The sequence below is a fragment of the Variovorax sp. 350MFTsu5.1 genome, assembly GCF_048302515.1.
GTDB classification, from domain to species: domain Bacteria; phylum Pseudomonadota; class Gammaproteobacteria; order Burkholderiales; family Burkholderiaceae_C; genus Variovorax; species Variovorax guangxiensis.
On record NZ_CP157620.1, the window covers coordinates 3324058 to 3380455 of the forward strand.

General features: G+C 68.7%; 52 protein-coding genes (2 of these 52 running past the window's edge). 26 read left to right on the plus strand and 26 right to left on the minus strand.

Going from position 1 to position 56398, the window contains the following annotated elements; all coding sequences use genetic code 11:
• From ABL843_RS15105 to bioD, 4 genes are all read left to right on the plus strand, one after another.
• On the plus strand, nt 1-249 hold the 3' end of the coding sequence (locus ABL843_RS15105) for an NmrA family NAD(P)-binding protein (RefSeq protein ID WP_418120361.1). The gene continues 618 nt to the left of window position 1, outside the view; 249 of the gene's 867 nt are visible here — the last part of the coding sequence; the start codon falls outside the window, past its left edge; it ends in the stop codon at nt 247-249.
• A 310-nt stretch (nt 250-559) separates the two neighbouring features.
• Nucleotides 560-1945 (plus strand): adenosylmethionine--8-amino-7-oxononanoate transaminase, encoded by a 1386-nt coding sequence (gene bioA, locus ABL843_RS15110; protein ID WP_418120362.1) that lies wholly within the window; start codon nt 560-562, stop codon nt 1943-1945.
• Entirely contained in the window at nt 1929-3164 is a 1236-nt protein-coding gene (bioF, locus tag ABL843_RS15115; RefSeq protein ID WP_418120363.1) for an 8-amino-7-oxononanoate synthase, read from the plus strand. The genes bioA and bioF overlap by 17 nt, the downstream gene beginning before the upstream one ends.
• Nucleotides 3161-3907 (plus strand): dethiobiotin synthase, encoded by a 747-nt coding sequence (bioD, locus tag ABL843_RS15120; RefSeq protein WP_418120364.1) that lies wholly within the window; start codon nt 3161-3163, stop codon nt 3905-3907. Before bioF ends, bioD begins: the two co-directional genes overlap by 4 nt.
• Here bioD and ABL843_RS15125 read toward each other — a convergent pair.
• Nucleotides 3890-4942: an aldo/keto reductase gene (locus tag ABL843_RS15125; protein WP_418120365.1), complete on the minus strand. Its 1053-nt coding sequence runs from the start codon at nt 4940-4942 to the stop codon at nt 3890-3892. The genes bioD and ABL843_RS15125 overlap by 18 nt on opposite strands.
• 244 nt (nt 4943-5186) lie before the next feature.
• On the opposite strand from ABL843_RS15125, the gene ABL843_RS15130 reads away from it, so the two are divergent.
• The 4 genes from ABL843_RS15130 to ABL843_RS15145 all read left to right on the plus strand — a co-directional run bounded on the left by ABL843_RS15130 (nt 5187) and on the right by ABL843_RS15145 (nt 10067).
• Entirely contained in the window at nt 5187-6179 is a 993-nt protein-coding gene (locus tag ABL843_RS15130) for an AraC family transcriptional regulator (protein ID WP_184638033.1), read from the plus strand.
• A 27-nt stretch (nt 6180-6206) separates the two neighbouring features.
• Complete coding sequence (locus ABL843_RS15135) at nt 6207-7136, plus strand: cation diffusion facilitator family transporter (RefSeq protein ID WP_418120366.1); 930 nt, start codon at nt 6207-6209, stop codon at nt 7134-7136.
• Between the two features lie 120 nt (nt 7137-7256).
• Nucleotides 7257-8489 (plus strand): class I SAM-dependent methyltransferase, encoded by a 1233-nt coding sequence (locus ABL843_RS15140; protein WP_418120367.1) that lies wholly within the window; start codon nt 7257-7259, stop codon nt 8487-8489.
• Nucleotides 8490-8573: 84 nt separating this feature from the next.
• On the plus strand, nt 8574-10067 hold the full coding sequence (locus tag ABL843_RS15145; protein WP_418120368.1) for an MFS transporter: 1494 nt from the start codon (nt 8574-8576) through the stop codon (nt 10065-10067).
• A gap of 6 nt (nt 10068-10073) precedes the next feature.
• On the opposite strand, the gene ABL843_RS15150 is transcribed toward ABL843_RS15145, so the two are convergent.
• Nucleotides 10074-10505 carry a GNAT family N-acetyltransferase gene (locus ABL843_RS15150; RefSeq protein ID WP_418120369.1) on the minus strand — a complete coding sequence of 144 codons (432 nt, stop codon included), beginning with the start codon at nt 10503-10505 and terminating at the stop codon, nt 10074-10076.
• Nucleotides 10506-10742: 237 nt separating this feature from the next.
• On the opposite strand from ABL843_RS15150, the gene mgrA reads away from it, so the two are divergent.
• From mgrA to ABL843_RS15205, 11 genes are all read left to right on the plus strand, one after another.
• Entirely contained in the window at nt 10743-11783 is a 1041-nt protein-coding gene (mgrA, locus tag ABL843_RS15155) for an L-glyceraldehyde 3-phosphate reductase (RefSeq protein WP_418120370.1), read from the plus strand.
• A 116-nt stretch (nt 11784-11899) separates the two neighbouring features.
• Nucleotides 11900-12106: a hypothetical protein gene (locus ABL843_RS15160; RefSeq protein WP_418120371.1), complete on the plus strand. Its 207-nt coding sequence runs from the start codon at nt 11900-11902 to the stop codon at nt 12104-12106.
• 38 nt (nt 12107-12144) lie between these two features.
• Complete coding sequence (locus ABL843_RS15165) at nt 12145-12645, plus strand: AAA family ATPase (RefSeq protein ID WP_418120372.1); 501 nt, start codon at nt 12145-12147, stop codon at nt 12643-12645.
• A 104-nt stretch (nt 12646-12749) separates the two neighbouring features.
• A complete protein-coding gene (locus tag ABL843_RS15170) occupies nt 12750-13775 on the plus strand; it encodes an LLM class flavin-dependent oxidoreductase (protein WP_418120373.1) in 1026 nt (341 codons plus the stop codon).
• A gap of 49 nt (nt 13776-13824) precedes the next feature.
• Nucleotides 13825-15162 (plus strand): LLM class flavin-dependent oxidoreductase, encoded by a 1338-nt coding sequence (locus ABL843_RS15175; protein ID WP_418120374.1) that lies wholly within the window; start codon nt 13825-13827, stop codon nt 15160-15162.
• Entirely contained in the window at nt 15162-16376 is a 1215-nt protein-coding gene (locus ABL843_RS15180; protein WP_418120375.1) for a M20 aminoacylase family protein, read from the plus strand. Before ABL843_RS15175 ends, ABL843_RS15180 begins: the two co-directional genes overlap by 1 nt.
• Before the next feature lie 27 nt (nt 16377-16403).
• A complete protein-coding gene (locus ABL843_RS15185; RefSeq protein ID WP_418120376.1) occupies nt 16404-16946 on the plus strand; it encodes a GNAT family N-acetyltransferase in 543 nt (180 codons plus the stop codon).
• Complete coding sequence (locus tag ABL843_RS15190) at nt 16943-18781, plus strand: amino acid ABC transporter permease/ATP-binding protein (RefSeq protein WP_418120377.1); 1839 nt, start codon at nt 16943-16945, stop codon at nt 18779-18781. The genes ABL843_RS15185 and ABL843_RS15190 overlap by 4 nt, the downstream gene beginning before the upstream one ends.
• Before the next feature lie 36 nt (nt 18782-18817).
• Nucleotides 18818-19738 carry an ABC transporter substrate-binding protein gene (locus ABL843_RS15195; protein WP_418120378.1) on the plus strand — a complete coding sequence of 307 codons (921 nt, stop codon included), beginning with the start codon at nt 18818-18820 and terminating at the stop codon, nt 19736-19738.
• A gap of 3 nt (nt 19739-19741) precedes the next feature.
• Nucleotides 19742-20692 (plus strand): ABC transporter substrate-binding protein, encoded by a 951-nt coding sequence (locus ABL843_RS15200; RefSeq protein ID WP_418120379.1) that lies wholly within the window; start codon nt 19742-19744, stop codon nt 20690-20692.
• Nucleotides 20689-21699: an LLM class flavin-dependent oxidoreductase gene (locus tag ABL843_RS15205; protein ID WP_418120380.1), complete on the plus strand. Its 1011-nt coding sequence runs from the start codon at nt 20689-20691 to the stop codon at nt 21697-21699. Before ABL843_RS15200 ends, ABL843_RS15205 begins: the two co-directional genes overlap by 4 nt.
• 126 nt (nt 21700-21825) lie before the next feature.
• On the opposite strand, the gene ABL843_RS15210 is transcribed toward ABL843_RS15205, so the two are convergent.
• On the minus strand, nt 21826-23478 hold the full coding sequence (locus ABL843_RS15210) for an ankyrin repeat domain-containing protein (RefSeq protein ID WP_418120381.1): 1653 nt from the start codon (nt 23476-23478) through the stop codon (nt 21826-21828).
• Nucleotides 23479-23725: 247 nt separating this feature from the next.
• Between ABL843_RS15210 and ABL843_RS15215 the strand changes: the two genes are divergently transcribed.
• A complete protein-coding gene (locus tag ABL843_RS15215) occupies nt 23726-24535 on the plus strand; it encodes a tetratricopeptide repeat protein (protein WP_418120382.1) in 810 nt (269 codons plus the stop codon).
• A gap of 19 nt (nt 24536-24554) precedes the next feature.
• Here ABL843_RS15215 and ABL843_RS15220 read toward each other — a convergent pair whose 3' ends face one another.
• From ABL843_RS15220 to ABL843_RS15230, 3 genes are read right to left on the minus strand one after another with little or no spacing between them, the layout of a single operon-like run.
• Nucleotides 24555-26507, minus strand: a complete 1953-nt coding sequence (locus tag ABL843_RS15220; protein ID WP_418120383.1) for an esterase/lipase family protein — start codon at nt 26505-26507, stop codon at nt 24555-24557.
• Nucleotides 26504-27535 (minus strand): DUF4105 domain-containing protein, encoded by a 1032-nt coding sequence (locus ABL843_RS15225; protein ID WP_418120384.1) that lies wholly within the window; start codon nt 27533-27535, stop codon nt 26504-26506. Before ABL843_RS15225 ends, ABL843_RS15220 begins: the two co-directional genes overlap by 4 nt.
• Nucleotides 27536-27587: 52 nt before the next feature.
• A complete protein-coding gene (locus ABL843_RS15230) occupies nt 27588-30296 on the minus strand; it encodes a GNAT family N-acetyltransferase (RefSeq protein WP_418120385.1) in 2709 nt (902 codons plus the stop codon).
• 101 nt (nt 30297-30397) lie between these two features.
• Between ABL843_RS15230 and ABL843_RS15235 the strand changes: the two genes are divergently transcribed.
• The gene (locus ABL843_RS15235) at nt 30398-30892 is read left to right on the plus strand and encodes a low molecular weight phosphatase family protein (protein WP_369662379.1); all 495 of its coding nucleotides are present in this window, start codon (nt 30398-30400) and stop codon (nt 30890-30892) included.
• A 24-nt stretch (nt 30893-30916) separates the two neighbouring features.
• Here ABL843_RS15235 and ABL843_RS15240 read toward each other — a convergent pair whose 3' ends face one another.
• The 5 genes from ABL843_RS15240 to ABL843_RS15260 all read right to left on the minus strand — a co-directional run bounded on the left by ABL843_RS15240 (nt 30917) and on the right by ABL843_RS15260 (nt 35310).
• The gene (locus ABL843_RS15240) at nt 30917-31123 is read right to left on the minus strand and encodes a dodecin (RefSeq protein WP_418120386.1); all 207 of its coding nucleotides are present in this window, start codon (nt 31121-31123) and stop codon (nt 30917-30919) included.
• Between the two features lie 95 nt (nt 31124-31218).
• Nucleotides 31219-32397 (minus strand): c-type cytochrome, encoded by a 1179-nt coding sequence (locus tag ABL843_RS15245; protein WP_418120387.1) that lies wholly within the window; start codon nt 32395-32397, stop codon nt 31219-31221.
• A gap of 9 nt (nt 32398-32406) precedes the next feature.
• On the minus strand, nt 32407-33222 hold the full coding sequence (locus ABL843_RS15250) for an ABC transporter ATP-binding protein (RefSeq protein ID WP_418120388.1): 816 nt from the start codon (nt 33220-33222) through the stop codon (nt 32407-32409).
• Entirely contained in the window at nt 33216-34286 is a 1071-nt protein-coding gene (locus ABL843_RS15255) for an ABC transporter permease (protein ID WP_418120389.1), read from the minus strand. Before ABL843_RS15255 ends, ABL843_RS15250 begins: the two co-directional genes overlap by 7 nt.
• Before the next feature lie 94 nt (nt 34287-34380).
• Nucleotides 34381-35310 carry a LysR family transcriptional regulator gene (locus ABL843_RS15260; protein ID WP_418120390.1) on the minus strand — a complete coding sequence of 310 codons (930 nt, stop codon included), beginning with the start codon at nt 35308-35310 and terminating at the stop codon, nt 34381-34383.
• A gap of 72 nt (nt 35311-35382) precedes the next feature.
• Between ABL843_RS15260 and ABL843_RS15265 the strand changes: the two genes are divergently transcribed.
• A complete protein-coding gene (locus ABL843_RS15265; RefSeq protein WP_418120391.1) occupies nt 35383-36030 on the plus strand; it encodes an HAD family hydrolase in 648 nt (215 codons plus the stop codon).
• A gap of 11 nt (nt 36031-36041) precedes the next feature.
• Nucleotides 36042-37175, plus strand: a complete 1134-nt coding sequence (locus ABL843_RS15270; RefSeq protein WP_418120392.1) for a DSD1 family PLP-dependent enzyme — start codon at nt 36042-36044, stop codon at nt 37173-37175.
• Between the two features lie 28 nt (nt 37176-37203).
• On the opposite strand, the gene ABL843_RS15275 is transcribed toward ABL843_RS15270, so the two are convergent.
• Nucleotides 37204-37557, minus strand: coding sequence for a winged helix-turn-helix transcriptional regulator (locus ABL843_RS15275; protein ID WP_418120474.1), 354 nt, complete (start codon nt 37555-37557; stop codon nt 37204-37206).
• Nucleotides 37558-37655: 98 nt separating this feature from the next.
• On the opposite strand from ABL843_RS15275, the gene ABL843_RS15280 reads away from it, so the two are divergent.
• Nucleotides 37656-38438 (plus strand): SDR family NAD(P)-dependent oxidoreductase, encoded by a 783-nt coding sequence (locus ABL843_RS15280; RefSeq protein WP_418120393.1) that lies wholly within the window; start codon nt 37656-37658, stop codon nt 38436-38438.
• On the plus strand, nt 38435-39103 hold the full coding sequence (locus tag ABL843_RS15285) for a DsbA family oxidoreductase (protein WP_240650484.1): 669 nt from the start codon (nt 38435-38437) through the stop codon (nt 39101-39103). Before ABL843_RS15280 ends, ABL843_RS15285 begins: the two co-directional genes overlap by 4 nt.
• 8 nt (nt 39104-39111) lie before the next feature.
• Here the strand turns inward: ABL843_RS15285 and ABL843_RS15290 are convergent, their stop codons facing one another.
• Nucleotides 39112-40446: a PLP-dependent aminotransferase family protein gene (locus ABL843_RS15290; RefSeq protein WP_418120394.1), complete on the minus strand. Its 1335-nt coding sequence runs from the start codon at nt 40444-40446 to the stop codon at nt 39112-39114.
• A 96-nt stretch (nt 40447-40542) separates the two neighbouring features.
• Between ABL843_RS15290 and ABL843_RS15295 the strand changes: the two genes are divergently transcribed.
• Nucleotides 40543-41145 (plus strand): DJ-1/PfpI family protein, encoded by a 603-nt coding sequence (locus tag ABL843_RS15295; protein ID WP_184637996.1) that lies wholly within the window; start codon nt 40543-40545, stop codon nt 41143-41145.
• Here the strand turns inward: ABL843_RS15295 and ABL843_RS15300 are convergent.
• From ABL843_RS15300 to ABL843_RS15360, 13 genes are all read right to left on the minus strand, one after another.
• On the minus strand, nt 41123-42583 hold the full coding sequence (locus ABL843_RS15300) for a mannose-1-phosphate guanylyltransferase/mannose-6-phosphate isomerase (protein WP_418120395.1): 1461 nt from the start codon (nt 42581-42583) through the stop codon (nt 41123-41125). The genes ABL843_RS15295 and ABL843_RS15300 overlap by 23 nt on opposite strands.
• Nucleotides 42584-42642: 59 nt before the next feature.
• Entirely contained in the window at nt 42643-43422 is a 780-nt protein-coding gene (locus ABL843_RS15305) for a LuxR C-terminal-related transcriptional regulator (RefSeq protein WP_184637992.1), read from the minus strand.
• Nucleotides 43415-44527 carry a UDP-glucose 4-epimerase GalE gene (gene galE, locus ABL843_RS15310; protein ID WP_418120396.1) on the minus strand — a complete coding sequence of 371 codons (1113 nt, stop codon included), beginning with the start codon at nt 44525-44527 and terminating at the stop codon, nt 43415-43417. Before galE ends, ABL843_RS15305 begins: the two co-directional genes overlap by 8 nt.
• Before the next feature lie 32 nt (nt 44528-44559).
• Nucleotides 44560-45807: a glycosyltransferase WbuB gene (locus ABL843_RS15315; protein ID WP_418120397.1), complete on the minus strand. Its 1248-nt coding sequence runs from the start codon at nt 45805-45807 to the stop codon at nt 44560-44562.
• Nucleotides 45804-47063 (minus strand): polysaccharide biosynthesis protein, encoded by a 1260-nt coding sequence (locus tag ABL843_RS15320; protein WP_418120398.1) that lies wholly within the window; start codon nt 47061-47063, stop codon nt 45804-45806. Before ABL843_RS15320 ends, ABL843_RS15315 begins: the two co-directional genes overlap by 4 nt.
• 19 nt (nt 47064-47082) lie before the next feature.
• On the minus strand, nt 47083-48015 hold the full coding sequence (locus ABL843_RS15325; RefSeq protein ID WP_418120399.1) for a hypothetical protein: 933 nt from the start codon (nt 48013-48015) through the stop codon (nt 47083-47085).
• Nucleotides 48016-48060: 45 nt separating this feature from the next.
• On the minus strand, nt 48061-49011 hold the full coding sequence (locus ABL843_RS15330) for a hypothetical protein (RefSeq protein WP_418120400.1): 951 nt from the start codon (nt 49009-49011) through the stop codon (nt 48061-48063).
• Nucleotides 49008-50084, minus strand: coding sequence for a glycosyltransferase (locus ABL843_RS15335; protein ID WP_418120401.1), 1077 nt, complete (start codon nt 50082-50084; stop codon nt 49008-49010). Before ABL843_RS15335 ends, ABL843_RS15330 begins: the two co-directional genes overlap by 4 nt.
• A 30-nt stretch (nt 50085-50114) precedes the next feature.
• Entirely contained in the window at nt 50115-51440 is a 1326-nt protein-coding gene (locus ABL843_RS15340; RefSeq protein WP_418120402.1) for a hypothetical protein, read from the minus strand.
• 33 nt (nt 51441-51473) lie between these two features.
• Nucleotides 51474-52496, minus strand: a complete 1023-nt coding sequence (locus ABL843_RS15345; protein WP_418120403.1) for a GDP-L-fucose synthase family protein — start codon at nt 52494-52496, stop codon at nt 51474-51476.
• Between the two features lie 73 nt (nt 52497-52569).
• On the minus strand, nt 52570-53289 hold the full coding sequence (locus ABL843_RS15350; RefSeq protein ID WP_418120404.1) for a sugar transferase: 720 nt from the start codon (nt 53287-53289) through the stop codon (nt 52570-52572).
• On the minus strand, nt 53286-55634 hold the full coding sequence (locus tag ABL843_RS15355) for a polysaccharide biosynthesis tyrosine autokinase (protein WP_126019698.1): 2349 nt from the start codon (nt 55632-55634) through the stop codon (nt 53286-53288). The genes ABL843_RS15350 and ABL843_RS15355 overlap by 4 nt, the downstream gene beginning before the upstream one ends.
• Nucleotides 55635-55684: 50 nt before the next feature.
• Nucleotides 55685-56398, minus strand: partial view of a polysaccharide biosynthesis/export family protein gene (locus ABL843_RS15360; protein ID WP_418120405.1) — the 3' portion only. 498 nt of this gene lie beyond the right edge of the window; the window shows 714 of its 1212 coding nt (coding positions 499-1212); its start codon lies beyond the right edge, outside the window; it ends in the stop codon at nt 55685-55687.

Here is a 56398-nt window from a genome sequence, read left to right on the forward strand (position 1 = left end):
TCGGCAGGCGACGTGGCGCGGGCTTTCTCCGAGGCGCTCGGAAAGCCGGTCGAAGTGGTGGAGACGCCGCGCGAACAGCTGGAGCAGGCCTTCGGGAAGCTGGGCTTCTCGGACGCCGCTGCGAAGTCTTATGCCGCGATGACGCGCGCCACGATGGACCAGCATTACGAACCGGCCAGCAAGCCGGTGCGAGGGACGATCTCGCTGCGCGATTACATCGGCAGGCTGGTGAACAAGAGTTCGGGCTGAGTCAGGCGGTCCGCGAGGACTGCTGAAACCGGCCACGATGAATGTCCGAAATTCGCGCGCTTCGCCGCCGAGTCCCGAGAACCGGACATTCGTGACCTGTTTCTGGCGTCAGCCGGACAACTTGCGCTTTGCGGCCATGCGGCCGAGAAGGCAAGAAGCCGGCTTGTTCCACGACGTTGCTCCGAACGCAGGCGCTACGCCGCGGAACGTCGCTGAACCGGCCTTCATTTCACACGCTTGAGAGCGGTTTGCCGCCCCCTGAACGCGTCGATACGATCCCGCGCCTTGCCCTCACGAAAGGACCGCGCGGGTGCCTCCGACAACTGCTTTTTCCTCATCTTCCAACGCCGACCTGCAACAGCGCAGCCGGCGACATGTGTGGCATCCGTGCACGCAGAGCATCCGGCTCGAAGCGGTGCCGCCGCTGCCCATCGCCCGCGGCGAGGGCGTGTGGCTCATCGACCAGGAAGGCCGGCGCTACATGGACGCCACCAGCTCGTGGTGGGTCAACCTGTTCGGGCACGCGCATCCGGCGATCAACGCGGCGCTGAAGCAGCAACTCGACACGCTTTCGCACGTGATGCTCGCAGGCTGCACCCATGCGCCGGCGGTGGAGTTGGCGCAGCGGCTCTCCGCGCTCACGGGTGGCGCGCTCGGGCATTGCTTCTATGCGTCCGACGGCGCCTCGGCAGTGGAGATCGCGCTGAAGATGAGCTTTCATTTCTGGCGCAATGCCGGCCGCGGCGACAAGCGGTGCTTCGTCGCGCTGAAGCACGGCTACCACGGCGAAACGCTGGGTGCGCTGCACGTGACCGACGTGCCGGTGTTCCGCGATGCCTATGCGCCATTGCTCGCGAACGCGCATCTGGTGGCCTCGCCCGACGCGCGCAATGCCTCTGCGGGCGAGAGCGCGGCCGATGTGGCCCGCAGCGCCGCCGCCGAACTCGAAGCGCTGCTGGCCGAACAGCACGACACCATCGCCGCCGTGATCGTCGAGCCGCTGGTGCAGTGCGCCACCGGCATGGCGATGCACGACCCCGAATACCTGCGCCGCGTGCGCGCGCTTTGCGACCGGCATGGCGTGCACCTCATCGCCGACGAGATCGCGGTGGGCTGCGGGCGCACCGGCAGCTTCTTCGCCTGCGAGCAGGCCGGCATCTGGCCCGACTTTCTCTGCCTCTCGAAGGGCATCAGCGGCGGCTACCTGCCGCTGGCGCTGGTGATGGCGCGCGACGCCATCCACGACGCCTTCATCGACGACGACGCGGCGCGCAGCTTCCTGCATTCGCATTCCTACACCGGCAATGCGCTGGCCTGCCGCGCGGCGCTGGCGACGCTGGACCTGTTCGAGGCCGAGGACGCCTTGCGGCGCAACCGGGGCAGGGCGCAGCGCTTGCTGCAGCGGTTGAGCGGCGGACTCGAAGGCCGCGCGGTCGACCATCTGCGGCAGCGCGGAATGATCACCGCCTTCGACGTGCGCGAGCCCGGTGCCCGCTTCGCGGAGCGCTTCCACCTCGCGGCGCGCGCGCAGGGGCTGCTGATGCGGCCCATCGGCAACACCGTGTACCTGATGCCGCCGTACGCCATCGGCGACGGCGAGATCGACCTGCTGGTCGACGGCACGCTCGCCACGCTGGATGCCGTGCTGGCCACGAACCCGAGGCAGGAAGGAGCCCGCGATGTCGCGCTTGCTTGACCGCCTGCAGGGCGAGATCGACGCACTCGACGCCCAGTCGCTGCGCCGCCGCAGGCAGATCGCCGAGACCGCCTGCGCGCCGCTGCAGACGCTGACGCTGGCCGGCAGCAGCGCAGCGCGCACCATGCTCTGCTTCAGCAGCAACGACTACCTCGGGCTCGCGGCCCATCCCGCGCTGGCGAAGGCATGGGCCGAAGGCGCCGCGCTGTACGGCACGGGCAGCGGCGGCTCGCACCTGATCCTCGGACACTCGCGCGCGCACGCCCAGCTCGAGGAAACACTCGCCGGCTGGATGTCGCCCTTCATCCCGGAGGCGCGCAGCCTGTTCTTCTGCACCGGCTACATGGCCAACCTCGCGGTGCTGTCGGCGCTTGGAGGGGCTGACGCGGTCATCTTCTCGGAGTCGCTCAACCACGCCTCGCTGATCGACGGGGCACGACTGGCCAAGGCGCGCGTGGAGCGCTACGCGCATTGCGACGTGGCGGCGCTCGACGCGCAGCTCGCCGCCTGCGACGCGCCGTTGAAGCTCATCGTGAGCGACGCGGTGTTCAGCATGGACGGCAACATCGCGCCGGTGGCCGCGCTGCTCACGCTGGCCGAGAAGCACGATGCCTGGCTGGTGATCGACGACGCGCACGGCTTCGGCGTGCTCGGCGATACCGGGCGCGGCGTGCCCGAGGCGCTGGGCCTGCATTCGCAGCGGCTGGTGCTGGTCGGCACGCTGGGCAAGGCGGCGGGCGTGTCGGGGGCCTTCGTGGCGGCGCATCGCACGGTCATCGACTATCTGGTGCAGCGCGCGCGGCCGTACATCTTCACCACGGCGGCGCCGCCGGCCGTCGCGCACGCGCTGCTTGCGAGCCTGGCGCTGATCGGGGGCGAGGAGGGCGCGCAGCGCCGCGCGCAACTGGAGGAGCGCATCGCCCAGCTTCGCTTGGGGCTGGAGGCTGTGCTGCCGGCGGACGGCAGTGCGTGGCTGCCCGATTCGCCCACCGCGATCCAGCCGCTGATCGTGGGCGACAACGCGCGCGCGATGCTGACCATGGCGCAACTCGATGCGCGCGGCCTGCGCGTCGGGGCGATCCGCCCGCCGACGGTGCCGGCCGGCACGGCGCGGCTGCGTATTGCGCTGTCGGCCAGCCACACGGAGGCCGATGTCGCGCGGCTGGTCGATGCGCTGGGCGAGACCCTCGCCAGCCAGCAGTTGACGGAGGCGGCATGACGCAGCAGCGCCGCTGGTTCGTCACCGGCACCGACACCGGCATCGGCAAGACGCTGGTCAGCAGCGCCATGCTGAGCCTGCTGGCCGGATCGGGCCTGCGCGCGGTCGGCATGAAGCCGGTGGCGGCTGGCCTCGAAGAGGTCGACGGCGCCTGGCGCAACGAGGACGTGGAGCAGTTGCATGCCGCCGGCAACGTCGATGCACCGCTGGAGCTGCGCTGCCCCTATCTGCTGCGCGCACCGATGTCGCCGCATCTCGCGGCAAGGCAGGAGGGCGTAAGCGTCACGCTGCAGCCGCTGCTCTCGGCCTTCGAGCAGCTCTCGGCTATCGCAGACGCGGTGGTGGTCGAGGGCGTGGGCGGCTTCTGCGTGCCCTTCGGCGACGACCTCGACAGCGCCGACCTGGCCGTGGCTCTGAATCTGCCTGTGATCCTGGTGGTGGGGCTGCGGCTGGGATGCCTCAACCACGCGCTGCTGAGCGCCGAGGCGATCCGTGCGCGCGGGCTGGTGCTGGCGGGCTGGGTGGCGAGCATGGTCGATCCGTCGATGCTCGCGCCGCAGGCCAATCTGCAGACGCTGCGCGCGCGGCTCGGTGCGCCCTTGCTCGGCATCGTGCCGCACCTGGAGAAGCCCGACGCATCCAGCGCGGCCCGCCACATCGACCTGCGCGCGCTTCGGGCGACGGCGGCGCATGCCGCGCGCCGAGCCGCATCGCCCGAGGCGACCTCAGCCGCGCAGGCCTGACTCCGCAAGCCGCTTGCCGCGCACGCCGCCCTGGCGCTCCAGCATCCAGCCGGGGTACTCTGCCGGCAGCGCGCTCACCTTGTCCAGCGTGGCAAGTTCGTCGGCCGTGAGCTTGATGGCGGTGGCGGCGATGTTGTCGTCCAGTTGCTCGACGCGCTTGGCGCCGATGATCACGCTGGTCACCACCTGCTGGTGCAGCAGCCACGCCAGCGCGATCTGCGCCACCGACACGCCGCGCGACTCGGCCAGCCCGCGCATCACGTCGACGCAGTCGTAGGCGCGTTCGACGTTCACCGGCGGAAAGTCGAAGCTGGTGCGGCGGCTGCCTTTCTCGGCCTCGGCGTTGCGGCCGTACTTGCCGCTGAGCAGGCCGCCCGCGAGCGGGCTCCACACCATCAGGCCGACGTTCTCGCTGCGCAGCAGCGGCACCAGCTCGCGCTCCAGGTCGCGCCCGGCGATGGTGTAGTAGGCCTGCAGCGATTCGAAGCGTGCCAGCCGGTCGCGCTCGGCGATGCCCAGGGCCTTGGCGATCTGCCAGGCGGCCCAGTTCGACACGCCCACGTAGCGCACGTGGCCCTGGCGCACCAGGTTGTCGAGCGCGTGCACGGTCTCCTCGATGGGCGTGACCGGGTCGAAGCCGTGGATCTGGTAGAGGTCGATGTGGTCGAGCTGCAGGCGTCGCAGGCTGGCCTTGACGCCATCCATGATGTGGAAGCGCGAGGCGCCGGCCGAGTTGACGCCCTTGCTGCCGGTCTCGCCCAGCACCTTGGTGGCCAGCACGAAGCTGTCGCGCGGCACCTTGAGGTTCTTCAGCGCCTGGCCGGTGATGACTTCGGACTGGCCTTCGGAATAAACGTCGGCCGTGTCGATGAAGTTGATGCCGGCGTCCAGCGAGCGGCCGATCAGCCCTTCGGCCTCGGACTGCTGCAGGTTGCCGATCTGGCCCCAGATGCCGGAGGAGCCGCCGAAGGTCATGGTGCCCAGGCACAGCTCGGAAACGAAAAGGCCGGTGCGGCCGAATTTGCGGTATTGCATGGAGAGGTTCCTTTGCAGGCAGAAGGGGAATGCGGGGGAGGGGAACGGGATCCGCCGGAAAAAGTATCCTGCCGCCTTCTGCCCCGCAGCGAGCGCGTTCCTGCAAAGTATTTGCCTGATTCTCCAGACCTCCCGCGCGGGGCGTGCGAAGCGGCGGGAGGAGCGCTAAGCTTCCGCTCGCTCATTCCTCCAGGGGCCGTCCGGTCGTTCCCGCGGCTCCCCATCGCGACAAGGCTCCAGAAACATGTCCGACGAAACACCCGAAATCGCCGCCGCCATCGCCCAGCCGATGCCGCTCGAACCCGAACTCGAAGAAGCCCGCAAGCAGCTCGTGGCGCTCATCGAGCACATCACCCAGGGGCAGGAAGGCACCGTCGTCACCGCCGTCCCCGGCCTGCAGGTGTTCTGCATCCGCAAGCCCGAAGGGCCCAAGCACGGCTTCGCGTCCCCCGCGCTGGGGCTGATCGCGCAGGGCTCCAAGCGCATCATCGTGGGCGACGACATCTACGTGTACGACCCGATGCACTACCTCGTGACCTCCGTCGACCTGCCCGTTTGCGGCCAGGTGTGCGTCAAGAGCGAGGACGAGCCCTACCTGGGCGTGCGGCTCGAACTGGCCATCGACGAGATCGGCGACCTCATCGGCGACGAGAAACTGCCGGCCAAGGCCAATGCGCCGGCTTCGCGCGGCATGTACGTCAACCGCATCGCCATGCCGGTGCTGGAGCCGGTGCTGCGCCTGCTGCGGCTGCTCGACACGCCGGAAGACGTGCCCATCGTGGCGCCGCTGATCAAGCGCGAGATCATGTACCGCCTGCTGGTCAACGGCGAGGGCGCCCGGCTGCGGCAGATCGCCCTGCAGGACAGCCACACTCAGCGCATCACCAAGGCCATCAGCGCGCTGCGCATGAACTACGCCCAGTCGCTGCGGGTGGAAGACATGGCGCGCGCGGTGCACATGAGCGTGTCGTCGTTCCACCACCACTTCAAGGCCGTGACCGCGATGAGCCCGCTGCAGTACCAGAAGCAGTTGCGGCTGCAGGAGGCGCGCCGGCAGATGCTGATCGCGGGCGCCGACGTGGCGAGCGCAGCGCACAGTGTGGGCTACGAGAGCACCTCGCAGTTCGCGCGCGAGTACGGGCGCATGTTCGGCGCGCCGCCGTTGCGCGACAAGCGCCGCTGGCTGGGCGAGGCGGGCAACGACGCGATGGGCGCCGCTTCCATGGAGGCTGCGTGAACCTGCCGGCACGCGGAGCTGCGCCGCGTGGCTGAATCGAAGATCGCCATCTACGGCGCCATCGGCGCCAACGTGGCGATCGCGGCCACCAAGTTCATCGTCGCGGGCATCACCGGCAGCTCGGCGATGCTGTCGGAGGGCGTGCACTCGGCGGTCGACACCTTCAACGGCGTGCTGCTGCTGGTGGGCCTGCACCTGAGCAAGCGGCCCGCGACGCCCGAGCATCCGTTCGGGCACGGCAAGGAGCTCTACTTCTGGAGCCTGATCGTCGCGGTGCTGATCTTCGGCCTGGGTGGCGGCGTGTCGTTCTACGAGGGCGTGCAGCACATCCGGCAGCCTGAGCCGATGCGCGACCCCACCTGGAACTACGTCGTGCTCGCCGCGGCGGCGCTCTTCGAGGGCACGAGCTTCCTCATCGCGCTCAGGCAGTTCCGCGCGCAGGCACGCGGATTGCCCTTCTGGCAGGCGCTGGACCGCAGCAAGGACCCGACCACCTACACCGTGCTCGCGGAAGATTCCGCCGCGCTGGTGGGCCTGGCGGTCGCCGCGCTCGGCATCTACCTGAGCCATGTGCTGAACATGCCGCAGCTCGACGGCGTGGCCTCCGTGATCATCGGCGTGCTGCTTGCGGGCGTGGCGGTGGTGCTGGTCGCGCAGGCGCGCGGGCTGCTGATCGGGGAGGGCATCCGCCCCGAGACCGCCCGCGCCATCCGCGCGATGGCCATGGAGCAGGAATGCGTGGAGGAGGTGGGGCACATCCTCTCGATGTACATCGGCCCCGACGAGGTGCTCGTGATCGTCGATGTCAACTTCAAAGACGACACGCCCACCGGCGAAGCGGCCGATGCCATCGCGGCCATCGAGAAGCAGGCGCGTGCGCGGTTCCCGATGATCAGGCGAATCTTCATCGAGGCGAGCGAGGCGCCCGTTCCCGCCAGGACCAGCGGCGCCTTGTAGCACTTGCCGCGATTTCTTGCGTCGTCGCGGCCATGCAGGCTTCGCCGAACTTCGCTATCTTCTGGCGCGCTGCAGCGACGACCCGCCTGGGCGGGAGAACTCAACAACACGGAGAAATGCATGCTTTGGGAAAAGAAGCTGGCGCAGTGGAGCGCCGCGGTCCGCGAGCGCGCCAACCTGCCGGCGCGGCTCACCCTGTGGGATGGCCAGTCCTTCGACTTCGGCACCTTCAGCGGACCCGCCGTCACGCTGCACGTGAAGTCGCCGGCCGCGCTGTCGCTGATGCTGCAGCCCACCCTCGACAACCTGGGCGAGGCCTACGTCAAGAGCAAGATCGACATCGAGGGCAAGCTCAGCGACGTGATCGACATCGCCTACGGCCTCGCCCGGACCTCGGTCGACAAGCCCGGCGGCGCGCTGCAGAACATGGCGCGCTACTTCACGCATACCAAGTCCTCGGACAAGAAGTCCGTTCAATACCACTACGACGTCTCGAACGAGTTCTACAAGCTCTGGCTCGATCCGAACATGGTGTATTCGTGCGCCTACTTCGAGAACGGCGACGAAGACCTCGCCACCGCGCAGCTCAAGAAGATCGACCACATCCTCACCAAGATCGAGCTCGAGCCGGGCCAGACCCTGCTGGACATCGGCTGCGGCTGGGGCGCACTGGTGATTCGCGCGGCGCAGAAGTTCGGCGCGCGCTGCGTGGGCGTGACGCTGTCGCAGAACCAGTTCGACCTCGCGACCGAGCGCGTGAAGGCCGCGGGCCTGGAAGACCGCATCGAGATCCGCCTGCAGGACTACCGCGACGTGACCGGCCAGTTCGACCGCATCACCAGCGTGGGCATGTTCGAGCACGTGGGCCGCAAGAACCTGCCCGAATACTTCAGGAGCGTGCAGCAGCTGCTTGCCGACGACGGCGTGGTGATGAACCACGGCATCACCTCGTCCGACCCCGAAGGCGGCGGCGTGTCGTACGGCGGCGGCGACTTCATCGACCGCTACGTATTCCCCAACGGCGAGCTGCCGCACATCAGCCTCGCGCTGCAGGCCATGCAGCAGGGCGGGCTCGAAGCCTTCGACGTGGAGAACCTGCGCCGCCACTACGCTCAGACGCTGCGCTGCTGGAGCGACGCCTACGAGGCGAACAGCGAGCAGGCGCACGCGCTGGTCGACGAGGAGAAGTTCCGCATCTGGCGCGTGTACCTCGCGGGCTGCGCCTATGCCTTCGAGAACGACGACGTGGCGATCTACCAGATCGTGGGGCGCAAGGCCGGCCGGCCGGCGAAGACGCTGCCCTGGTCGCGCCGCTACATCTACGACGGCACTTCGGCGCTGAACGCGGGTTGAGCGCGGGTTGAGCGCGCACGGCCCGGGCGCCCGAGAGCCCGAGCCAGCGACAGGGGCTCATGCCGTCTATAGCATGCACGGCTCATGACCTCCACGACCCACAGAACAACAAGCCGCCCACTGGTCATCGCCTCCATCATGGCCTCCATGGCGATGGTGGCCATAGAAGCCACCATCGTCTCCACCGTGATGCCGCAGATCGCCTCCGAGCTGGGCGGGCTGCATCTCTACAGCTGGGTGTTCGCCTCCTTCCTGCTGGCGCAGACCGCGATGACGGTGGTGTTCGGCAAGCTCTCCGACCTCTACGGCCGCAAGCCGATCATGTTCGTCGGCATCGCCGTCTTCGTCATCGGCTCGGTGCTGGCGGGCTTCTCGTGGTCGATGCCGGCCATGATCTGCTTCCGGCTCATACAGGGCATCGGCGCGGGCGCGATCCAGCCGGTGGCGCTCACGATCGTCGGCGATCTCTATCCGGTGCGCGAGCGCGGCAAGGTGCAGGGCTGGCTCGCGAGTGTGTGGGCGGTGTCGGCGGTGGTCGGACCGATGATCGGCGCGCTCATCGTGCAGAAGCTCTCGTGGGCGTGGATCTTCTGGGTCAACGTGCCCATCGGGCTGGCGGCTGCCGCCGGGTTCTGGTTTTTCCTGCACGAGGCGCCCACGGTGCGGCGCTCGTCCATCGACATCGTGGGCGCGGTGCTCTTCACCGTCGGCATCGCGGCGCTGATGATCGCGCTCACCGAATTCGGCGTGGGCAACTCGGGCGTGGCGCTCGCGTGGGCCGCGCTTTTCGTGGTCACGCTGGTGCTCTTCATCGCGCAGGAGCGCCGCGCGGCCGACCCGATGGTGTCGCTTCGCCTGTGGGGCGGCCGGATGATCGCCACAGTGAACGGCGCGGCGATGCTCGCCGGCATGGTGCTGATCGGCATCACCACGTTCCTGCCGATGTACGTGCAGGTGGTGCTGGAGCGCTCCTCCGTCACCGCCGGCCTCGCGCTCACCATGGTGATGCTCGGCTGGCCCATCGGCGCGACCCTGACCTCGCGCACCTTCCATCGCATCGGCCTGTGGCGCATGGTGGTGACCGGCGCGGCGCTGATTCCGGTGGGCGCCTCGACATTCGTGCTGCTGGGTGCCGGGAGTTCGCCTGTGCTTCCCGCGGTCGGTTCCTTCATCATCGGCCTCGGCATGGGCGTGATGAGCCTGAGCTCGCTCATCCTCATCCAGGAGGGCGTCGACCTTGCGCAGCGCGGCGTCGCCACCGCATCGAACGTGTTCTCGCGCAACCTCGGCAGCGCGCTGGGCGCGGCCTTCTTCGGGGCGGTCTTCAACTTCGGGCTCACGCACGGCGACGGCCGGCCGATGTTCTCCGACGAGCAGCTGCGCATGCTGCTGCAGGGCATGCACGGCTCCGTCGCGGGCGATTCGGCCATCCGCCTCGCGCTGGGCGGATCGCTGCACCTGACCTTCGTGATGATGCTGGTCGTGAGCCTGGGCGTGATCGCGCTGGCCTTGCTGCTGCCCCGGGAAGGGCTGGTGGAGAGCAGGGCGGTTGCAGCAGGGGAGGCTGCGCCGAAGTAGCCCGGGTCAGGGCGCCTGCAGCGCTTTCTTCATGTACGCGAGATAGAAGCCGGGCGTGTAGTCGTCGATGCGGGCGTATTCCTCGTAGCCCTGCTTCAGGTAGAAGCCGCGCGCCTGCCACTCGAAGGTGGACAGCTTTGCGTTCTTCGCGCCCAGTGCGATGGCCTGCCGCTCCGCTTCGGCCAGCAGGCGGCTGCCCAGGCCCGCGCCCCGGGCGTCTTCCTCCACGAACAGCACTTCGACATCGAGCCAGTACAGGAACACGAAGCCACGCAGTCCGCCGAGCAGGCGGCCGTTCTCGCCCCTTGAGTCCAGCCGGATGTACTCCTGCTTCGGGTACTCGCCGACGAAGCCGTAGTTGTAGTGGCGCAGCTTGAGGCCCAGTTCGCCGGAGCGAAGCTGTTCCTCGGTGGGGGACGCGAGGGTGATGTTGTTCATGGCTGGCGCTGCCTCTGTCTTGCGGAGGCGGCATTCTGCCCGCGCACGCACAGGCCGCATATCGATCCGCGCTTTCTTTCGTTGTGCGCCGTCTCTTCCACGGATAGCTTCGCTCGACCGCCTGCCAAACTGGTGCTCGATACGTGATCCTGCGCCGTGGGCATGCTTGCAAGCATACGCATGCGCGGGCATTCTTGGCAGCTCTCCTTACTCTCACTCCGCCAGGACAAAACCCCCATGACCTACCACGCCGACCCCAAGCGCTACGACGCCATTCCCTACCGCCGCGTCGGCCGCAGCGGGCTCGTGCTGCCGGCCATCTCGCTCGGGCTCTGGCACAACTTCGGGGACACCACCTCCATCGCCACGCAGCGCCAGCTGCTGCGCACCGCCTTCGACCTGGGCATCAACCACTTCGACCTGGCCAACAACTACGGCCCGCCCTACGGCAGCGCCGAGACCAACTTCGGCCGGCTGCTGCGCGAAGACTTCAAGCCCTACCGCGACGAGCTCATCATTTCGAGCAAGGCCGGCTGGGACATGTGGCCCGGCCCCTACGGCAAGGGCGGCGGTTCGCGCAAATACGTGCTCGCCAGCCTCGACCAGAGCCTGCAGCGCCTGGGCCTGGACTACGTCGACATCTTCTATTCGCACCGCTTCGACCCCGAGACGCCGCTGGAAGAAACTGCCTCCGCGCTGGCCCAGGCCGTGCAGCAGGGCAAGGCGCTGTACATCGGCATTTCTTCTTACTCCGCCGGCAAGACGCGCGAGATCGCCGCGCTGCTGCGCGAGTGGAAGGTGCCGCTTCTGATCCACCAGCCGGCCTACAACCTGTTCAACCGCTGGATCGAAAAGGACCTGCTGAACGCCACCGAAGAACTCGGCGCGGGCGTCATCGCGTTCACGCCGCTGGCGCAGGGCCTCCTGACCGACAAGTACTTGAGCGGCATTCCGGCCGATGCGCGCATCAACCGGCCCGGCGGAGGCTCGCTGAAGCAGGAGCACCTGTCGGACGCCAACATCGAGCGCGCCCGCGAGCTCAACAAGATCGCGCGCCGCCGCGGCCAGTCGCTGGCCCAGCTCGCGCTGACATGGACGCTGCGCGATCCGCGCGTGAGCTCGGCGCTGATCGGCGCGAGCCGGCCGGAGCAGATCGTCGACAACGTGGCGGCGCTGTCGCATGCGCCGCTGAGCGCGGAGGAGCTGGCCGAGATCGACAAGTACGCGGTGGAAGGCGGCGTGAATCTCTGGGAGAAGCCTTCGACGGACTTCGCCTGAGCCCGGCCGCCAGCCATTCGCTCATCACGGATCGCATCAGGTAACTTGGAATCCGTCTTTGGCAAAGGCGGGTGCGCTTTGCAGAATCGGCGCAAGCATTCATCCGATTCATTGCCATGCAACTGCGCACGCATTACACCCACCACGTCTCCCCGGCCGCCCAGGCGCGCCATGTCCTTGGCCTCACCGCGAAGGCCTGGCGCATTCCGCCGGCTTCGCCGCATGCGCTGGCGCGTCGCGCGCCGCATGGCTATGTGCCGGTGCGGGCGCTTCGGCGGCTGCATGCGGCCGCCATGTTGAGCCTGCTGCCGCATTCGTGGTGAACTCGGCGCCAGGACATTGAACCTGGAGATGACCGAGCATGCTGATCGTTCTGGGTGGCCTGCCGGGCAGCGGCAAGACCACCATCGCGCGGGAGATCGCCGCGCTCCTGCCTTGCACGTACCTGCGCATCGACACCATCGAGCAGGCACTGCGCTCGGCCGGTGTTGCCGCTGGTGAGATAGGGCCGGCCGGCTACGTCGTGGCCTACGGGCTGGCCCGCTCCAATCTTTCGCTCGGTCAGGCGGTGCTGGCCGATTGCGTGAACCCCTTGCCCGTCACGCGCGAGGCCTGGCGGGCCGTTGCGGCGGATGCCTCTTCACCCATCGTCGAAGTCGAGATCGTGTGTTCGGACACTGCCGAGCACAGGCGCCGCGTCGAGCAGAGAAGCATCGACATACCCGGCCTCGTGCCGCCCGCATGGGAGTCCGTGCAGCGGCACGACTACGAGCCGTGGAGCGGGCCGCACCTCGTCATCGACACCGCGAGCCTGAGCGCACGCGAGGCCGCGCAGATCGTTCTTTCCCATACGCGCAACTGAGCATTCAGCAGATATCGATATAGGAATTCAGCGCAAGCGGTGCGCGCAATGCCCAAGAGAATTCGCAGCAATTCTTCATCAAGGGGCGTCAGCCACCGCATACCGTGTCCTATTCGCTGTCCCTGCTCGACAAGAGCCTGATCCCGGAAGGCGCCGACGCCGCACAGGCGTTCCAGCACACCATCGCGCTCGCGCAGACAGCGGAGCGGCTGGGCTACAAGCGCTACTGGCTCGCAGAGCACCATGGCAACAGGAACTACGCGGGCTCCGCGCCCGAGGTGCTGGCAGCGCATGTGCTCGCGAAGACTTCGCGCATCCGCGTCGGCACCGGCGGCGTCATGCTTCAGCACTACAGCCCGTTCAAGGTGGCCGAGACTTTCCGCGTGCTGGCCTCGCTGGCACCGGGCCGCGTGGACATCGGCATCGGCAAGGCGCCCGGCGGCCTGCCGCTGACGAGCAAGGCGCTGCAGTGGCTGCACGATCCGGCGAAGACCAGGAGCGAGGACTTCGGCGTGCGCCTGTCCGAGCTCGATGCATTCCTGCACGAGGGCATCGCCTCCGGCCATGCGCTGGCCGGCGCGGTCGCCACGCCCAATCCGCCGCAACCGCCGCAGCGCGTGCTGCTGGGCGGCAGCCCTGAAAGCGCGGTGCTCGCCGCGCGCCTCGGCTGGCAGTTCGCCTATGCTGGGCACTTCAACGGCGACCCCGTGAACCTCGCGCAATCGGTCGAGGCCTACCGCGCGGAAACGGGGCGCGCGCCGCTGCTCGCGCTCTTCGCCTTCGCAGCCGAGACGAGCGAAGAGGCCGCCGAACTCGTGGGCGCGCTGCGCAGCTTCCGCGTACACCTGCCCACCGGCCAGAGCGTGAACCTGCCAAGCCTCGAAGCCGCCGCCGAGTTCGCGCGGCAGGCCGGCGTGAGCGACTACCGCACCGAAGAACGCCGCCCGCATGTGATCGCCGGCACCGGCGAAGAAGTACGCGATGCGCTCGACGCGCTGAGCGAGCGCCACGGCATCGAGGAATTCGTCATCGATATCCCGGTGGCTGTCTTCGCGGAGCGCCGCGCGTCGGTCGAGCTGCTCGCCAAGGCGCGAGAACAAGCGCGAGAACAGGCGCCCGTGCCTGCCTGAGATTTCCCTTTCCTTTCCCGAAAACGACAACGAGAAGAGAGCGATCGTCATGAGCAACATCAGGTTCGGCGTCATGCTGCAAGGGGCCGGCAGCCACATGAACTCCTGGAAGCATCCGGGCGGGCCTGCCGACGCCAGCGTCAACCTCGGCTTCTACGTGCGCACCGCGCAGAAGGCCGAAGCGGCGGGCATCGCCTTCGCGTTCGTGGCGGATGGGCTCTACATCAACGAGAAGTCGATCCCGCACTTCCTCAACCGCTTCGAGCCGATCTCGATCCTGTCGGCACTCGCCACGGTGACTTCGAAGATCGGCCTTGCCGGCACCGTCTCCAGCTCGTACAGCGATCCGTTCACCGTGGCGCGCCAGTTCGCCTCGCTCGACCTCATCAGCGGCGGGCGCGCGGGCTGGAACGTGGTGACCACGCCGCTGGAGGGCAGCGCCAAGAACTACAGCCGCGCGCACCCGGAGCACGCGCTGCGCTACGAGATCGCCGACGAGTACCTTGCCGTGACGCAGGGCCTGTGGGACAGCTGGGACGACGACGCCTTCGTGCGCGACCGCGAGAGTGGCCGCTTCTTCGAGCGCGACAAGCTGCACACGCTGGACCACAAGGGCCGCTTCTTCGAAGTGTCGGGCCCGCTGAACATCCAGCGCTCGCCGCAGGGCCAGCCGGTGATCTTCCAGGCTGGCTCGTCGGACGCGGGCATCGGGCTCGCGGGCAAGTACGCCGACGCGGTGTTCACGCATTCGCCTTCGCTGGAGGACACGCGCTCCTTCCTGCGGCAGGTGAAGGCCAGCGCGGTCGCGCAAGGCCGGCAGGCCGACGACGTGAAGATTTTTCCCGGCATCGGCCCCGTGGTCGCGGCCACCGAGGAAGAGGCCGAGGCCAAGTACCGCGCCATCCGCGAGCTGCTGACGGTGGAGGAGGCGCTGGCCTATCTCGGCCGCTTCTTCGATCACCATGACTTCAGCCAGTACCCGCTGGACGCGCCCTTCCCCGAACTGGGCGAGCTCGGGCGCAACAGCTTCCGCTCGACCACCGACCGCATCAAGGCCAACGCGAAGGCCAAGGGCCAGACGCTGCGCGAAGTGGCGCTGGAAGTGGCCACGCCGCGCACGCAGTTCGTGGGCACGGGCGAGCGCATCGCCGACGAGATCATCCGCTGGGTGGACGAGGGCGCGGCCGATGGCTTCATCCTCGGCTTCCCGGTGCTGGGGCAGGGGCTGGACGACTTCATCGAGTTCGTGATCCCGGCGCTGGAGGCGCGCGGGCGCTACCAGCGCGAGCTGCCCGGCCAGACGCTGCGCGACCACCTGGGCCTGCCGCGCAAGGAGAGCCGCCACGCGGCGCAGGAGACCGTGCCCGTGGCACGGAAGGCCGCCTGATGGGCGCCGCTTTGCCGCGCCCGGCAGTCAAGGATATCCACCGGGTCGAATCGGCCATCGCCGGCTACGGCGACGAGTTCGTCGCGCTGCGTCGGGACATCCACCGGCATCCCGAGCTGTCGTTCAGGGAACATCGCACCTCGGCCCTGGTGGTCGAGCGGCTGGCGCAATGGGGCTACGAGGTCACGGCCGGCATCGCCGGCACCGGCGTGGTGGGCACGCTGCGGCGCGGCCCCGGCAGGAGCCTGGGCATCCGCGCCGACATGGACGCGCTGCCCATCCAGGAGAAGACGGGCCTCGCCTACGCCAGCACGAATGCCGGCGTGATGCATGCCTGCGGCCATGACGGCCACACGGCGATCCTGCTCGCGGCGGCGCGCTTCCTCGCGGAGTCGGGCGAGTTCGCCGGCACGTTGCACCTGATCTTCCAGCCCGCCGAGGAGCTGGGCGCGGGCGCGAAGAGGATGATCGACGAGGGCCTGTTCGAGCGCTTCCCGTGCGACGCGGTCTTCGGCCTGCACAACTGGCCCTGCGTGGGCGAGGGGTACGTCGGCTGCGTCTCGGGGCCGGCGATGGCGGCCATCGACCAGGCGATCATCATCGTGCGCGGCAAGGGCGGCCATGGCGCGCAGCCGCAGGAAACGGTCGACCCGGTGGTGGCCAGCGCGCACCTCATCACCGCGCTGCAGACCGTGGTCGCGCGCAACGTCGATCCGCTGGACATGGGCGTGGTCACGGTGGGCTCCATCCACGGCGGCGAGGCTTCCAACGTGATTCCGGGCAGCGTGGAGCTCAAGCTCACGGCGCGCTCCTTCAAGCCCGAGGTGCGCGCGCTGCTGCAGCGGCGCATTCCGGCACTGGCGAAGGCTCAGGCCGAGAGCTTCGGCGCGCAGGCCGAGGTGGACTACCGCCCGGGCTTCCCGCCCGTCATCAACCACGAGGCCGAGACGGCCTTCGCCCGCGAGGTGGCGCTGGACACCTTCGGCCCCGGCCTCGTCGATGCCGCGTTCCGCCCGCGCACCGCCAGCGAGGACTTCGCCTTCATGCTGCAGGCGCGCCCCGGCAGCTATGTGTTCTTCGGCAACGGCGACAGCGCCTCGCTGCACAGCCCGCTCTACGACTTCAACGACGCGATCCTCGCGCCCGCGGCCATCTACTGGGTGCGGCTGGCGGAGCGCTTTCTTTCCGGCGAAGCAGCCGCCGAACAACGCTGAACAAGAACGACGCAAGGAGCCCACCCGATGAGCGAACAGTTCCTCTACACCACGCCGCTCGACGCGCGCGCGAAGCCGCTGATCGAAGGCCTGACCTTCGAGTACGACAGCCGCTACGGCGACGTGATGCGCGAACCGGGCCAGCCGCGCGAGATCGATCGCTATCCGGCCCAGGTGTTCTCTCCCGCACAGGGCGGCAACTTCGTGCTGCTGCTGCGCGACGGCGTGGCGATCGGCGGCGGCGCGTTCATGCGGCATGACGAGCGCACTGCCGAACTCAAGCGCGTGTGGACGCATGCAGACCTGCGCCGGCAGGGCCTGGCCAGCAAGGTGCTCGCCGAACTCGAAGCGCAGGTGCTGCGCCAGGGCTACGAGCGCATCTACCTGACGACCGGCTTCCGCCAGCCCGAGGCCGTGGGCCTGTACCTCGGCCATGGCTACACGGCGCTGTTCGAGCCGCCCATCGACCCGGAGACGCCGCGCAAGCTGCCTTTCGAGAAGTACCTGGACACCGGGCGGCAGCACGCCCGCGCCACTTCGGAGCAACTGGTCGGAGCGGCACAGCGATGAACACCACCGTTCTCGACGCCGGCGCCGAGCCGCGAAACCCTGCGCCGGTGCGCGCGCCGCAGCCGCAGCGTTCTTCCGCGCCCGCGGCGCCCCCGGCCAATGGCGACTACTCGCACTTCCGCATCGTGCCGGCCCGCTACCCGGCGCGCACGGCCGGCACCATCTTCGCGGTGCTGGTCATCGGCATCGTGCTGCATTCGACGCTCACCAACCCGCGCTGGGGCTGGGGCGTGTTCGCCCAGTGGTTCTTCGCCGAGCCGGTGCTGCAGGGCCTGGGCCGCACGCTGCTGCTGACGGCGCTGGGCGCGCTGCTGGGCTTCTTCTTCGGCACCGCGCTGGCGCTGGCACGGGTGTCGCGCTCGCCACTGCTGGCGCGGCTCGCGTGGGTGTTCACCTGGATCTTCCGCTCGGTGCCTGTGATCGTGCTGCTGCTGATCATCAACAACCTGGGCTACCTGTACGAAACGGTGACTCTGGGCATTCCGGGCACCGACGTCACCTTCTTCTCGTACCCGACCACGCAGCTCATCAGCCCCTTCGTGGCGGCGCTGCTGGGCCTCACGCTGAACCAGGCGGCCTTCGCCTCGGAGATCGTGCGCGGCGGCATTCTTTCGGTGGAGCAGGGGCAGCTGGAGGCGGCGGCTGCGCTGGGTCTCTCGCGCGGGCGGCAGTCCTTCCGCATCGTGCTGCCGCAGGCGATGCGGACCATTCTGCCCACGGCCTTCAACGACATCATCGGGCTGGCCAAGGGCACTTCGAACCTCTACATCCTGGCGCTGCCGGAGCTGTTCTACACGATCCAGATCATCTACAGGCGCAACCTGGAAGTGATTCCGCTGCTGATGGTGGCCACCGTGTGGTACCTCATCATCCTCACCGTGCTGTCGGTGGTGCAGCACTACGTGGAGCGGCATTTCTCGCGCGGGGCACTGCGCAATCCACCGAGTTCGCGGCTGGGCCGCGCGGTGAGCAGCCTGTGGCGCCCGAAGGCTTCGCGGCCGGCCCCCGTGGTCGACACGCCTGCCACTGATGCGCCCGCGCAGGTCGTGCCGCGCTGGACCGACCCGCTCACGCAGGGCGGAGAGGTCAGGATCCACGGCGTCTCGAAGAGCTTCGGCGCGCTCAAGGTGCTCGACGAGGTGACGCTGACCGTGGGGCGGGGTAGCGTGACCGTGATCCTCGGCCAGTCGGGCTCGGGCAAGTCGACGCTGCTGCGTGCCATCAACCACCTGGAGCGGGTGGACGACGGCTTCATCTCCATCGACGGCGAGCTCATCGGCTACCGGCGCGACGAAGACACGCTCTACGAGCTGCACGAGCGCGACATCCTGAAGCGCCGCGTCGACGTGGGCATGGTGTTCCAGAACTTCAACCTGTTCCCGCATCTCACGGTGCTGGAGAACATCGTCGAGGCACCGGTGTCGGTGCGCGGCCTGTCGCGCCCCGAGGCCGAGGCGCTCGCTTCCGAGCTGCTGGTGCGCGTGGGCCTGGGCGACAAGACACATGCCTATCCGAGGCAGCTCTCCGGCGGCCAGCAGCAGCGCGTGGCCATTGCCCGCGCGCTGGCGCTCAAGCCGAAGGTGCTGCTGTTCGACGAGCCCACTTCGGCGCTCGACCCCGAGCTGGTGGGCGAGGTGCTGGCCGTCATCAAGGAGCTGGCGCGCTCGGGCACCACGCTGCTCATCGTCACGCACGAGATCGGCTTTGCCCGCGAGGTGGCCGACACCATCGTCTTCATGGAGCGCGGCCGCATCCTGGAAACCGGCTCGCCCGACAAGGTGTTCAACGCGCCGGAGCATCCGCGCACGGCCGAGTTCCTGGCCAAGGTTCTCTGACCCGGTCCTCTCTTTTCTTTCACCGCACAGACCTTCATGACCCATCGACGAAATATCCTGTCCGTTCTTGTTGCCGCGCTGCTGGCACCGCTGGCCGCCACGGCCCAGCCCGCCCCCGACCTGAGCCCCGAGCAGCCCGGCCGCCCGCGTGCGCAGAAGATCGACGAGGCCGTCCGGCTCGCGAAGGACTTCAAGTTCCAGAAGGAGGGCGTGCTCGTCGTAGGCACCACCACCGGCCGGCTGCCGTTCGCGGCCTATGCGACCGACACGAAGACGCCGGTGGGCAATGCGCCGGACATCGCGCAGCTCGTGGCCGACAGCCTCGGCCGCAAGCTGGAGCTGGTGTCCACCGCCTGGGCCGACTGGCCGCTGGGCCTGCAGTCGGGCAAGTTCGACGTGGTGGTGTCGAACGTGACGGTGACGGAGGAGCGCAAGGAGAAGTTCGATTTCTCGACCTACCGCAACGACCAGATCGGCATCTACGTGAAGTCCGACAGCAAGCTCGGCGCCATCAAGGAGCCCAAGGACATCGCGGGCCTGAAGGTGATCGTGACCGCCAGCACCAACCAGGAGCAGATTCTTCTGCGCTGGAACAAGCAGAACCTTGCGGCCGGACTGAAGCCGGTCGAGATCCAGTACTACGACGACGATGTGGTGCAGCGCCTGGCGATCCAGTCGGGCCGCGTCGATGCCTACGTAGGCCCGAACGCCATCGCGGCCTACGAGGCACGCGACGGCAAGACGAAGCTCGCGGGCGTGTTCTCGGGCGGATGGCCACAGACCGCCGAGATCGCCGTCACCTCGCGCAAGGGCTCGGGCATTGCGGAAGCCGTCACGCTCGCGCTGAACACGCAGATCAAGAACGGCAACTACGCCAAGGCGCTGTCGCGCTGGAGCCTGGAGTCGGAGGCCATCGCGGCGTCGCGCACCAATCCGCCGGGCCTGCCGAAGAACTGAGCGATGGCCATGACTTTCTTCAAACACACATCCATCGTCCGGGGCCTCGTCCTTGCGCTCGCATTCGTGGCCGGTGCGGCCCACGCCGCTGCCGACAAGTTCGACTTCAGCCCCGAGCAGAAGGGCCGCCTGCGCGGCCAGAAGGACGCCGAGGCGGTCAACGCGATTCCGCCCAGCTTCAAGTTCGTGAAGGAGGGCGTGCTGACCATCGGCATCGCGCCCTTCGCGCCGCCGATCTCGACCTACGCATCGGACGCGAAAACGGTCGTCGGCTTCGACCCCGACTTCGCGCTGCTCGTCGCCGACGCACTCGGCCTGAAGCTCGAACTGCATCCCATCGCCTGGGCCGACTGGCCCCTGGGCCTGAGCTCGGGCAAGTACGACGCGGTGATCTCCAACGTCGGCGTGACCGAGCAGCGCAAGGAGAAGTTCGATTTCTCGACCTACCGCCTCGGCCTGCACGGCTTCTACGTGAAGACCGACAGCGCCATCAAGTCGATCAGGGAGCCGAAGGACGTTGCGGGCCTCAAGCTGACGACGGGCGCCGGCACCAACCAGGAGCGCATCCTGCTGGAGTGGAACCGGCAGAACGTCGCGGCGGGCCTGAAGCCGGTCGAGATCCAGTACTACGACGACGATGTGACGCGTACGCTGGCGGTGGTCACGAAGCGGGTAGATGCGAATTTCAATCCCAACGCGCCGCAGGCCTACGAGGCCGCGAAGAACGGGCAGATCAGGCTGGTGGGCACCGTCAACGCGGGCTGGCCGCTGAAGTCGGACGTGGCCATTGCCACGCGCAAGGGCAGCGGGCTCGCGGTGGCACTGACCACCGCGACCAGCAACCTGATCCGCAACGGCACCTACGGTAAAGCGCTCGCGCGCTGGAGCCTGGCCGAAGAAGCCCTGCCGAAGTCGGAAACCAATCCGCCCGGCCTGCCGAAGTTCGCGCCGTGAGCAGCATTCGCCATCTCGCCTTCCTGACGCCGGGCAACTACGCCGAGGCCGATCCGCTCGCCGGCCTCGAAGCCGCGCTGAAGCTCTTCGAGTTCGGCGAGAAGCACGGCTTCAATAGTGCCTGGGTGCGCCAGCGCCACCTGGAGCGCGGCGTGTCGTCGGCCGCGACCTTCCTGGCCGCCCCCACGCAGCGCACCCGCCGCATCGAATTGGGCGCGGCGGTGATCCAGATGGGCTACGAGAACCCGTTCCGCCTCGCCGAAGACCTGGCCACGGTCGACGTGCTCTCGCGCGGCAGGCTGCAGGTGGGCCTGAGCGCGGGCGCGCCGCTGCACGGTGTCTTGCTGGGCAATCGCTTCCACGACGCGGCGCCGAACACGGTCGACTACAGCCACAAGCGCGTGGGGAGGCTCAAGGCCAACCTCGAAGACACGCTGCTGGGCGACGAAGAAACCTTCGTGGAGTCGGCCGGCGGACGCGTGCGCCCGCGCGTGCAGCCCTATGCGCCGGGCCTGACGGGGCGCCTCTGGTACGGCGGCGGCTCGCTGCGATCGGTCGAATGGGCGGGGCGCAACGGCTTCAACCTGCTGCTGGGCAACGTGCTCACGGGCGAGAACACCGACGACTTCCTGCAGGCGCAGCTCGGCCTCGTCGAACGCTATAAGGTCAGCGAAGCGGATGCCGGCAAGGGCCGGGTGGCGCTGGGCCGCGTGATCGTGCCGCTGGACGGCGCCGATGCCGCAACCCGCATGCGCTACCGCGAGTTCGCGGCAGGACGCGCCGAGCGCACGCTGGCCCCGCAGGGCGAGCGGCGCACGCTGTTCGCGAGCGATCTTGTCGGGACTTCCGACGAGATCCTGGAGCGCCTGCGCCGCGACCCGGTGCTGCCGCTGGTGAGCGAGCTGCGGGTGGAGCTGCCCTACAACTTCGGCAGCGAAGACTACGAACAGATATTGACCGACCTGTCCCGCCGCATCGCGGCGGAACTCGGTTGGCGCGCGCTTTGAGTTCGAGGAGGAAAACGGGGAAGCAAGAGTAGGTAGGAGTTGAGTTCGAGGTGAGTCGGAGTCGGGTTGCGTTCCGCGCGATTCGACGGACGGCTTTGGGCGGGCCCTCGGGCCCGCTTTTTTTCTTCAGCTTCCGGTCGCGGATGCACCTAGCAGGAAATCGGTGACCTCATCCGAGAACACATAGCGCCGCCCGCCGATGAGCACGCTGTCCGGGCTCTCGGGGTCCGGCTGTGCGGTGGGCATGCCGTGCGCTACCAGAGCTTCGGCGCAGCCCAGCCAGTCGCCTTCGCCCTCCGGCTCGTTGCACGAGGCCCATGAAAGGCCGCCGCAGGCGTTGTCGCCGAAGCCGTGCCGCTCTTCCCAGCTGGCACCGTGTTCCAGCAGGAAGCGCACGAGGCCGGCGTCGCCGCGGAAGACGGCTTTGTTTAGCGCTGAGGCGTCCCAGTCGCCGCCACGGGTGGCGATGGGCCAGCCTAGCCTGACCATCAGCTTCACCGCGTCGGCACAGCCTTGTGCGGCGAGTTCTGGCAGCAGGCGCAGCTGTGCTTCGGAGAGCAAGCCGACGATGCCCGGGTGCGCCGACTGGATGCCGCGGGCCGCGGCTTCGTCGCCTTGTGCGCAGGCGGCGATGAAGGCTTCGTCCACCGGGATCGGGGTGCCGCCGCCGGCCTTCTGCAGGAGGCTGGCGACTTCGGGCAATCCGAAGCGCAGGGCGGCTGTGTAGGCGCTCGTGCCGTCGGATGTGGTGGCCGAGGGATCGGCGCCTGCCGCCAGCAGCGCCTCGATGTGCGCGGGTGACTTGCGCCGGCGGATGGCCCACAGCAGCGGCGAACCCCAGTCGCTGGTGGGCGGGCCCATGGGCGGCTCGTTCGCATTGCCGCCGTGCGCGAGCAGCAGGCGCAGGGTCTGCACGTCGTCGAGGTCGAGCACGCGGTAGAGCGCGTTCGTGCCCGCGACGCGTGCTCCGGCTTCGAGCAGCAGCTTGGTGCAGGCCGGAGTTTCGAGCGAGTGGTAGAGCGATTCGCCATCGTTGGGATCGGCGCCCGCGTCCAGCAGCAGCCTAGTGAGCACGGCATCGCGGTTCTGGCCGGCTGCGCCGTAGAGCGCGGACAGGCGCTCGGATTCGTCGGGCGCGGCAAGCGATGCCGGCGGCCAGCGGTTGCCTGCCGACTGATTCGGGTCTGCGCCTGCGTCGAGCAGCCGCTTCGCGCAATTGCGCAGGCGCTCCTGGTAGTCCGGCAGCTGGAGCAGCCCGGAATGGGCGACCGCGACGAGGGGAGGAAGCGAGAGCGAGCCTCCGGCACGATTCACCCAGCCTGCGTCGCGCTCGATGGCCTGGCGGATCGGTGCCTCGTTGCCTATCGCACAGGCGAGGATGGGGTCGTCGCCCAACAGGCCGGGGCTTTCCTCGAGCAGGCGCAGGGCCAGGGCAGGCCGTGCGCGATTCACGCCTCCGGCGATGTCGCCCGCGTAGACGAGGCGCAGCCATTGCAGCACGGCCTTCGCCGGATCGTCCGCCTGCGAGCGGCGCGCAAGAACGAAGCCTTGCAGGTCAGTCCACGAAACGAATCCGTACTCGCGCGCGATGCACGACTGCGCGTCGTGCAGCCGCAGGCCGAGGGCCGCAATGGCGGCATCGCTCTTGCCCGCTGCGGCCGGAAGGGCTTCGCGGAAACGCGTGGTGGCAGTGGGATCGTTGCTTCGGTAGAGAGCAAGCAGCTCCTTGGCTTGCTTCTTCAGATGGCCCAGGTCGGGCCGGGCGGGCATGCGCTTCATTCGAACCTCCGTGCATCAGACGCCGTCGGCCCGCAAATCCGGCTGCACAAAAGGCGTGTGGATCGGCAAATGAAGGCAAGTGGGTTCAACCCTTCCCGCGGGCCCGGGCGCGGCTTGCACCGCGGCGGCGATGTTAGGGCACGGGGTGTGCGAAGGTCAATGAGCGGAACGGCCAAAGCACTGCGGCTAAAGTGGCACGCTGTTGCCTGCCATCGCACATCCAATCTCCGCACGGACACCCGACACCATGCTGCCCAGATTCCTCCAGCGTCTCGCTGCACGCCTCACGGGCTCGGCGCCTCCACCCGAACCGCCGGCGAAGGGCGCCGCAGCGACATCGACATCGACATTGAAGAAGGGCGACGTACTCGCCTACAGGAACGCAAACGCCTGGCGGACCGTCTGGGTTCTCGAAGTCGATCCGTGGCCCGACGGAACATCGGTGGCCCACTGCCTGAGCTACCAGCAACTGGACGAGAAGCCCACCCTGGAATCGCTGAAGCACGCCGAGGTGCTGATATGGCATTCGCCCATCGACGTCGACGGCGTGAGCCAGGGCAGCGAACTCATCGGCAACCGGCAGCCCGCCGAGGACGATCTGGTCGGCTTCGCCGAGTACCTGAAGCTCACCGACTTCCCGAGGTATCTGGAGCTGATGGGCCAGGACGGCCAGGAGATCGTGCGCCAGGCCAACGCGCACTACCTGCGCGGGAACGAGCTCTGCGAGCAGGGTCGCAAGGAGGAGGGCATTGCAGAGTACGACGCGGCCGTGGAACTCTTTCCGCTCTTCTTCGAGGCCATCGACAACCGGGCCTTCACGCGCATGGAGCTCGGCAATTTCCAGGAGGCGCTCTACGACTTCGAGCAGTCGCTGCAGGTGAACCCCGATGGAGAGGCCGCCTTCTTCTCGAAGGGCGAATGCCTCATGCGGCTTGGCGAGCTGGCGGCGGCGGAGGCCATCTTCGCCGAGGGCATGGAGCGCTTTCCGGGTAAGAAGGCGCTCTTCGCCGAGTTCCTGGGGCGCGTGCGGGCGCAGCAGCGCTCGGGAAACAAGTAGCTGGCAACAAGGCAGTCGCCTAGCGCGCAGCCTCGGGCCGCAGCTGCTCCCTGAGGATGCGCCGTATCTCCAGGATCGCCAGCGGGTTCTCCTGCACGCTGTGCGCCGACGGAATCACCAGCTCGGAGGCCGCGCCGTCCAGGTGCGCGCTGGCGTAGGGCACGATGCCGTCGCTGGAGAGCGCCTGCGCCACGCCGGGCGTGTCGTTGCCGATGATCGAGTGGAAGCGCACGCGCGGGTTCATCGGCAGGCCCGACGACAGCCGCACGAAGGGATCGCGGTCGCTCAGGTTGTCGATGCTGTTGGGTATGCGCAGCGTGCCCTGGTCCTGCCGCGCGGGCGCGATGCGGATCAGCTCGCGCGAGATGTCGCCCAGCTGCCCGAGCATGGCCACCGGCAGGGTGATAAGGTTGGCCACCCAGCGCGAGATGCGGTTGTTGGCGAAGTCGGTGCCGCGGTGCGGCGAGGCGATGAAGATCGCGTCGCTCACCTGCGGCAGCGGCTCGAAGCGCAGGTAGGGCGCGAGCTTTTCCTCCATGCGTCGCTGCTGCGCGCCTTGCATCGGATGGCTCGCGAGCAGCGCCTCCCAGAGCTTGTCTTCCGACGACGACACCATGAGGCGCGACAGCACGCCGCCCATGCTGTGGCCGATCAGCGTGATGTTGTTGGAGGCCACGGCCTTGCCCGTCGGGTCGAAGTGCGCGAGCGTCTGCGTGACGGCTTCGCGGATCGCGAAGTTGTTGATCGGCAGCGGCGCGTTGGTCGGGTAGTAGACCTGCCAGATCTGGTAGCGGCGGCGCAATGTCTCGTCACCCAGCACCTCGTTGGCCACGTTGATCCACGCCTCGGGGCTGCTCGCCAGACCGTGCAGCATGATGACCGTGCGGCGGTTCGGGTCGTAGGGCTGCATCAGGTAGATGCGCGGCTGCGTGAGCCCCTCGGTGCCGCCGAAGAGGCTGCGCAGCGCCTGCAGCGCGAAGTCGGAGCGCGCGAGCCACAGGCCGTAGCCCGAGGTGAAGTTGGCGGCCAGCGGCACTTCCTGACCGGCGAGCTGCACGTTGGCGGTGCGGTATGGGTCGTAAGCGGCGATGCGCAGCGTGCGCGTGCCCAGAACCTCGCCGAGGCTGGCGCCGTCGAAGAGCAGCAGCGCGGTGACGGCGGGGAAGGGCATCTCGCGGTAGGGCGGGCGCGGCTTCTGCTTCTGCTTCTCCGCGGGATCGGCCTGCTGCCTTGGCGCTTCGTCGTCCGTGCGCTTGTTGCTCGCGGCCACCAGCTCAGCGCCGAAGCCGTCGCGCCGGTAGGTATTGCGCAGGCCCGAGAAGGTCAGCGAGGCGGCGGGAATCAGCTCGTCGGGCAGTGGCGTGTCGGAGGGCAGGCGCAAGCCCGAGACGTCGGTCTCGATGCGCCAGTCGCCCACCTTCGGCATCTCGGGCTCCGCGCCGCTGCGCGAGCCCGTGCGCTGGATGTCCCGGTACAGGCCGGTGATGGCCTGCTGCACCGCGTAGTTGTAGTAGTCGCGCACCTGCGTCTGCCGGTCCTCGAAGGCGCGGTCGCGCGGCTTGCGGGCGGTGAAGAACAGGTAGGCGTAGGCGTGGCGTGCGGTTTCGAACCAGGCCTCGATGGCAGCGGCATCGGCGGCGCCGCCGCCTTTCTCCGCCGCGAGCGCTACCTGCAGCCAGACTTCGGACAGCGCGGAAAGGCGCTGTTCATCGCTCAGCCCCGAGGAGTCGGCCAGTGCGTTGCGGCATGCCTGGCCGTCCTTGCGGCAGATGTCCGCGTCGGAGCCGATCACCCGAAGCACTTCCTGCGCGGAGGTGCTGAGCCTGCCGGTGGTGAGCACGTCGCCCCTGCGCTGGGCGAGGTATTCGGCCGGGGAGATCGAGCCGACCGTCACGCCCGCGCAGCCGGCCAGCAGCGCGGCGGCGCACGCGAGCGCGGGCAGGGAGGCGACAAGGCGGAATGCGCCTTTCATTGCGCCGCTCCCGCATTGGCCGTCGTGCCCGGCAGCCCTTGCCGGATCGCCTGCGAGAAATTCGCGGCCGGCGTCTTGTCCGCGGCGAGGGCGCGGTCGGTAATGCGGCCCGCCGCGCGCAGCGCTTCCATGCTGTAGCCGGGCGCGAGGCCGCCCACGTCGAAGAGGTAGTCGGGCAGGTAGCCCGAGGCCAGCAGCCGCCAGTCCATCGGCAGGCCGGGCACGATGCGCCTGGCCAGCGCGTAAACGATGGTCGTGCAGTTCGCGGTGAGCGTGTTGTAGAAGCTGGGCTCGCGCGCCAGCGCGGCGCTTTCGCCGAGGTAGGCGAGGAAGAGCGAGCGCATCTCGGCCCGGGGCAGGCTCACGCGGTACATGTAGACGTCCTCGCCGCGCACGTTGGTGCGCACGCGCAGGATGTCGTGCTCGTCGGCCGCGATCAGGCTGTTCTCGAACTGCCTGAAGAAGCCGCCGATGGACGAGAAGGCCTCGCCGCGCTCCTTGCGTATCTCGATGGAGAAGGTGAGGAACCGGCCATCGTCGAAGCCGAAGGACACCAGCGTGTGCGCGATGGCGGGGCCGCTCCAATAGGAGAGCGACACGTCGACCGTGCGCAGCCGGTCGAGGTCGTACTCGCGCGTTTCCCAGCGCTGGGTGTAGTCGGTGTCGCTGCGCCACTCGAAGTTGCGCACGTTGTCCAGCGTGACCACGCTGCCGTCGATGTGCGAGCGCAGCTGGCGCGACACATCGTCGGCCCACACGCGGTTCTGCGACGGCAGGATGGTGCTCCACCAGACCAGCAGCAGCGCGAAGCCGGTCGCATAGGAGAGCAGGGCGCGCGCAGCCCGCCTGCGCCACGTCAGCGCGATGGCCGCGAGGCCGAAGGCGGCCCAGAGCACGCCCGCGCCGATCTTCACCGCGGCCGGCCCGGGGAACTGGTACCAGAGCGCGAGGCAGGCCCAGAGGCAGGTCGAAAGCACGATGAGCGACAGCAGAATGCGGCCGACGTGACGCAGGAGCGTTCGGATCATGAAAGGCAAAACCAGGAATGCGACCCGCCGAGCTTACGACGGGCGTCCATGGCTACAGCATGTAGGTCACGAGCTTGAAGTCCGGGTCTTCCGGAAAGGGCTTCACCGTGAAGCCCAGCCGGCGCACCAGCTTCAGCATGTCGGGGTTGTTGGCCAGCACCAGCCCGTCCATCTCGGCGAGGCCCTTGTCGCGGGCCACGTCGATGATGCTTTCCATCAGCCGCGAGCCGATGCCCTTGCCGCTGAACTCGTCGGCCACCACCAGCGAGAACTCGCAGCTGGTCTGGTCGGGGTTGGTCACGTAGCGCGAGACGCCCACGATGCGCTCGCTCTCGAGCACGGTGCCGTCGGGCGATACGCTGCGCTCCATGATCACCGCCACCAGCGCCATCTCGCGGTCGTAGTCGATCAGCGTGAAGCGAGAGAGCATGGTCGGCGGCAACTCGTGGAAGCGCGAGACGAAGCGGAACCAGCGGCTCTCGGGCGACAGGCCCTGCACCAGCGCCTGCAGCATCTGCGCGTCGTTGGGATGCACCGGCCGCACGATGTAGGTGCCGCCGCCCGTGCCCGCCAGCGGCCATTCGCGCCGGTAGCGCGCGGGGTACGGCATGATGGCCAGGTGCTGGTAGCCGTTGACCGCGTTGCCCACGTGGGCAGCCACCGCCTGCGAGCTGCTGCCCACCACGATGCGCGCGTCGACCGAGATGGCGCCGTTCTCGTCCACGATGATCGGGTTGATGTCCATCTCGCGCAGCTCGGGCAGCTCGCACACCATTTCCGACACGCGCAGCAGCAGGTCTTCGAGCGCTTCCATGTCCACCGAATGGGCGCCGCGCCATTCGCCCAGCGTCTCGGCCACGCGCGAGCGCTCGATGAGGCGGTGCGCAAGAAACTGGTTGAGCGGCGGCAGCTCCATCGCGCGGTCGTTCAGCAGCTCGATCATGGTGCCGCCCGCGCCGAACACGATGACGGGGCCGAAGGGCTCGTCGGTGACCATGCCCACGTAGATCTCGCGCCCGCGCCGCGCGCGCACCATCTTCTGCACCGTCACGCCGTTGATGCGCGCCTCGGGTGCCAGGCGCGCCACGCGCTCCATCATCTCGACGTAGGTGTCGCGCGCGCCGGTGCCGTTGAGCACGTTGAGCGCCACGCCTTCCACGTCGGACTTGTGCGGGATGTCGGGCGAATCGATCTTCAGCGCCACCGGAAAGCCCAGTTGCGTCGCGATCATCATCGCCTCGCTCGGGCTGCGCGCCAGCAGCGTGCGCGTGATCGGAATGTGGAAGGACGATAGCAGCGACTTCGACTCCATCTCCGTGAGCACATGGCGCCGCTCGGCCAGCACGCTCTCGATGAGCAGCCGCGCGCCCTCGATGTCGGGCTTGGCCAGTGCCGACAGTGGCGGCGGCGTCTGCTGCAGCAGCTGCTGGTTCTGGTAGAAGGCCGCGATGTTGCCGAAGGCGCCCACGGCAGCCTCGGGCGTGCGAAAGCTCGGGATGGTCGCCTCGGCCAGCACCGAGCGCGCCTTGCCCACGGAGGAGTCGCCCATCCAGCAGGCCAGCAGCGGCTTGTTCATCGGCCGCGGAATGTCGGCCAGCGCCTTTGCCGTTGCAGCTGCGTCGATGCCGGCCTTGGGCGAGAAGATGGCGAGCACGCCGTCGACCTGGCTGTCGGACGAGGCCGCGTCGATGGCTGCGCGATAGTGCGCCGGCTGTGCTTCTTCCGACAGGTCGATCAGGTCGGCCAGCGAGGCGAGCGGGGGCAAGGTGGGCTGCAGCACCTTCTGCGCGGGTGCGGAGAGCTTGCCGAGGTCCAGCCCGATCTCGTTGATCCAGTCGGCCGCCAGCACGCCGGGCCCGCCGCCGTTGGTGACCACGGCCAGCCGCTTGCCGACGGGGCGGTAGCGCGAGGCCAGGCACTTGGCGGCCGAGAACAGCTCGACGAAGGAACGCACGCGCACCGCGCCGGCCCGGCGCAACGCGGCATCGAACACGTCGTCGCTGCCCACGATGGCCGCGCTGTGCGTCTGCGCGGCCTCGTTGCCGGCAGGCTTGCGCCCGGCCTTGAGCACCACCACCGGCTTGGCATGCGAGGCCGAGCGCAGCGCGCTCATGAAGCGTCGCGCGTCGGCAATGCCTTCGAGGTAGATGATGATGCTGTGCGTGGCCTGGTCGTTGGCGAGGAAGTCGAGCACCTGCGGAATGTCGACCGAGGTGTGCGGGCCCAGCGACACCACGCTGGAAAAGCCCACGCCGTTCTGTCGCGCCCAGTCGAGCATCGAGGCCGTCAGCGCACCCGATTGCGCCACCAGCGCGAGCGGCCCGCTGCCGGCCAGCGGACCGGCCACGCTGGCGTTGAGATGCAGCAGCGGCCGCTGGAAGCCCAGCGAGTTGGGCCCCAGCAGGTGCACGCCCTCGCGGCGCGCGATCTTGCGCCACTGCGACGCCTGCTCGGCGCCGATGCCGCTCGAGAGAACCACCGCCGCCTTGCAGCCGATGCGTCCGGCGATTTCAAGCGCGGCCGCCACGTCGCCCGGCGCCAGGGCGATGAGCGCGAGGTCGGCATGGGTCTGCGCCAGTTCTTCGAGCGTGCCCTTGGTGCGCACGTCCAGGAAGCGCAGTGTTCCGTCGAAGCGCTGCGCGCGGAAGGCCTCGCGCAGCGTGTGGCCTGCCGGCGTCTGTCCGCCGGGACCGTCGGCATTGCCGACGAAGGCGACGATGGAAGCGGGCGCGAAAAGCGGGGTCAGGAAATGCTTGTCCATGCCCCGAGTCTGCACCGTTCGGACGCTGCTGTGCAGCATGGCGGCACTGCTCGGCGAATGGTCAGGACGGGTTAAGAACGCAGGGCTATAGTCAGGCTTCCATGCAAAAACGTATCGGCGTGATCTTCGTCTCGCGACGAAATTCATTGCGCAGCATCCTGGCAGAAGCGTGCCTCACGCACCTGGACCCGAAGCGGTTCTCGGTATCTTCCTGCGGCCAGCCCGGGCAGGTCGCCCGCGAATTCCATCCCGCCGCCATCGCCGCGCTCAAGAGCGCGAGCATTCCCTTGCCGAACCGGCAACCGCGGGGCTGGGACGAGCTCGCGCGCGCCAATGCCCACGCCGCGGACTTCGTCATCACGCTCGACGAATCCACCGAACCGCGCCAGCCCTCATGGCCCGGCCAGCCCGATGCGGCGCTGTGGGCCTACCCCGACGTGCTCGACGGCCGCGACCCCGACAGGGTCGCGCACGACGCGGTGCAGATGCTGTTCTCGCTGCGCCGCCGGCTCGAACTGCTGGTGAGCCTGCCGATGCAGGGGGCGGACCGGTCGGCCGTGCGGTCCGACGTGCGCGACCTGGGGTACATGCGCTAGCCGCTCCCGCCGGCCGGAGCGGGCTCACTCCAGCGTGAACCCGATCTTCAACGTCACCTGCCAGTGCGCCACCTTTCCGTCGACCACATGACCGCGCGTCTTGGTGACGTTGAACCACTGGATGTTGCGCACCGTCTCGTGCGCCTTCGCGATGGCGGTCCGCACCGCATCTTCGATGCCGGTGGGCGAGGAACCGGTGAGTTCTAGCGTTTTGTAGACGTGGCTGGACATGGGCTGTCTCCTTCGGGGTTGAGGGGATGGACTGATCGATCGATTGATAGCAAGGGGCCCGGAAGAACATCGTAGTCCCGTTGCGGACACAGGTGTCAGTGGACGTACCCGCCCTTGACGAAGCGCACCGGTTCGGCGTCCATGCGCGCGATGAGGGCGCCGAGGCCGTCGGGCGGCAGCGGGCCCTCTCCGGGCTTCGCGGAGGGCTGTTGTTCGGTGCGGCAAAGAAGATCGTCGTCGCTCCACGCGCTCTTGCCGGGTTCGCCGCGTGCGCGCAGCCAGCCGTCGCGGTCCACGATGAACTGCGTGCCCGCCAGTTGCGTTGTCGCGGCGACGAGCGAGAAGGCCGCCCACGCGGCGGGCGAGGTGGCGATGCAGTCGGCCGACTGCGGCGCCACCTCCGTGGACTGAGGCGCGAGCAGCACGGTCACGAGGCGCGGATCGTCGGGTAGCGGCGATGCCTCGCGGCCAGGCTCCGACGCGATGATGCGCAGGCGCTGGCCGCGCCAGCTCGAAAGGCTGCGCGGTGGCTTGTCGCCGCATTGCACCGTCACATCCGGCGGCGCTATGGGCTGGGCCCAGAGACCGGCCGCGCGCAGGCTCTCGCCGGCGCCCTGGGCTTTCATGAAATCGATCAGCGCCCATGCGTCCGCGTCGCTCAGCGCGGTGCCGAAGCCGGGCATGGTCTGCGCACCACGGCGGTCGCGCATGCCGTTCATTACATGCCACAGCAGGTCGCCATCGGCGCGCCGCCACAGCAGCGGACCGCCCAGGTCTGGAGGCCACACAGCCTGCGCCGAGGCCAGCGGCCCGTGGCCCCGGCCATTGGTTCCGTGGCAGGCGGCGCACTGTGCCGCGTACAGCGTGCGGCCGCGCTCGATGCTGTCGGCGGTGAAGCCGGTGGGCGATGCGTGGAAGCTGGTTGGGTACGCAGGTACAAGCACCACGCTGGCCTCCGGCCATGGTGCCAATGCCGCCAGCAGCGCGGCTCCGGTGGCAAGCCATACGCGGCGCCGGCGCCAGAGCAGCGCGACCAGCAGGACAAGCAGCGCCACGGCAAGCACCACCAGCGTGAGGCCGAGCCGCCGGGCCTGTCCGACGTCGATCAGCAGGTTTTCGCCGGATAGCCGTTGCGCCCACGGCCATGCCGGCTGCCCGTGCGATTGCCCGGACAGCCCCAGTGCATCGAGCACGCGAAGAAGCCAGAGCTGCGCGCCCTGCAGCAGGCCGATCAGCAGATTGAGCCAGCCGGCCTCGGGAGGCGGACCGCTCATCTCTTCAGTTCACCACGTCGCATCGAGCCCCAGGTGCCTGAGCGCCTCGTGCCGCAACTCGGCCAGCTTCGGATCGCCGCGATGGCGCGGGTAAGGCAGCTCGACCACCAACTCCGCCGCGATGCGCGCGGGCCGGTCGCTCAGCACGATCACGCGGTTGGCGAGGAACAGCGCCTCTTCCACGTCGTGCGTAACCAGCAGCGCCGAGAAGCCGGCCCGCTGCCAGAGATTGACCAGCTCGCTCTGCATCGCGATACGCGTGAGCGAATCGAGCTTGCCCAGCGGTTCGTCGAGCACCAGCAGCTGCGGATCGTTGACGAGCGCTCGCGCCAGCGCCACGCGCTGCGCCATGCCGCCGGAAAGATGGTGCGGAAAGGCTTTCGCGAATTCGTTCAGGCCCACGAGCTTGAGCGCCTCGTCGACCCGGGCGCGCTGCTCCTTCAGCACGCCGCGTGCCTGCAGGCCCAGTGCCACGTTGTCCCACACGCTGCGCCAGGGGTAGAGCGTCGGGTCCTGGAAGACGACGATGCGCGACGGATCGGGCCGCGAGATCGGCTCGCCGTTCTGCGTGATGGCGCCGGTGGTCGCGGGCTCCAGCCCGGCCACCAGCCGCAGAAGCGTCGACTTGCCGCAGCCGCTGGGCCCCAGCAGCGCGACGAACTCGCCGGGGCGTACCTGCAGGTCGATGCCGTCGAGCACCTGCAGCACGCCGCCGGACACTTCGAACCAGTGGCTGACGCCGCGTATGCCGATATGGGCCCCGGCGCCCGTGGTTGGTGCAGGGGCGGGCGGAAGCACTGCGTTCGGGGTCGTCTCGGTCACCATTTCACGGTTCCCTTCTGCCACGACAGCACGCGGTCGCGAACCTTGAACAGCAGCGTGATGAGGCCCGAGCACAGTGCCGCCATCACCAGCAGCGCCGCGTACATGTTGGCGTAGGCGGCCCAGCCCTGGGCCCATTGCAGATACCAGCCAAGCCCGGCCTTCACGCCCATCATCTCGGCGGTGATGAGCACGGAGAACGATGCTCCCAGACCCATGAAGAGGCCCACGAACACCTGCGGCAGCGCCGCCGGGATCGCCACGCGCAGCACCAGGAAACGTTCAGAAGCACCCAGCGTGCGCGCCACGTCGTAGTAGCTCTTGTGCACCGAGGCCACGCCCGACCAGGTGAGCACCGCCACCGGGAAGAAGGTGGCCAGGCCCACGAGGAACACCGCCGCCGAATAGCTCGAAGGCGCGAAGAAGAAGGCCAGCGGCAGCAGCGCCGACGCGGGCACCGGCCCGAGGAAGCGCAGCAGCGGATGCACCCAGTACCCCGCGATGCGCGACCAGCCCACGGCCACCCCGGTGCCGAAGCCCACCAGCGCGCCCAGCACGAAACCGTTGGCCAGCAACCGCAGCGAATGCACGGTCGACAGGCCCAGGCGCTGCCAGTCCTCGTGCACAACGTCGATCAGGCTCTGCGGCGGCGCGAAGAAAGGCGAGGGCAGCACGCCGAGCTTGGCGGTGGACACCTCCCACAGCGCGAGGCCCACGGCCAGCGCGACAAGCCATTGCCCGGCGGGCCGCAGCGTGCGGATCAGCCGCCCGGTGCGGCCACCCAGCAGCGCGATCGCCAGCAAAAGCACGGCGACCACCAGCGTCGCGATGCCGAACTCCTGCGTGAAGGCCCAGTCGCTGAAGCCGGCTTCCTTGTTCGGCCACAGCAGCGTGAGCAGGCCCAGCGCGACCCATGCGGCAGAGGCGAGCAGGCCCGTGCTCCAGATGCCTGCGGGGGCGGCCGGACGCCGCGGCTGTGCCTGCGATTGCTCTTTGGCGGGCCGTGCGGCGCCTCCTTGCAGCACGCTGCGGCGCGAGGGGGGCAAATGATCGAGAGCAAGGGTCATTGCAGGCTTCTTCTCCGGAAATACGAAGCTGCGAGTGTTGGCGGACCATGGCGGCGCGGCCAACGAAGGAATGCGGCTATGGATATGCGCGCAGCTACTTTCCCTTGGCGGTGCTGCTGCCGAAGCTCTCGGCGAGGAACTCGACGACGGCCTGCACCCGCGCCGTGCGCCCCTTGCGCGTCGGCACCAGCAGCGTGACCGGCGCGCTGTCGAACTGCCAGTCGTCCAGCACGCGCACCAACGTGCCGCGCGCCACGGCATCGGCCGCGTCCCATTCGGAGCGCAGCACCAGGCCCAGCCCCTGTTCGGCCCACTGGCGCGCCACGCCGCCGTCGTTGGTGACGTACGCGGGGGAAATGCGCAGGGTCTCGCGCCTGCCCTTGGCGGCCGCCGCCCGGCCCGCGGGGCGCAGGTGCCACAGCGTCACGTCCTCATCGTTCTCGCGGATGCAGATGCAGTCATGTGCAGGAATGTCGCGCGGCATGCGGGGCACGCCGCGCTGGCGCAGGTAGGCGGGGCTGGCGCACAGCCAGCGCTCGTTGGCGCTCAGCGTGCGCGCTACCCATGACGAATCGCGCACCGTGCCGATGTGGATCACCGCGTCGGCGTCGTGCCGGTCGGGCCACGGGGTCTCGCGCAGGTCGAGCTGCACGCCCAGCCCCGGGTGCAGCCTGGCGAAGCGCGCGAGCATGGGCGCAATGTATTGGCGGCCGTAGCCGAAGGGCGCGGCGATGCGCAGCGTGCCGGTGAGGCGTCGGTCGTCGCGCTGCATCGATTCGCGCAGTCCCTCGATCTGCCCGAGCAGCGCAGCCGCCTCGCGCGCGAAGCGCTCGCCCTCGGGCGTGAGGCTCAGCTTGCGCGCGGTGCGGGTGGCCAGCGACAGTCCCAGCGCGGCCTCCAGCTTGCGCAGCCGCATCGACAGCGCCGGCGGCGTAACGTCCAGCGCCCGCGCCGCCGCGCTCAACGATGGCTCGCGCAGCAGGGCGGCAGCGAGCTGCATGTCCTCGATCTGGATCGTCGTCATTAACTTGTGCTTAACGATTGATGACTCCGCATTGAAGCACAGGCATGGCCTCGAAACGTACAGTCGCAGTCCATGCAATCCTCCAACGCCTATCCGCGCGCAGTGCTCTTCGACCTGCTCACCGCGCTGCTCGACTCCTGGACCGTCTGGAACGCCGCTGCCGGCTCCGAGGAGAAAGGCCGCACCTGGCGCGCCGAGTACCTGCGGCTCACCTACGGCTGCGGCGCCTACGTGCCCTACGAACGGCTCGTGAAGGAGGCTGCCCGCAACACCGGCATGCCCGGCTCCGCCACCGACGCGCTCGAAGCGCAATGGGACACGCTGCCCGTGTGGAGCGGCGCGCGCGAGTTGCTGCTGGCGCTCAAGCCGCACTGCCGCCTCGCCGTGGTCACCAACTGCTCCAGGCGCCTGGGCCACCGCGCGGCGGCGCGGCTGGGCATCGATTGGGACGCGGTCGTCACCTCGGAGGAAGCCGGGTTCTACAAGCCCGATCCGCGCCCGTACCGCGTGGCGCTCGAACGGCTTGGGGTGGAGGCGCATGACGCGGCCTTCGTCGCCGGCTCGGGCTACGACATGTTCGGCACTTCGGTAGTGGGCCTGCGCACTTACTGGCACAACCGGGTCGGCCTTGCACTGCCGCAAGGAGCGCCGTCGCCCGAGCTTCAGGCGCCGACGCTCGCACCGGCGCTGCCCTGGCTGCAATCCTTCGAAAAGAAATGACGAGTTCCAGAATGAACACCCTCGCCACCATCGACACGCCCGCGGCCCTCATCGAACGCACGCGCATGCGGCGCAACATCGAACGCATGCAAGGGCACATGAACGAACTTGGCGTGCGCTTCCGACCGCATGTGAAGACCAGCAAGTGCATCGAGGTCGCCAAAGCCCAGCGCGAGGCGGGAGCGCAGGGCATCACCGTCTCCACGCTGAAGGAGGCCGAACAGTTCTTCGCCGCAGGCTTCACCGACATCCTTTATGCCGTCGGCATGGCGCCGCACCGGCTGCCGCATGCGCTGGAACTGCGCCGGCGCGGCTGCGCGCTGGGCATCCTCACCGACAGCGTGGCCTCGGCCAGGGCTATTGCCGAGTTCGGCCGCGCGAACGGCGAGGCCTTCGATGTGCTGGTCGAAGTCGATACCGACGGCCACCGCAGCGGCATCAAGCCGGAGGAAGACGCGCTGCTCGAAGTCGGCCGCGTGCTGCACGAAGGTGGCATGCGCCTCGGCGGTGTGCTGACTCACGCGGGCTCCAGCTACGAGTTGGATACGCCCGAGGCACTGAAGGCGATGGCCGAGCAGGAACGCTCAGGCTGCGTGCGCGCCGCGCAGCGGCTGCGCGCCGCGGGCCTGCCGTGCCCGGTGGTCAGCGTGGGTTCCACGCCCACCGCCCTGGCTGCGGATGCGCTGGACGGCGTGACCGAAGTGCGGGCCGGCGTGTACGTTTTCTTCGACCTGGTGATGCGCAACGTCGACGTGTGCACCGAGGACGACATCGCCCTGAGCGTGCTCACCACCGTTATCGGCCACCAGGCCGACAAGGGCTGGGCCATCGTCGACGCAGGCTGGATGGCGATGAGCCGCGACCGGGGGACACAGAAGCAGAAGCGGGACTTCGGGTACGGGCAGGTGTGCGATGCGCAGGGACGGGTGCTCGATGGCTATGTGCTCATGGGTGCGAACCAGGAGCACGGCATTCTTTCGCGGGAGGGCGAGGCGGATGCGGACATCGCGGCGCGCTTTCCCGTGGGCACGCGGCTGCGCATCCTGCCGAATCATGCCTGTGCGACGGGGGCGCAGTTTCCGGAATATCAGGCGTTGTCGGAAGACGGATCGCTGACGACCTGGAGCCGTTTTCACGGCTGGTGAGGCGTGGCGCTGCGGGCTTTTCCGGCATCTAACGCCGGCGATACACGGTGGAGTTCGACGCCGTAGGCATTGCCCGCTCGTCGTGCGAGGCCCGGTGCAATTCGATCTGGCCCAGATGGTCCAGCACCCATGTGGCCAGGTTCATGAGAGGCGACGCGAGCGAGTGACCCAGTTCAGTCAGCGCGTATTCGACCTGGGGAGGCACGGTGGGATGAACCGTTCGCGTCACCATGCCGTCGCGCTCCAGGGCCTTGAGCGTTCGCGTCAGCATCTGCTGCGATATCCCGCCGATCAGCCGCTTGAGTTCATTGAACCGACGCGGCTTCTGTTCGAGCATCGTGATCGCGAGGATGGTCCACTTGTCGCCCATTCGGCCGAGCATCTGGTTCACCTTCCGGCAGTGCTCGTTCGTACCGGGCTCGTCGGGTGGGGCAGGCATATGCATGTGACTAGGCCTCAAACATCTGCGTTCTTGTCATTGTGACGGTCAATCTCAATCATCTGGTCATCGAAACATACCACCTGAAGGAATACCAGATGACTGCAAAGAAAACCCTCGCAATCTTCGGCGCAGGCTCCGGCCTCGGCACCTCCCTGGCCAAGCGTTTCGGTCGCGAAGGTTATCGGATCGCCCTCGTCGCGCGGCGCGCCGAGCCGCTGGAGGCATTCGTCGCCGAACTCGCCCGGGCAGATATCGAGGCCGCAGCGTTTCCGGCCGACCTCACGAAGATCGACGGAATTCCCGCGCTGGTCCGATCCATCGAGGAGCGGTTCTCGAGCGTGGACGTCGCCGTCTACGCTCCCGCGCCTTCCGACGCCAACTTCGTACCCGCGGTCGAACTCGATGCGGCGAAGCTGCAGGCCATGGCCTCGATCTTCATGCTCTCGCCCATCGAGGTATCGCACGCCGTACTGCCGGGCATGCTGGCCCGGGGAGACGGCGCGATGATCGTCGTCGGAGGCCTGGCCGGTGTGGTTGCCATTCCCGGCATGAGCGGCGTCGGCCCCGCGATGGCTGCCGCGCGCAACTACGTCCTCACCCTCAATGCGGAATTGGTCCTGAAGGGCGTCTACGCGGGTACGGTGAGCATCGGCGCGGTCATCGATCGTTCGACGGGGCTGCGTGCGATGACCGCCTCGGGAGCGAAGCTCGATCCAAGGTTGCCGGTGCTCGATCCCGACGACATCGCAGAGGAGATCTGGAGCCTCGCCACGAAACGCGACCGCCCCGAATCGATCCTGCCGCCACTTCAGCCGGCATGAACGAGGAAGGCCAGACGTACATGCTGCGAATAGACCTCTATACCGAGATCACCTGCCCCTGGTGCATCGTCGGCCAGTACCGGCTCGACAAGGTACTTGCACAGGGCTTTGCCGGCCTTGCGGCGGACATCCGCCACCATCCGGTGCTGCTGATGCCCGATGCGCCTGCGTCAGGAACCTACATTCCCGATCTGCTGCGCTCGCGCCACGGCATCACCGATCCGGCAATTGCGTTTTCACGTGTCGAGTCCGAAGCGCGATCCTCGGGACTCGAGCTCGACCTGCGTCGCCAGCCCTGGGCCTTTCCCACGCAGGCAGCCCATGCGTTGATCCTTGCCGCCGGGGAGCGAGGCTTGCCCCAGCATCGGTTGGCAGTCGCCATCACGCAGGCGTACTTTCTCGGCGCAAAGAACATCGGCAATGCCGATGTGCTTGCGGCCATCGCCGTGGATCACGGATTCGATCGGATGGAGGCAAGGGCGATCGCTGTCGACCGCGCCTGGCACGGGCGAGTCGAAGAGGCGGCGAGGAGAGCTGCCGTGGCGGGTGTCCGGTCGGTTCCCCATTTCGCCTTCGGTCCGGGCATCGTGTTGCGGGGTGGACGAAGCGAACAAGAGATCGCCTCATGCATCCGGGAGGCACTGGGCGGCGTCGCCGTTTCCTGAGCGCTCGTTCAGTACGACTGCTTCTCGACCACCCGCCGCACAGTCCGCAAGGCACTGCGCAAACCGTCCAATCCAACCGACCCCAACGCCAGCCGCAGTGCATGCGGCACATGCTTCGACGTAGCGAATGGCTCGGCCGGGGACACCGAAACGCCTTCACGCATCAGCGCCGCGGCAACGAGGTCGGCCCGCGTCTCCTCCGGCAGCGGCAGCCACGCGAAGTACGACGACGGATGCCGAATGCATCCCGTCCCGGCAAGCACTTCGCCGACGATGGCTTGCCGCGCAGACGCGTCCTGCCGCTTCTGCGATTCGAGCCGCTCGACCGTGCCGTCTTCCAGCCATGAGCACGCGATGGCGGTGGTCACGCCCGGTGTACACCACGTCGTGGCCCGGATCGCACGTTCGAGCTTCGGCACCCACGCATCGGGCGCGGCGACGAAACCCACGCGCAGCCCGGTCGCGACGTTCTTGGAGAGACCCGAGACATACACCGTCGTCTCGGGCGCCAGCGCAGCCAGTGGCGCGGGCGGATCGTCGGCCAGGAAGGCATAGGCCGCGTCCTCGATGACGAGCAGCCCGTGCCGCCGCGCGATGGCAACGAGGCGCTTGCGGCGGCTCGTGCCCATCACCCAGCCCAGCGGGTTGTGCATGGTCGGCATGGCGTAGATGGCCCGCACACGCCGCCGCGCGCACAGGCGCTCCAGCACGTCGAGGTCGGGCCCCTGGCCGGCAGCGGGCAGGGGCGCCAGTTCCAGTTTGTGCGCCTCGGCCAATACCTTGAAGCCGGGGTAGGTGAGGGCGTCCACCGCGACCACGTCGCCGGGTTGCAGCAGGGCCATTGCGGTCACGGCCAGTCCATGCTGCGCGCCGTCGACGATCAGCACGTTGGATGGCTCCACTGTCAGCCCTCGCGAGGCGAGGTGCCGGGCGAAGCAGGCGCGCTCATGTATCCGTCCGCCGTGGGGTGCGTAACGCAACATGGCGTCGAGTTCGCCGCCGGCCGCGAGCTGGCGCAGTGCGCCGCGCAGCAGTTCGGCCTGTCCGGGCAGGGCGGGGTAGTTGAAGTTCAGGTCGACCAGGTCCGCCGGCAGGGCGCGCTGCTCGGCGCCGGGGCCCATGCGCAGCGACGCTTCGCGCACGAAGGTGCCGCGGCCGACCTCGCCGCTGACGAGGCCCATGGCTTCCAGCTCGGCGTAGACGCGCGACGCGGTGACCAGCGCCAGCCCGTGGCGTTCGGCCAGCTTGCGGTGCGTGGGCAGGCGGGTGCCGGGTGGCAGGCGGCCGTCGCGGATTTCGGCGGCAAGTTCGTCGACCAGTTGCTTGTAGCGCGCTTCGGCCATCGTGAGCTCGATGTATCCATGACAATTCTTTGATTGTATTGATCACCTCTCCTACGATGGCTCCATCCGCCCACGATCACACCAAGACAGGACGCCATGCACATCGCCATCCTCACCTTCGACGGCTTCAACGAACTCGACTCGCTCATCGCGCTGGGCGTGCTCAACCGCATCAAGAAACCGGACTGGCGCGTGAGCATCTGCTGCCCGACGCCGGAGGTCACGTCGATGAACGGCGTGACCATCCGCGCGCAGTCGCTGCTGGAAGATGCGCGCTCCGCCGACGCGGTGGTCGTCGGCAGCGGTGTGAAGACGCGCGAGGTGGTCGCCAGCCCGGAGCTGATGGGGCGCCTGTCGCTCGATCCGCAGCGGCAACTGATCGCGGCGCAATGCTCGGGCACGCTCGTCCTGGCCAAGCTCGGCCTTGTCGAAGGCGTTCCGGCCTGCACCGACCTGACGACCAAGCCCTGGGTGCAGGAAGCCGGCGTGGAAGTGCTGAACCAGCCCTTCTTCGCGCGCGGCAACGTCGCCACCGCGGGCGGCTGCTTCGCGTCGCCTTACCTGGCCGGCTGGGTCATCGCGCGCACCGAGGGCATCGAGGCCGCCGAGGCGGCGCTGCACTACGTGGCGCCAGTGGGCGAGAAGGAGGCCTACGTGGCCAACGCTCTGAGGAACATCACGCCGTATCTGCCGCGATGAGGTCCGTTGTCGCCGTGGTCGCCTGCGCCGCGCAGCGCCCGTAGGTGTCGTCGAAACGCACGATGTCGTCTTCGCCCAGGTAGCCGCCGGTCTGCACCTCGATCACTTCGAGCACCGTCTTGCCGGGGTTCTCCAGCCGGTGGACCGCGCCGGAGGGCAGGTAGATCGACTCGTTCTCGTGCACCAGCTTCACTTGCCCGTCGCAGGTGGCGCGTGCCGTGCCTTTCACCACCACCCAGTGCTCCGAGCGGTGGTGGTGCATCTGCAGCGAGAGCCTGGCGCCGGGCTTGACCGTGAGGCGCTTGACCTGGAAGCGCTCGCCCAGGTCGATGCTGTCGTAGGCGCCCCATGGCCGCACCACGCGGCGGTGCTCGGTGGCTTCGGCGCAGCCTTCCAGCGAGAGCTTGCGCACCACCTCCGCCACCTGCTCGGCGCAGCCCGCGCCGGCCACGAGCACGGCGTCGGGCGTATCCACGATGATCAGGTCCTGCGTGCCCAGCGCCACCACCGGCCGGTGCGGCGCATGCACGAAGGTGTTGCGCGAGTTCAGCGCGCTGGCCTTGCCGCTGAGCCGGTTGCCGGCATCGTCGGCCGGGTGCAGGCTGGCGACCGCGTTCCAGCTGCCCACGTCGCTCCACAGCCCCTCGAACTTCACGACCGCGATCTGGCGATGCTTCTCGAGCACCGCGTAGTCGATGCTGTCGGCACGGCATTGCTCGAAGGCCGCGCGGTCCAGCCGCACGAAGCTGCCGTCGCGGGTCGCGTTGGCCGCGGCGCTCTCGCAGGCCTGCAGGATGTCGCCTGCGTGCTCGCGCAGCGCGGCGATCAGCGTGCGCGCCTGCACGAGGAAGATGCCCGCGTTCCAGCTGTAGCCGCCGTTCAGGATCAGCATTTCGGCCACCGCTGCCGTCGGTTTCTCGACGAAGCGCGCCACCGCCTGGCTGTGCCCGCCGGCCAGCGCCTCGCCGGCCTCGATGTAGCCGTAGGCGGTGCTCGGGAAACTGGGCACCACGCCGAAGGTGACGATCCGGCCCGCCAGCGCCGCATCGACGCCGGCATGCACGGTGCGGGCGAAGAGGGCGGCGTCGGGGATATGGTGGTCCGAAGGCGCGAACAGCAGCAGGTCGTCAGGCTCGGCCATCAACGCGGCCGATGCCATCGCTGCAGCGGTGTTGCGCGCCACCGGCTCCAGGATCTGCCGGCCCGTGACACCGGCGTTCTCCACCGTTTCCTTCACCAGGAAGCGGTGGTCTTCCGAGGTCACGCAGGTGATGTCGGCGTTCAGCAGAGCCAGCCGCTCCAGCGTGAGCTGCAGCAGGCTCTTGCCGCCGACCAGCGGCGCGAACTGCTTGGGCAGGGCCTTGCGCGACAGCGGCCACAGCCGCGTGCCGCTGCCGCCGCACAGGACCACGGGATGGATGGAGGGAGCGGTTTTCATGATCGGTCGCCAGCGTTGGGTTGCGTGCAGGTTGATGAAGAAGAGAGGAAAGGGCCGCTTCAGATCAGCCCGGAATACGCGGCATAGCTCACGGCCTGCGCGCGCGAATGGACGTGCAATTTCTTGTAGATGTTCTTGATGTGGGCGTTGACGGTCTGCCCCGAGATGCCCAGCCTGTTTCCGATCTCCTCCGTGACGTGCCCGCGCGCGACGAAGCGCAAAACCTCGCACTCGCGCGCCGTCAGCGTCGTCTCGCGCGGCAGGGGTTGCGCAGCCGGTGGCAGCGCGCCCATCGGCCGGTGGCTCAGCCGGGAGAGCAACCGGCGTGCCAGCCGCGGCGTGATGGCCGCGCCGCCGTTGACCACCTGCAGCACCGCCTGGGCGAAGCTCTGCAGCCAGGCGTCCTTCAAGAGGTAGCCGGTGGCGCCCAGTTCCAGCGCGTGCAGCACGTGCGCCTCGTCCTCCAGCACGGTGATGACGATGATCTCGGCCGAGCGGCGGTGCTCGCGCGCTTCCTGGATCAGGTCGAAGCCGGAGCCGTCACCCAGCCGCAGGTCGACCATCAGCACGTCGAACTCGTGCGTGGCCACCAGCCGCCGGCCGTCGCGCAGGCTGCCGGCCTGGCCTTCGAGCTGTATGCGCAGGTCCGACAGCAGCTCCTGCGCGATCACGCGGCGCATGAACTCGTCGTCGTCAACGAGCAGCACGCGCACCGGCGCGTCTTCCTGCCCGGTCAGGAAACCGGGCCACAGCGGCGTGGCCGGCGCGCAGACCCCTGGCGGATAGCCCGATTGGCCGGCGCCCAGCTCGACGGCTGGGGGTGTAGCTTGTTCAGACATGGGTGTGCCCCCGGTTGGAGTGGATGTTGATGGCTCTGTCTTTGTTCTGGAACAGCACGGCGCCGGGCACCAGGGTGGGCACCGGGTCGTCGAATCCGTGCGGGCTGGCGCACTGCCAGCGCCAGCTGTCGGCGCACATCTGGTCGAGGTCGCGGCGCGCCCGCCAGCCGAGCGTGCGCCACGCGCTGCGCACATCGGCCCAGTAGGCGGGTGCGTCGCCCGGGCGGCGCGGCCCGATGCGCAGCGCGATGCGCCGGCCGCTCGCGCGCTCGAAGGCCGAGACCACCTCCAGCACCGATGCGCCGTGGCCGGTGCCCAGGTTGGCCATGAGGATGCCGGGCCGTCGCGCGGCGCGGTGCAGCGCCGCCACGTGGCCCTCGGCCACGTCCATCACGTGCACGTAGTCGCGCACGCCGGTGCCGTCGGCGGTGTCGTAGTCGGCGCCGTGCACCACCAGGCACTCGCGCTCGCCGGCCGCGACCTGCGAGATGTAGGGCATCAGGTTGTTGGGCGGGCCGTTGGGCAGTTCGCCGAGCAGGCCGCTCTCGTGCGCGCCCACCGGGTTGAAATAGCGCAGGCAGGCGATGCCCCAGCGCGCATCGGCGTGCGAGAGGTCGGCCAGCATGCTCTCCACCATCGACTTGGTGCGGCCGTAGGGGTTGACCGGCCCATGCGGCGCGGCCTCGGCGATGGGCGAGGGCTGCGAGTCGCCGTACACCGTGGCCGACGACGAGAACACCAGCGTGCGCACGCCCGCACGATCCATGGCCCGCGCCAGCACCAGGCTGCCGGCCAGGTTGACGTCGTAGTAGCCCAGCGGATCGGCCACCGATTCGCCGACCGCCTTCAGTCCCGCAAGGTGCACTACCGCCTGCACGTCGTGCGCGGCGAAGGTGCGGTCGAGCGCGGCGCCGTCGCGCACGTCGGCGCGCACCAGCACGGGCTCGACGCCGGTGATGCACGCCACCCGCTTCAGCGAGCGCGCGTCGCTGTTGACCAGCGTGTCGAGCACCACCGGCTGGTAGCCCGCCGCGATCAGCGCCACGCAGGTGTGGCTGCCGATGAAGCCTGCGCCGCCTGTCACGAGGATCCTGGGTGCGGGCATGGTGGTTTCCTTGGGGCGGGCCGGTCGTCGCGTCAGGCGGTGACGCAGCGCTGCAGCTGCTCTTCGAGGCGCTGCAGGATCACGTTGCGGTCGAGCTCGGCCTCGGCGAAGCGCCGGCCGATCGATCCCATCAGTTCGCGCGTGGCGGGCGACATGGAAAGCTGCTCGATGGCGTCGGCCAGCGCGGCGGCGTCGCCGGGCTCGACCACCACGCCGCGGCCCCACACCGCCTCGCTGAGCGCGGTGCCGGCATGCGCGGTCACGATCACCGCGCGGCCGCTCGCCAGCATGCCGCCCAGCTTCGAAGGCATGACCAGGTCGGCGGCATCGGCGCGCTGTGGCAGCACATGGATGTCGGCCATGCCCAGCAGCTCGTTGAAGCGCTCGGTGGGCTGCAGGTCGAGGAAGTGCACGTTGACCAGCCGCACGCAGGCGTTCATCAGCGACGGGCGGCTCGGCCCGTTGCCGCAGAACACGAAGTGGATGTTGTGCGAGCACACCAGCAGCCGCGCCGCCTCGGCCAGCAGCTCGATGCCCTGCTTGCTGCCGAGGCTGCCGGCATAGAGCACCACGACCGCATCGGCCGGAATGCCAAGTTCGGCCCGGTAGCCCTGCGCGGAAGCACCCGAGACCAGCGCCGGCCGCTCGAGGGGCCGGATGGCCTCCACGTCGACCCAGTTCGGGAACAGCACCAGCCGCGATTCGTCCACGCCCTTTTCCAGCGCCTTGGCGCGCATCGCGGCCGAAATGGTCGAGACCCGGTCGAACCTGCGCATCAGCCAGCGCTCGGCGGCCAGCGCGAAGCGCCGCACCCGCTCGCCGCGCAGCCAGCCCAGGCCGAAGGCGGCGTCGACCTCGTAGTCCTGGATGTGCAGCCACGAGCTTGCGCGCATCAGCTTGGCCAGGCACAGCGCGGCCGGCGCGCAGGACAGGGGCGGCTCGACCACGAACACCACGTCAGGACGCCAGAACAGCTGCGCCAGCAGCAGCGGAATGCTCGACAGCGTGAACGACAGCAGGTGCCCGATGCGCCCCAGCGCGCGCGGCTGCGAGGGCACCCAGGTGGGCGCGCGCCATACCTTCACGCCGTTCCAGTCGGACCTGCGGTACATCCAGGCCGAGTACCCCTCGAACACCGACCATTGCGGAAAGAAGGGCGGCGACGCGATCACCCGCACCTCGTGCCCGCGCGCCTGCAGCCACTCGGCCATCTCGCCCGAGTACTTGCCGATGCCGGCCAGCTCGGGCGCGAAGTTCATCGAGTAGAGGAGGATCTTCACGATGCCTGCCTCCGCGCCAGCAGGCGCGCGATGGGAAAGAAGCCGAAGTGCAGGCGCATGCGCGTCTCGTACAGCGCGAAGTCGCTCAGGCAGGCGATGAAGAAAACGTAGTGCGGCTTGCCGGGAAAGAGCGAGGCCACCACCACGTAGGACGCCAGCCGCAGCGCCACCTCCAGCAGCGCCCACTGGCCGAGCGAGCCCATCGAGGTCTTCAGCGACAGCACCATCTCGTGGTGGATCGTGTAGGTGCGCAGAAGGAAGTAGGGCGCGATGCAAAGGAAGATGGTGCGCGCCTCGTTGCCCAGCTTGAGCAGCGGCGCGGCCACCGAGATGAGCGCGGCCAGCCCGACGAAGAGCCCGCAGCCCAGCAGGAAGGAGTGCCGCGCGAGCCGCAGCTTCGCGGCCGTGAAGTTGCTGGCCTCGGTCTCCAGCATCGCGGGTGTTTTTGTGACCAGGAAGGCCTGCACGAACTGCGAGGGCGCCTCGGCCAGCAGGAAGGCGAGCTTGAAGGCCCCCACGTAGCTCAGCGGCATGAAAGAGGCCACGATCAGCAGGTCCGACTTGCGCAGCAGGAACATGAGCAGCGAATACACCGTCGCCCCGGCCTGCGAGGCCAGCCCGAGCGCCGCGCGCCCCATCGGCGGCGCCTGGCCGTTGGCCGGCAGGCCCACGGCCAGGCACACCACGACCACCGCGATAAGGTTGATGAGCAGCAGGTGCGCCACGCCCAGGTCGAAATGCACCGCGGCGCAGACGCCCACGCCCGCGACCAGGACGGTCGAGCGGATTCCGGCCTCCAGGTTCAGCAGTCCCGCGTGGCCGAGGCCACGACTGAAGGAAAGCCGCAGGCTGTTGAAGGCGAACACCGCCAGCGTGACCACCAGGATGGCGAAGGGCGCGTCGCCCACCGGCAGGCGCTGCACCGTGAGGATCACGGTCGCGAGCACCGTCGCCAGCGGCAGGCCGATGGACAGCGTGCGCACCACGTCACCGCGCGTCACGCCCGGCGGCACCGAGGCCGCGTTGCGCGAGAACAGCAGCGAGCTGCCCAGCGTGGCCACCACCAGCGCCACCTCCATGACCGACTGATAGACCGAGTACTCGCCGAAGCGCGCCGGCGAGACGCTCGCCGCCATCAGGAAGATGGCGAGGAAGCCCGACAGGTACACATAGAGCCGCGAAGCGAGCGCGCCCAGCCCCGACAGCCATGCCATGCGCGCACCGGGCAGCGGGAGTGGCAGGCTGAAGTGCTTCATGGGTCGGCTCGCTCCATGCTCATTTGCCGGCCGGCACGCGGTGCACCCGGCGCGTGTCGAACAGCCGGCGCGCGAACGCGCCCGCGCGGAAGGTGTTGTTCTTCGCGCGCCGGGCCATCTGCAGCGCGTAGGTCACGGCCGCCACGGTCAGCATGTGACCGCGCAGCGCATAAGGCATGGCCATCTTGGCGCTGCCCTGGAAGTGCAGCGCCACCACGCGCGTGAGCTCGCCCGAGGTGCTGGTCAGCCAGGCCTTGCCCTCGCGGTAGGCGATGCGCTTGGCGCCGCCCAGCACCTTGAACTCCCCGCGATGCAGGTTGTGCATGCCGTTGATGTTGTGGTCGACCACCGTGCCCTCGAGCACCCGGTTGATGGGCTCGTCGTTGCCGGTGGCGTGCGCCCAGAGGTAGAGCAGCGTCATGTCCGACACGCCGCCGCGCACGCCCCGCGCGGCGAAGCGCGCCGAGATCTCGCGCAGCTTCCGGCGCCCCGAGGGCGTGGCGTAGGTGTCGAGCACGCAGGCCACGAAGCGGCGCAGTCCGCTCGATGTCCAGTAGCTCACGTGCGGCGAGATCTGGCAGGGGTTCCAGCCGTCGGCCGACTGCATGCTGGAACCCGAGAAATCGGCCCTGCCCACCAGCCGCCTGATGTGCTGCCCCGCGCCCTGGAAAAGCAGCACGTCGCTGTCGATCAGCACGAAATCGCGCACTTCGGGGTTGGATTCCAGAAAGCGCGCAAGCAGGAAGTAGCGCCGGAAGCAGATCTTCTCGAACTCCGGCGTGTTGCTCGACAGGTGCACGTAGGAGCGGCAAAAGCGCTCGTAGGCCGGACCCGCGTCGGTGTCCGAGAGCACGAGCAGCGGCTCGCCGGCCAGTTCCGCCGATTCGCGGCACAGCGCGAGGGTCTTGTTCTGGCGGTCTTCCACGACGATGAAGGGCAGGGGCGGGTTCATGGTGATCGGGTTGGGTTGAGGCAGGTGTGACAGCGTTTCTCTGATTCAGGGCTTGCTCGCCGCCGTGACGCTCTTGATGAGCGCGACATGCGCGGGAACGAAGCGGCCGGCTGCGTCGATGGGCATGTCCAGCGTGAAGAGGCCGCGCGCGGCTGATGCGTCGGCGATCCAGGCGCGAAGCTGCGCGGTCGTGAATCGCGCCGGCGCGTCGCGGCCCCACGAGGCGGTCAGCGGCGTCAGCACGTGCAGGACGAGTTCCGAGGGCGGGCCGGTCAGGTGCGGCGGCGGCTGCATGTATTCGCCGGCCATCAGGTTCTGGCAGGGGGCCGACTTCGCGCTGAAGCGCTCCGCGCCTTCGCCCGCGTTGAAGGCCAGCCAACGGTTGGTGGCGCCCGCGCGCGCGGCGCTGCACAGCATCTCCCAGCCGGCGGGCGTGATGCCCTTGGTGTTGTAGGTGCCGTCGAACCACCAGCCGCTGGCCAGCGCGCCATAGCGCTGCGACCAGTCGCGGATCACGCTGGACCACGCCGCGATGAAACGGGCCGGCGGCGGCTCCTGCTCCGACACGTCGCCCAGGCAATCCATGAGCGCGCGGTCGGCCTGCGGCGCACGGAACGGCAGGTACAGGATCAGCGCGATGCCCCGGCTGCGCAGGGCCCGGCCGATCTCCAGCGGCAGGTCGCGCGGCGGGCGGTTTGCGGCGCTGGCCGGGCAGAGCACCTCCAGCGCCGCATTGGGCGCGATGTACTGGCCGCTGTTCTGCCCCAGCGTCAGGATCAGGTGCGAGACGCGCATCTCCGCCAGCGTGGCCGCGAAGGCTTCCACGTCGAAGCGCCTGATCTCGCCGATCGATTGCTTGTCGGGCAGGTAATGAACCATCACGCCGAAGCCCGGCATCGGCGCCGATGCGGGCTGGGCATGGGCCGCCAGCGGCAGCGCCACCGCCAGCAGCAGCTTCGCGATCAATCGCACGACGGGCGGCAGGCATGCGGTCATGGCACGGCTCCCGCGAGCGACAGCGTGCCGCGCTTGAGCATCAGGTAGCGCCTCGCGACGTTGGCGGGTGCGCAGGTGCCGGCGTGCACCCACGCCGGGCGGGCGTGCTCGTGGTGCGCCAGGTACTGCGCGATCTGCTCCGGATCGTCGCCGTCGCTGCCCGCGAAGAAGGCGTAGTCCGCGAACAGCTCGCGGTGCACCGGAATGTCCGACAGCAGCAGCGGCACCCCCAGCGTCGCCGCCTCCGCCGCCGAGAGGTTGAAACCCTCGAAGGTCGAGAGCGAGATGAAGGCGGTGGCGCCCTGGTACAGCCGCAGCAGCTCGTTGCGCGGCACCAGGCCGCGGTGCCGAACGCACTCGCGCACCTCGGGCGGCATCGCCGACACCATGCGCTGCACTTCCGCCGCGCCGTTGCCGGTGATGTCGAGGTAGTCGACCAGCCCGGCCGCCTTCATGCGCTCGAAGAGCGCGAGGATGCCGGCGAAGTTCTTGTGCGGATAGTAGTGGTAGGCCGCGATCAGATAGCGCGCGCCGGGCGCCGCGACGGCGGCCGGGGCGACTCGCGGCGCGTCCACAGGGTTGAAGATGACGCTGGAACGCGCGCCGCGGCCGAAGTGGCGCTCGAAGTCGCGCTGGCTGCTGCGGCTGATGAAGACCACGTCGGCCGCGCTGCGTGCCGCGCGCCAGAGATTCCAGTCGAGGAAGAGCCGCTTGAGGCGCCCGAAATACTGCGGATAGGCCTTGTACTGCAGGTCGTGCACGATCACCACCGAGTCGCGATGCCGCCCCAGCAGCGTGAGCGGCAGGTAGTAGTTGGGGAACATCGAGAACAGCTGCTCGCCGGTGATCAGCGCGCGCAGCCGGTGGAAGTTGTAGAGCAGCGTGTCGAGCACGAAGCGGCTGATCTTCAGACGCTGCGCCAGAGCGAAGAGGCGTGGATGCCGTTCGCTCACCGGCACAACGCGGTCGTCGGGCGAAAGCCGCATGTGGCGCAGCAGCACCTGCGACACGTTGAGCACGCCGCCGGCCGCCTTGTTGAGGCGCACGGTGTCGTAGTAGAGGTAGGCGGCCATGGGTGCTTCTTTCTTTTCTTTCTTCTTCCTTCATGCGCTCGGCAGGCGACGCCGCACCACGCGCGTCATCGCGCGGCGGGTGCGGGAGCTCAGAGAGCCCGCGATGAATGCGGCGATCACGCCCGAGGCCGCGAACGGCCCCCAGCCGAGGATCGGGCCGCGCATGAACGGCACGTAGGCGGCCAGCAGCACCAGCGCCGCCAGGTAGGAGCCCGACACCGGCCGCCCGGCCTGGACGGCGCGGTCCACCGCCCGGAAGGCGGCCGATACCGCGAAGCCGAATAGCGCCGGCCCTGCCAGGCCGAAGTCGAAATACGCCGTCGTGAAGGGCGGCAGCGAGAGATTGGCCTGCGAGAAGTTGCCGAGGATGGCCGACCAGCCCAGCGGGTCGAAGTCGGGAAACATCTTCAGGCTGCGCGGCAGGAAGAACGAGAAGGCCGACAGCAGGTAGCGGCCCCAGCCCAGGTCCGGAATGGGCGCGCGCTCCAGGATGCCGGCGACGACGAACATCGCGTCGAAGTCCTGGCTGAAGGGAAAGGTCCGCAGCTCCTCGCCCCAGATGCTGCCGCGCGAGATCAGGTTCAGCACCGGTCCCAGCCCCGCGATGGAGCCGAAGATCAGGCCCGCGAGCAGCCAGCGCCGGCCGCGCGCCAGCGCATGGACGAGCAGCGGCAGCAGCCCGATCAGCAGGACTTGCCGAGCCGTGTTCACCGGGTTGGCCGCGATCGCCGCCAGTCCGAAGGCGATGCCCGCCACGCCCCACGACCACAGCGTGCGGCGGCGCAACGCCTGGATGGCCAGCGCCACGAAGCACATCAGCACCACCAGCTTGGGCAGCGTGGAATAGAAGATGAAGTCGATGGCGAGGTTGTTGTCCTCGCTGCCCAGGCCCGCGACCCCGCGCGCCACGAAGTTGAGCTCCGGCTTCACCAGCAGCGCGGCGAAGGCGAACACCGCGCAGCCCAGCAGCAGCAACTGGGCGTTGGCGAGCTCGGCCATGCGGCCGTCGCGCCGCGCCATCGCGTCGGCGGGCGCATCGCGCTCCCCCAGCCGCGCGGCCTCCACGCCCGCCATGTAGAGCAGCAAGAGCATCAGCGCCTGCGTGTGCGAATCGGCGCGCATCACGCCCGCGTCCCAGAAGTCGATGTCGTGCGATATCTGCATCGCCGGCGCGATGGAGAAGTAGGTCAGGATGGCCGCGTAATGGATCAGCAGGAACACGCTGCCGCCGGCCGATCCCAGCATCGCGATCTGCACCAGCGACAGCACGAACACCGCCGCGTAGCCCCAGACCGGATCGACCAGGCCGCACAGCGCGGCGCAGACGATGCCGGACCAGAAGGCGAGGGGGCGCATGGCGGGCCTGCTGGGGGATGGGCAGTCGGCGGTTCAGGCGTGGGCCTTGACCAAGGGCTGCGCCTGGTCCTGGCCTTGACCTGCTGCATCGATCTCTTCGACCGGCCGGATCGCCTTCTGGTAGTCGGCGTAGGTGCGGCGAAGCCCCTCGGCCAGCGGCACGGTCGCGTGCCAGCCGAGGCTGTTGGCACGCGAGACGTCCAGCAGCTTGCGCGGCGCGCCATCGGGCTGCGCGAGGTCGTAGCGGATGGTGCCGGTATAGCCCACCACGTCGCGGATCAGCTCGGTGAGCTCGGCGATGGATACGTCCTCGCCGGTGCCGAGGTTGATGTGGCCGCGCATCGCGTCGGTCTGCCGGTCGTATTCGGCGCGCGAAAGGTTCATCACCGCGAGGCAGCCCTCGACCATGTCGTCGACGTACAGGAACTCGCGACGGGCGCGGCCGCTGCCCCAGATCAGCACGCTGGGCGAATTGCCGATCTTCGCCAGGTGGAAGCGCTGGATCAGCGCGGGCACCACGTGGCTGTTCTCGATGTGGTAGTTGTCTCCCGGGCCGTACAGGTTGGTCGGCATTACGCTGCGGTAGTCGATGCCGTGCGTGGCGCCGTACTGGCGGTTGTAGCTCTCGCACAGCTTGAGCCCGGCGATCTTGGCGATGGCGTAAGGCTCGTTGGTGGGCTCGAGCTTTCCGTTGAGCAGGTATTCCTCTCGGATCGGCTGCTCGGCCATGCGCGGATAGATGCAGCTGGAGCCCAGGAACAGAAGCCGCTTCACGCCAGAGACGAAGGCCTGGTGCGTCACGTTGGTGGCGATGGCCAGGTTCTCGTAGATGAACTGGGCCGGATACGTCATGTTGGCGTGGATGCCGCCGACCCGGGCGGCCGCCAGGTAGACCTCGTCGATGTGTTCCGTGGCGAAGAAGCGGGCCACGGCTGCCTGGTCGAGGAGATCGAGTTCGGAATGGGTTCGCGTCACCACGTCGTGGCCCAGTTCGCGAAGGCGCCGTGCCGTCGCCTGACCCACCATGCCGCGATGACCTGCTACGAAGATTCGCATATGAGCTTTCGTTGAAGTGGTTGAATGGAAAGAGCGGAACCGCTGATGGGTAGTGGCTGTGTCGCTGCGGCCGCTATCGCGACCCGCGCGCCCCCGTCACCACCCCGAAGGTCTTCAGCAGGATCACGAAGTCCCGCCACAGCGACAGGTGCGCGACGTACTCCGCGTCCATCGCGGCGCGGCGGCGGTAGCTGATCTCGTTGCGCCCGCTGATCTGCCACAGGCCGGTGATGCCAGGGCGCACGGCGCAGTAGTGGTCCCAGTAGTCGCCGTACAGGTCCTTCTGCGCGAACATGCAGGGGCGGGGGCCGACCATGCTCATGTCGCCTTTGAGCACGTTCCAGAACTGCGGGAACTCGTCGATGCTGTACTTGCGCAGGAAGGCGCCGAAGCGGGTGATGCGCGGGTCGTTCTGCAGCTTCTGGTAGACGGCCCATTCGCGCCGCGCGGCCTCGTTCTGGCGCAGGTGGCGCGCCAGCACCGCGTCGGCGTCGGCCACCATCGAGCGGAACTTGTAGAACTTGAAGACGCGCCCGCCCTTGCCGTAGCGCGGCTGCATGTAGATAGCCGGGCCTCCGGAGGTGTAGAGCACGCCGAGCCAGACGAGCGCATAGGCCCAGCCGAAGAAGAGGAAGAAGGAGCCGGCCATCAGGATGTCGGCCATGCGCTTGGCGCGGCGCAGCCAGGGCGCGCCGCCCAGCGGCATGTAGGGCGCCGTGTTGGCAGCCGCGGTGCCGACGCCCGGATCGCCGGGCCCGTGCCCGGTGGAGGAGGTGGATCTGAGCGTGTTCATGATTCGGCGTGCTCCGGTTCGATGCGCCTGGGCATCACGGTGTCGGCCGTGTCCAGCTGGTAGGCGGGATCGCGCCGGGGCGCGGGAGCGGCGGCGGTGGTCGTCGGGGCATAGCCGTAGTAGCCGTAGCTGTAGCTGCGGTTGCGGCGCTGCGTGGTGTCGACCGCGTTGAACACCACCCCGTGGAAGGCCGCGCCCACGTGGGCCAGCCGCTTGCTGCTTTCGAGCAGCTCGCCCATCTCGCTGTTGTCGGCGCGCGCCACCAGCAGCACGGTGCCCATGCTCGGCGCCATGGCGGCGGTCTCGGAGGCCAGCAGGGCCGGGGGTGCGTCGATCACCACCACGTCGTAGCGTGCCGACAGCAGCGCCAGCGCATGCGCGAAGGTGTCGCTGGTCATCAGGCCGGCCGGGTCCGGGTGCGGGGTGCCGGCGGACATCACATCCAGGTAGGGCAGCACCTGGTGGTGGATGGCCTGCTCCAGCGGCACCTCGCCGTTGATGACGTCGGCCAGGCCGTCGCGGCGCTGCAGGCCGAAGTCCTCGGTCAGGGTGCCGCGGCGCAGGTCGCCGTCGATCAGCAGCACCCGCTTGCCCGACACCGCCAGCAGCGTGGCGAAGTTCGACGACACGAAGGTCTTGCCCGCGCCGGCCGTGGCGCTGGAAATCAGGATGCGGTTGTTGGGCGCGCCCACCATCACGAACTTGAGCGCCGTGCGCAGCCTGCGCAGGCCTTCGAGCGCCGGGTCTTCCACGTGCAGCGCCGCCAGCACCTTGACGCCGGGCTTGCCCTTGCGCACCGCGCGGTCGAGCACGCGCTGCTGCGTGCTCAGCGGGATGCTGCTGTACACGTTCAACCCGGTGATGGCCTCGATGTGGTCCGGACTCTCGATGGAGCGCTTCAGGTTCTTGCGCGCCAGCGCCGCCGCGCCACCGGCGAAGAGGCCGCCGGCCAGCGCCAGCGCGACCACGATGACCGGCTTGGGCCGCACCGGCTTCTCGGCCACCAGCGCCTGGTCGAGCACGCGCACGTTGGCCACCTTGCCTTCCTTGGCCAGCCGCATCTGCAGCGAGCTGTTGAGCAGCGTCGCGTAGAGCTCGGTGTTGACCTTGATGTCGCGTTGCATGCGCACCGCGTTCTGCTGCAGCATGGGCATGCGGCGGATGCGGCCGTCCACCGAACCCAGCTCCTTCTTGAGCGAGGCGATCTGCGCGTCGAGCGTCTGCACCATCGGGTGCTGGGCGGTGAAGCGGCCCACCAGGTCCAGGCGCTTCTGCTTGGCGTCGAAGAGCTTGGCCTGCAGGTCGACGTTCTGCGTCAGCGCGTTGCGGGCCTCGTCGTCCAGGCTGATGGTGCCGTTCTGGTTGCGGTACTGGTTGTAGGCGTCCTCGGACTGCTCCAGCTGCTGCTTGAACTTGGGCAGCTCGGTGCCCAGGAAGGCCAGGGCGCGCTCGGCCTGCACTGTCTTCTGCTCGATGTTCTGGCGCACGTACAGGCCCGCGATCTCGTTGAGCACGCCGGCGAGCTGGTTGCGGTTCTCGGCCTGCAGGCTGATGTCCATCACGCCCGACTGCTTGCCTTTCTCGACCACGCGCAGGTCGCGCTGCAGGCCCAGGAGCGTGAGCTGCTTCGAGTAGCGCACCAGCTCGAAGGCCCCGCCGGGGCGGGCCTCGAAGGAGCCCACCAGCAGGTGCAGGTTGCCGCCGGGCACGGTGGCGTCCAGCGGCGTGCCGGCGGTGCCGTGCAGCGGCGACTCGAGCTCGGGGCTGGTCAGGGTGTAGTTGCCCTCGGTGCCCGCGACCAGCGTGAACTTCTTGCCCTCCAGGGCGGGCGGCACGTCCATCTGCGCGACGGCAATCTGCTCGGTGCCCGAGACATAGTTGCCCCAGCCGAACACGCCCGGCGTGGAAAGCCGGCTCGAATGCCGCGCCAGGAACTCACCCACCACGGGTATGTAGAGCGGCTTCGCGCCGATGTACAGGCGGGTGTTCTCCATCGCCTGGCCCAGCACCATGCGCGAGCGCAGGATCTCGGTCTCGCCCGCGGTCGGCGTCTTCACGCTGATGCCGCCGCCTCCGTTGGCATCGCCCGGAAAGTTGCCGCCCGAGCGGTCGGGGTCTTCCACCTGGATCAGGATGTTGGCCTCGTACACGCGGGTGCCGAAGAGCGCGTAGCCCACGCCCGCCAGCAGCGCCAGCGCCGTGATGCCGGCGATCAGCCAGCGGTTGTCCACGAGGATGTCGAAGTACTCGTGGAAGCGGGACTCGCGGGGCCAGGCCGTGGTTTCGAGCACCGTCACTGGGGTGCCCGCGGGCGCGGGAAGCGACGGTTGCCAGTGCGCGTTCATGGGGTTCACCTTTTGCGTTGGCGTTGTTGCTGTCCGGACGGGCGAGGCGCCTAGCGGCGGGCCGTGTCGCGGGCGAGGTTGACGACCTGGGCGGCCGGCAGGATCAGGCTGAACACGCGGCTCCAGCTCACCAGCGGCACGCGGTCGACGTACACCACGTCGCGCGGCTGCAGCTCGAAGCGGTCGGCCAGCGCGAGCGCCACCGGGTTCTTCGCGTTGAGGTTGAAGACCTGCTGCACGTCCAGGTTGTCGGGCGAGTTGCGCACCACGTAGATCTGGCCGGGGTCGGAGGTCGCGAGGTCGGGCCCGCCTGCATCGCCGAGCGCCTCGTTCAGGCTCAGCCGGCCGTTGTTGCGCATCTGCAGCGCCGACGGCGCGCGCACCTCGCCCATCACGTAGACGCGGCTGTCCTCGCGGGTGCCGACATTCACGATGTCGCCGTTGCGCAGCGGAATGCTGTTGGGGTCGGCGCCCATCGCCTGGAGCATCGGCAGGTTGATGACCGTCGAGACTCCGCCGCGCGTGAGCGTGACGTTCGCGCGGTCGCCGGCCTGGGTGAAGCTGCCGGCGCGGCTGATGGCCTCCGACAGCGTCATCGGCACGTCGGTGAAGATCTGCAGGCCCGGCGTGCGCACCTCGCCCTGCACGTAGGCGCGCTGGCTGCGGAAGGACTGGATGCGCACCGTCACCTGCGGGTCCTTGATGAAGGACTTGATGCGCTGCGCGATCAGCTCCGACGCGCCGCTCTCGGTCAGGCCCTGCAC

Coding starts and splice junctions, on each gene's coding strand:
- bioF (WP_418120363.1), top strand. CDS start 1,929: ATGTCGCGCTTGCTTGACCGCCTGCAGGGCGAGATCGACGCACTCGAC.
- bioD (WP_418120364.1), top strand. CDS start 3,161: ATGACGCAGCAGCGCCGCTGGTTCGTCACCGGCACCGACACCGGCATC.
- ABL843_RS15125 (WP_418120365.1), bottom strand. CDS start 4,942: ATGCAATACCGCAAATTCGGCCGCACCGGCCTTTTCGTTTCCGAGCTG.
- ABL843_RS15130 (WP_184638033.1), top strand. CDS start 5,187: ATGTCCGACGAAACACCCGAAATCGCCGCCGCCATCGCCCAGCCGATG.
- ABL843_RS15140 (WP_418120367.1), top strand. CDS start 7,257: ATGCTTTGGGAAAAGAAGCTGGCGCAGTGGAGCGCCGCGGTCCGCGAG.
- ABL843_RS15145 (WP_418120368.1), top strand. CDS start 8,574: ATGACCTCCACGACCCACAGAACAACAAGCCGCCCACTGGTCATCGCC.
- ABL843_RS15150 (WP_418120369.1), bottom strand. CDS start 10,505: ATGAACAACATCACCCTCGCGTCCCCCACCGAGGAACAGCTTCGCTCC.
- mgrA (WP_418120370.1), top strand. CDS start 10,743: ATGACCTACCACGCCGACCCCAAGCGCTACGACGCCATTCCCTACCGC.
- ABL843_RS15160 (WP_418120371.1), top strand. CDS start 11,900: ATGCAACTGCGCACGCATTACACCCACCACGTCTCCCCGGCCGCCCAG.
- ABL843_RS15165 (WP_418120372.1), top strand. CDS start 12,145: ATGCTGATCGTTCTGGGTGGCCTGCCGGGCAGCGGCAAGACCACCATC.
- ABL843_RS15175 (WP_418120374.1), top strand. CDS start 13,825: ATGAGCAACATCAGGTTCGGCGTCATGCTGCAAGGGGCCGGCAGCCAC.
- ABL843_RS15180 (WP_418120375.1), top strand. CDS start 15,162: ATGGGCGCCGCTTTGCCGCGCCCGGCAGTCAAGGATATCCACCGGGTC.
- ABL843_RS15185 (WP_418120376.1), top strand. CDS start 16,404: ATGAGCGAACAGTTCCTCTACACCACGCCGCTCGACGCGCGCGCGAAG.
- ABL843_RS15190 (WP_418120377.1), top strand. CDS start 16,943: ATGAACACCACCGTTCTCGACGCCGGCGCCGAGCCGCGAAACCCTGCG.
- ABL843_RS15195 (WP_418120378.1), top strand. CDS start 18,818: ATGACCCATCGACGAAATATCCTGTCCGTTCTTGTTGCCGCGCTGCTG.
- ABL843_RS15200 (WP_418120379.1), top strand. CDS start 19,742: ATGGCCATGACTTTCTTCAAACACACATCCATCGTCCGGGGCCTCGTC.
- ABL843_RS15210 (WP_418120381.1), bottom strand. CDS start 23,478: ATGAAGCGCATGCCCGCCCGGCCCGACCTGGGCCATCTGAAGAAGCAA.
- ABL843_RS15215 (WP_418120382.1), top strand. CDS start 23,726: ATGCTGCCCAGATTCCTCCAGCGTCTCGCTGCACGCCTCACGGGCTCG.
- ABL843_RS15220 (WP_418120383.1), bottom strand. CDS start 26,507: ATGAAAGGCGCATTCCGCCTTGTCGCCTCCCTGCCCGCGCTCGCGTGC.
- ABL843_RS15225 (WP_418120384.1), bottom strand. CDS start 27,535: ATGATCCGAACGCTCCTGCGTCACGTCGGCCGCATTCTGCTGTCGCTC.
- ABL843_RS15230 (WP_418120385.1), bottom strand. CDS start 30,296: ATGGACAAGCATTTCCTGACCCCGCTTTTCGCGCCCGCTTCCATCGTC.
- ABL843_RS15235 (WP_369662379.1), top strand. CDS start 30,398: ATGCAAAAACGTATCGGCGTGATCTTCGTCTCGCGACGAAATTCATTG.
- ABL843_RS15240 (WP_418120386.1), bottom strand. CDS start 31,123: ATGTCCAGCCACGTCTACAAAACGCTAGAACTCACCGGTTCCTCGCCC.
- ABL843_RS15245 (WP_418120387.1), bottom strand. CDS start 32,397: ATGAGCGGTCCGCCTCCCGAGGCCGGCTGGCTCAATCTGCTGATCGGC.
- ABL843_RS15250 (WP_418120388.1), bottom strand. CDS start 33,222: ATGGTGACCGAGACGACCCCGAACGCAGTGCTTCCGCCCGCCCCTGCA.
- ABL843_RS15255 (WP_418120389.1), bottom strand. CDS start 34,286: ATGACCCTTGCTCTCGATCATTTGCCCCCCTCGCGCCGCAGCGTGCTG.
- ABL843_RS15260 (WP_418120390.1), bottom strand. CDS start 35,310: ATGACGACGATCCAGATCGAGGACATGCAGCTCGCTGCCGCCCTGCTG.
- ABL843_RS15265 (WP_418120391.1), top strand. CDS start 35,383: ATGCAATCCTCCAACGCCTATCCGCGCGCAGTGCTCTTCGACCTGCTC.
- ABL843_RS15270 (WP_418120392.1), top strand. CDS start 36,042: ATGAACACCCTCGCCACCATCGACACGCCCGCGGCCCTCATCGAACGC.
- ABL843_RS15275 (WP_418120474.1), bottom strand. CDS start 37,557: ATGCTCGGCCGAATGGGCGACAAGTGGACCATCCTCGCGATCACGATG.
- ABL843_RS15285 (WP_240650484.1), top strand. CDS start 38,435: ATGAACGAGGAAGGCCAGACGTACATGCTGCGAATAGACCTCTATACC.
- ABL843_RS15290 (WP_418120394.1), bottom strand. CDS start 40,446: ATGGCCGAAGCGCGCTACAAGCAACTGGTCGACGAACTTGCCGCCGAA.
- ABL843_RS15295 (WP_184637996.1), top strand. CDS start 40,543: ATGCACATCGCCATCCTCACCTTCGACGGCTTCAACGAACTCGACTCG.
- ABL843_RS15300 (WP_418120395.1), bottom strand. CDS start 42,583: ATGAAAACCGCTCCCTCCATCCATCCCGTGGTCCTGTGCGGCGGCAGC.
- ABL843_RS15305 (WP_184637992.1), bottom strand. CDS start 43,422: ATGTCTGAACAAGCTACACCCCCAGCCGTCGAGCTGGGCGCCGGCCAA.
- galE (WP_418120396.1), bottom strand. CDS start 44,527: ATGCCCGCACCCAGGATCCTCGTGACAGGCGGCGCAGGCTTCATCGGC.
- ABL843_RS15320 (WP_418120398.1), bottom strand. CDS start 47,063: ATGAAGCACTTCAGCCTGCCACTCCCGCTGCCCGGTGCGCGCATGGCA.
- ABL843_RS15325 (WP_418120399.1), bottom strand. CDS start 48,015: ATGAACCCGCCCCTGCCCTTCATCGTCGTGGAAGACCGCCAGAACAAG.
- ABL843_RS15330 (WP_418120400.1), bottom strand. CDS start 49,011: ATGACCGCATGCCTGCCGCCCGTCGTGCGATTGATCGCGAAGCTGCTG.
- ABL843_RS15335 (WP_418120401.1), bottom strand. CDS start 50,084: ATGGCCGCCTACCTCTACTACGACACCGTGCGCCTCAACAAGGCGGCC.
- ABL843_RS15340 (WP_418120402.1), bottom strand. CDS start 51,440: ATGCGCCCCCTCGCCTTCTGGTCCGGCATCGTCTGCGCCGCGCTGTGC.
- ABL843_RS15345 (WP_418120403.1), bottom strand. CDS start 52,496: ATGCGAATCTTCGTAGCAGGTCATCGCGGCATGGTGGGTCAGGCGACG.
- ABL843_RS15350 (WP_418120404.1), bottom strand. CDS start 53,289: ATGAACACGCTCAGATCCACCTCCTCCACCGGGCACGGGCCCGGCGAT.
- ABL843_RS15355 (WP_126019698.1), bottom strand. CDS start 55,634: ATGAACGCGCACTGGCAACCGTCGCTTCCCGCGCCCGCGGGCACCCCA.